The 56,784-nt window shown below is 68.9% G+C and carries 53 protein-coding genes (1 of these 53 only partly in view); 32 read left to right on the plus strand and 21 right to left on the minus strand.

Annotated elements, in window-relative coordinates; genetic code table 11:
• The coding region (locus ACWEH3_RS26730; protein ID WP_452358401.1) for an LGFP repeat-containing protein at window positions 1-392 on the plus strand (392 nt) is incomplete at its 5' end.
• A gap of 192 nt (window positions 393-584) precedes the next feature.
• Here the strand turns inward: ACWEH3_RS26730 and ACWEH3_RS26735 are convergent.
• Entirely contained in the window at window positions 585-1,010 is a 426-nt protein-coding gene (locus tag ACWEH3_RS26735) for an HIT family protein (protein ID WP_450026246.1), read from the minus strand.
• 50 nt (window positions 1,011-1,060) lie between these two features.
• Window positions 1,061-1,438, minus strand: a complete 378-nt coding sequence (locus ACWEH3_RS26740) for a PH domain-containing protein (protein WP_067795076.1) — start codon at window positions 1,436-1,438, stop codon at window positions 1,061-1,063.
• 181 nt (window positions 1,439-1,619) lie between these two features.
• Between ACWEH3_RS26740 and purD the strand changes: the two genes are divergently transcribed.
• Complete coding sequence (gene purD, locus ACWEH3_RS26745; RefSeq protein ID WP_450026244.1) at window positions 1,620-2,891, plus strand: phosphoribosylamine--glycine ligase; 1,272 nt, start codon at window positions 1,620-1,622, stop codon at window positions 2,889-2,891.
• A gap of 42 nt (window positions 2,892-2,933) precedes the next feature.
• Here the strand turns inward: purD and ACWEH3_RS26750 are convergent, their stop codons facing one another.
• The gene (locus ACWEH3_RS26750; protein ID WP_450026242.1) at window positions 2,934-3,911 is read right to left on the minus strand and encodes a M23 family metallopeptidase; all 978 of its coding nucleotides are present in this window, start codon (window positions 3,909-3,911) and stop codon (window positions 2,934-2,936) included.
• A gap of 98 nt (window positions 3,912-4,009) precedes the next feature.
• Between ACWEH3_RS26750 and ACWEH3_RS26755 the strand changes: the two genes are divergently transcribed.
• The 4 genes from ACWEH3_RS26755 to ACWEH3_RS26770 all read left to right on the plus strand — a co-directional run bounded on the left by ACWEH3_RS26755 (window position 4,010) and on the right by ACWEH3_RS26770 (window position 7,909).
• Window positions 4,010-5,131 carry a pyridoxal phosphate-dependent aminotransferase gene (locus ACWEH3_RS26755; RefSeq protein ID WP_450026250.1) on the plus strand — a complete coding sequence of 374 codons (1,122 nt, stop codon included), beginning with the start codon at window positions 4,010-4,012 and terminating at the stop codon, window positions 5,129-5,131.
• 128 nt (window positions 5,132-5,259) lie between these two features.
• Complete coding sequence (locus tag ACWEH3_RS26760; RefSeq protein WP_355076926.1) at window positions 5,260-5,958, plus strand: TetR/AcrR family transcriptional regulator; 699 nt, start codon at window positions 5,260-5,262, stop codon at window positions 5,956-5,958.
• A 6-nt stretch (window positions 5,959-5,964) separates the two neighbouring features.
• The gene (gene purB / locus ACWEH3_RS26765; protein ID WP_450026240.1) at window positions 5,965-7,386 is read left to right on the plus strand and encodes an adenylosuccinate lyase; all 1,422 of its coding nucleotides are present in this window, start codon (window positions 5,965-5,967) and stop codon (window positions 7,384-7,386) included.
• 100 nt (window positions 7,387-7,486) lie between these two features.
• On the plus strand, window positions 7,487-7,909 hold the full coding sequence (locus tag ACWEH3_RS26770; protein WP_450026238.1) for an HIT family protein: 423 nt from the start codon (window positions 7,487-7,489) through the stop codon (window positions 7,907-7,909).
• A 64-nt stretch (window positions 7,910-7,973) separates the two neighbouring features.
• On the opposite strand, the gene ACWEH3_RS26775 is transcribed toward ACWEH3_RS26770, so the two are convergent.
• The gene (locus tag ACWEH3_RS26775) at window positions 7,974-8,153 is read right to left on the minus strand and encodes a hypothetical protein (protein ID WP_450026236.1); all 180 of its coding nucleotides are present in this window, start codon (window positions 8,151-8,153) and stop codon (window positions 7,974-7,976) included.
• Between the two features lie 116 nt (window positions 8,154-8,269).
• Between ACWEH3_RS26775 and ACWEH3_RS26780 the strand changes: the two genes are divergently transcribed.
• Together ACWEH3_RS26780 and ACWEH3_RS26785 are read left to right on the plus strand one after the other, a co-directional pair.
• Entirely contained in the window at window positions 8,270-10,438 is a 2,169-nt protein-coding gene (locus ACWEH3_RS26780; protein ID WP_450026234.1) for a S9 family peptidase, read from the plus strand.
• 144 nt (window positions 10,439-10,582) lie between these two features.
• Complete coding sequence (locus ACWEH3_RS26785) at window positions 10,583-11,284, plus strand: DUF2334 domain-containing protein (protein ID WP_452358402.1); 702 nt, start codon at window positions 10,583-10,585, stop codon at window positions 11,282-11,284.
• 121 nt (window positions 11,285-11,405) lie between these two features.
• Here the strand turns inward: ACWEH3_RS26785 and ACWEH3_RS26790 are convergent, their stop codons facing one another.
• Window positions 11,406-12,797, minus strand: coding sequence for a glutamate decarboxylase (locus ACWEH3_RS26790; protein WP_450025945.1), 1,392 nt, complete (start codon window positions 12,795-12,797; stop codon window positions 11,406-11,408).
• Window positions 12,798-12,990: 193 nt separating this feature from the next.
• On the opposite strand from ACWEH3_RS26790, the gene ACWEH3_RS26795 reads away from it, so the two are divergent.
• On the plus strand, window positions 12,991-14,346 hold the full coding sequence (locus ACWEH3_RS26795) for a M20/M25/M40 family metallo-hydrolase (protein ID WP_450025943.1): 1,356 nt from the start codon (window positions 12,991-12,993) through the stop codon (window positions 14,344-14,346).
• A 2-nt stretch (window positions 14,347-14,348) separates the two neighbouring features.
• Here the strand turns inward: ACWEH3_RS26795 and ACWEH3_RS26800 are convergent, their stop codons facing one another.
• On the minus strand, window positions 14,349-14,993 hold the full coding sequence (locus ACWEH3_RS26800) for an MBL fold metallo-hydrolase (RefSeq protein WP_450025941.1): 645 nt from the start codon (window positions 14,991-14,993) through the stop codon (window positions 14,349-14,351).
• A gap of 131 nt (window positions 14,994-15,124) precedes the next feature.
• On the opposite strand from ACWEH3_RS26800, the gene purS reads away from it, so the two are divergent.
• Together purS and purQ are read left to right on the plus strand one after the other, a co-directional pair.
• Window positions 15,125-15,361 carry a phosphoribosylformylglycinamidine synthase subunit PurS gene (purS, locus tag ACWEH3_RS26805; RefSeq protein ID WP_450025939.1) on the plus strand — a complete coding sequence of 79 codons (237 nt, stop codon included), beginning with the start codon at window positions 15,125-15,127 and terminating at the stop codon, window positions 15,359-15,361.
• Window positions 15,358-16,035: a phosphoribosylformylglycinamidine synthase subunit PurQ gene (gene purQ, locus ACWEH3_RS26810; RefSeq protein ID WP_450025937.1), complete on the plus strand. Its 678-nt coding sequence runs from the start codon at window positions 15,358-15,360 to the stop codon at window positions 16,033-16,035. Before purS ends, purQ begins: the two co-directional genes overlap by 4 nt.
• An 18-nt stretch (window positions 16,036-16,053) precedes the next feature.
• Here purQ and ACWEH3_RS26815 read toward each other — a convergent pair whose 3' ends face one another.
• Window positions 16,054-17,130: a substrate-binding domain-containing protein gene (locus tag ACWEH3_RS26815; protein ID WP_450025935.1), complete on the minus strand. Its 1,077-nt coding sequence runs from the start codon at window positions 17,128-17,130 to the stop codon at window positions 16,054-16,056.
• A gap of 49 nt (window positions 17,131-17,179) precedes the next feature.
• Here ACWEH3_RS26815 and ACWEH3_RS26820 point away from each other — a divergent pair, with 49 nt between their 5' ends.
• Together ACWEH3_RS26820 and ACWEH3_RS26825 are read left to right on the plus strand one after the other, a co-directional pair.
• Window positions 17,180-17,611 (plus strand): MarR family winged helix-turn-helix transcriptional regulator, encoded by a 432-nt coding sequence (locus ACWEH3_RS26820; protein WP_450025933.1) that lies wholly within the window; start codon window positions 17,180-17,182, stop codon window positions 17,609-17,611.
• Window positions 17,612-17,839: 228 nt separating this feature from the next.
• Entirely contained in the window at window positions 17,840-19,138 is a 1,299-nt protein-coding gene (locus ACWEH3_RS26825; RefSeq protein ID WP_450025931.1) for a M18 family aminopeptidase, read from the plus strand.
• Here ACWEH3_RS26825 and ACWEH3_RS26830 read toward each other — a convergent pair.
• Window positions 19,087-20,400, minus strand: coding sequence for a glycosyltransferase 87 family protein (locus ACWEH3_RS26830; protein WP_450025929.1), 1,314 nt, complete (start codon window positions 20,398-20,400; stop codon window positions 19,087-19,089). The two genes, ACWEH3_RS26825 and ACWEH3_RS26830, sit on opposite strands and share 52 nt — an antisense overlap.
• Window positions 20,401-20,570: 170 nt before the next feature.
• On the opposite strand from ACWEH3_RS26830, the gene purL reads away from it, so the two are divergent.
• On the plus strand, window positions 20,571-22,865 hold the full coding sequence (gene purL, locus ACWEH3_RS26835) for a phosphoribosylformylglycinamidine synthase subunit PurL (protein ID WP_450025927.1): 2,295 nt from the start codon (window positions 20,571-20,573) through the stop codon (window positions 22,863-22,865).
• 61 nt (window positions 22,866-22,926) lie between these two features.
• On the opposite strand, the gene ACWEH3_RS26840 is transcribed toward purL, so the two are convergent.
• Window positions 22,927-23,217, minus strand: a complete 291-nt coding sequence (locus ACWEH3_RS26840; protein ID WP_450025925.1) for a YiaA/YiaB family inner membrane protein — start codon at window positions 23,215-23,217, stop codon at window positions 22,927-22,929.
• 184 nt (window positions 23,218-23,401) lie between these two features.
• Between ACWEH3_RS26840 and ACWEH3_RS26845 the strand changes: the two genes are divergently transcribed.
• The 3 genes from ACWEH3_RS26845 (at window position 23,402) to ACWEH3_RS26855 (ending at window position 26,315) form a co-directional block, all read left to right on the plus strand.
• Window positions 23,402-25,135: an alpha/beta hydrolase gene (locus tag ACWEH3_RS26845; protein WP_450025923.1), complete on the plus strand. Its 1,734-nt coding sequence runs from the start codon at window positions 23,402-23,404 to the stop codon at window positions 25,133-25,135.
• A gap of 14 nt (window positions 25,136-25,149) precedes the next feature.
• Complete coding sequence (locus ACWEH3_RS26850; RefSeq protein ID WP_452358403.1) at window positions 25,150-25,827, plus strand: CPBP family intramembrane glutamic endopeptidase; 678 nt, start codon at window positions 25,150-25,152, stop codon at window positions 25,825-25,827.
• Between the two features lie 98 nt (window positions 25,828-25,925).
• The gene (locus tag ACWEH3_RS26855) at window positions 25,926-26,315 is read left to right on the plus strand and encodes a sterol carrier family protein (RefSeq protein WP_452358404.1); all 390 of its coding nucleotides are present in this window, start codon (window positions 25,926-25,928) and stop codon (window positions 26,313-26,315) included.
• A 250-nt stretch (window positions 26,316-26,565) separates the two neighbouring features.
• Here ACWEH3_RS26855 and ACWEH3_RS26860 read toward each other — a convergent pair whose 3' ends face one another.
• Complete coding sequence (locus ACWEH3_RS26860) at window positions 26,566-27,834, minus strand: YhgE/Pip domain-containing protein (protein WP_450023214.1); 1,269 nt, start codon at window positions 27,832-27,834, stop codon at window positions 26,566-26,568.
• A gap of 205 nt (window positions 27,835-28,039) precedes the next feature.
• On the opposite strand from ACWEH3_RS26860, the gene purF reads away from it, so the two are divergent.
• The 6 genes from purF to purM all read left to right on the plus strand — a co-directional run bounded on the left by purF (window position 28,040) and on the right by purM (window position 36,635).
• Window positions 28,040-29,629, plus strand: a complete 1,590-nt coding sequence (purF, locus tag ACWEH3_RS26865) for an amidophosphoribosyltransferase (protein WP_450023173.1) — start codon at window positions 28,040-28,042, stop codon at window positions 29,627-29,629.
• Window positions 29,630-30,041: 412 nt separating this feature from the next.
• Window positions 30,042-31,613, plus strand: coding sequence for an ABC transporter substrate-binding protein (locus tag ACWEH3_RS26870; RefSeq protein WP_450023216.1), 1,572 nt, complete (start codon window positions 30,042-30,044; stop codon window positions 31,611-31,613).
• A gap of 125 nt (window positions 31,614-31,738) precedes the next feature.
• Complete coding sequence (locus tag ACWEH3_RS26875; RefSeq protein WP_450023218.1) at window positions 31,739-32,749, plus strand: ABC transporter permease; 1,011 nt, start codon at window positions 31,739-31,741, stop codon at window positions 32,747-32,749.
• A complete protein-coding gene (locus ACWEH3_RS26880) occupies window positions 32,749-33,747 on the plus strand; it encodes an ABC transporter permease (protein WP_379250419.1) in 999 nt (332 codons plus the stop codon). Before ACWEH3_RS26875 ends, ACWEH3_RS26880 begins: the two co-directional genes overlap by 1 nt.
• Window positions 33,740-35,428, plus strand: coding sequence for an ABC transporter ATP-binding protein (locus ACWEH3_RS26885; protein ID WP_450023175.1), 1,689 nt, complete (start codon window positions 33,740-33,742; stop codon window positions 35,426-35,428). The genes ACWEH3_RS26880 and ACWEH3_RS26885 overlap by 8 nt, the downstream gene beginning before the upstream one ends.
• A 130-nt stretch (window positions 35,429-35,558) precedes the next feature.
• Entirely contained in the window at window positions 35,559-36,635 is a 1,077-nt protein-coding gene (purM, locus tag ACWEH3_RS26890) for a phosphoribosylformylglycinamidine cyclo-ligase (RefSeq protein WP_355076965.1), read from the plus strand.
• A 149-nt stretch (window positions 36,636-36,784) separates the two neighbouring features.
• Here the strand turns inward: purM and ACWEH3_RS26895 are convergent, their stop codons facing one another.
• The 5 genes from ACWEH3_RS26895 to ACWEH3_RS26915 all read right to left on the minus strand — a co-directional run bounded on the left by ACWEH3_RS26895 (window position 36,785) and on the right by ACWEH3_RS26915 (window position 40,388).
• Window positions 36,785-36,997 (minus strand): DUF3073 domain-containing protein, encoded by a 213-nt coding sequence (locus ACWEH3_RS26895; RefSeq protein ID WP_039794982.1) that lies wholly within the window; start codon window positions 36,995-36,997, stop codon window positions 36,785-36,787.
• Window positions 36,998-37,172: 175 nt separating this feature from the next.
• Window positions 37,173-38,126 (minus strand): asparaginase, encoded by a 954-nt coding sequence (locus ACWEH3_RS26900; RefSeq protein ID WP_450023178.1) that lies wholly within the window; start codon window positions 38,124-38,126, stop codon window positions 37,173-37,175.
• Window positions 38,123-38,839 carry an MOSC domain-containing protein gene (locus ACWEH3_RS26905; protein WP_450023180.1) on the minus strand — a complete coding sequence of 239 codons (717 nt, stop codon included), beginning with the start codon at window positions 38,837-38,839 and terminating at the stop codon, window positions 38,123-38,125. The genes ACWEH3_RS26900 and ACWEH3_RS26905 overlap by 4 nt, the downstream gene beginning before the upstream one ends.
• Window positions 38,840-38,940: 101 nt before the next feature.
• On the minus strand, window positions 38,941-40,053 hold the full coding sequence (gene ygfZ, locus ACWEH3_RS26910) for a CAF17-like 4Fe-4S cluster assembly/insertion protein YgfZ (RefSeq protein ID WP_450023182.1): 1,113 nt from the start codon (window positions 40,051-40,053) through the stop codon (window positions 38,941-38,943).
• Between the two features lie 89 nt (window positions 40,054-40,142).
• Window positions 40,143-40,388: a hypothetical protein gene (locus ACWEH3_RS26915; protein WP_355077071.1), complete on the minus strand. Its 246-nt coding sequence runs from the start codon at window positions 40,386-40,388 to the stop codon at window positions 40,143-40,145.
• Here ACWEH3_RS26915 and ACWEH3_RS26920 point away from each other — a divergent pair.
• From ACWEH3_RS26920 to cydC, 5 genes are all read left to right on the plus strand, one after another.
• Window positions 40,296-41,156, plus strand: coding sequence for an aminodeoxychorismate lyase (locus ACWEH3_RS26920; protein ID WP_355077065.1), 861 nt, complete (start codon window positions 40,296-40,298; stop codon window positions 41,154-41,156). The two genes, ACWEH3_RS26915 and ACWEH3_RS26920, sit on opposite strands and share 93 nt — an antisense overlap.
• A gap of 179 nt (window positions 41,157-41,335) precedes the next feature.
• Window positions 41,336-42,826, plus strand: a complete 1,491-nt coding sequence (locus ACWEH3_RS26925; RefSeq protein ID WP_364425050.1) for a cytochrome ubiquinol oxidase subunit I — start codon at window positions 41,336-41,338, stop codon at window positions 42,824-42,826.
• Window positions 42,827-42,835: 9 nt separating this feature from the next.
• The gene (cydB, locus tag ACWEH3_RS26930) at window positions 42,836-43,867 is read left to right on the plus strand and encodes a cytochrome d ubiquinol oxidase subunit II (RefSeq protein WP_450023184.1); all 1,032 of its coding nucleotides are present in this window, start codon (window positions 42,836-42,838) and stop codon (window positions 43,865-43,867) included.
• 4 nt (window positions 43,868-43,871) lie between these two features.
• Window positions 43,872-45,959: an ABC transporter ATP-binding protein/permease gene (locus tag ACWEH3_RS26935; RefSeq protein WP_450023186.1), complete on the plus strand. Its 2,088-nt coding sequence runs from the start codon at window positions 43,872-43,874 to the stop codon at window positions 45,957-45,959.
• Window positions 45,960-46,039: 80 nt separating this feature from the next.
• A complete protein-coding gene (gene cydC / locus ACWEH3_RS26940; RefSeq protein ID WP_450023221.1) occupies window positions 46,040-47,749 on the plus strand; it encodes a thiol reductant ABC exporter subunit CydC in 1,710 nt (569 codons plus the stop codon).
• Window positions 47,750-48,225: 476 nt separating this feature from the next.
• Here cydC and ACWEH3_RS26945 read toward each other — a convergent pair whose 3' ends face one another.
• The 6 genes from ACWEH3_RS26945 to ACWEH3_RS26970 form a co-directional block, all read right to left on the minus strand.
• Complete coding sequence (locus ACWEH3_RS26945) at window positions 48,226-48,933, minus strand: FABP family protein (RefSeq protein ID WP_450023188.1); 708 nt, start codon at window positions 48,931-48,933, stop codon at window positions 48,226-48,228.
• A 189-nt stretch (window positions 48,934-49,122) separates the two neighbouring features.
• Window positions 49,123-49,428, minus strand: a complete 306-nt coding sequence (locus ACWEH3_RS26950; RefSeq protein ID WP_063023277.1) for a DUF1416 domain-containing protein — start codon at window positions 49,426-49,428, stop codon at window positions 49,123-49,125.
• 5 nt (window positions 49,429-49,433) lie between these two features.
• Window positions 49,434-50,267: a sulfurtransferase gene (locus ACWEH3_RS26955; RefSeq protein WP_063023275.1), complete on the minus strand. Its 834-nt coding sequence runs from the start codon at window positions 50,265-50,267 to the stop codon at window positions 49,434-49,436.
• A 29-nt stretch (window positions 50,268-50,296) separates the two neighbouring features.
• A complete protein-coding gene (locus ACWEH3_RS26960; RefSeq protein WP_450023190.1) occupies window positions 50,297-50,791 on the minus strand; it encodes a DUF4395 domain-containing protein in 495 nt (164 codons plus the stop codon).
• A gap of 288 nt (window positions 50,792-51,079) precedes the next feature.
• On the minus strand, window positions 51,080-51,523 hold the full coding sequence (locus ACWEH3_RS26965) for a thioredoxin family protein (RefSeq protein WP_450023191.1): 444 nt from the start codon (window positions 51,521-51,523) through the stop codon (window positions 51,080-51,082).
• Window positions 51,520-52,320, minus strand: coding sequence for an LmeA family phospholipid-binding protein (locus ACWEH3_RS26970; protein WP_450023193.1), 801 nt, complete (start codon window positions 52,318-52,320; stop codon window positions 51,520-51,522). Before ACWEH3_RS26970 ends, ACWEH3_RS26965 begins: the two co-directional genes overlap by 4 nt.
• A 294-nt stretch (window positions 52,321-52,614) precedes the next feature.
• On the opposite strand from ACWEH3_RS26970, the gene ACWEH3_RS26975 reads away from it, so the two are divergent.
• The 4 genes from ACWEH3_RS26975 to pstC form a co-directional block, all read left to right on the plus strand.
• Window positions 52,615-53,379: a winged helix-turn-helix transcriptional regulator gene (locus tag ACWEH3_RS26975; protein ID WP_450023195.1), complete on the plus strand. Its 765-nt coding sequence runs from the start codon at window positions 52,615-52,617 to the stop codon at window positions 53,377-53,379.
• A 115-nt stretch (window positions 53,380-53,494) separates the two neighbouring features.
• Window positions 53,495-54,415 carry a mycothiol synthase gene (mshD, locus tag ACWEH3_RS26980; RefSeq protein WP_450023197.1) on the plus strand — a complete coding sequence of 307 codons (921 nt, stop codon included), beginning with the start codon at window positions 53,495-53,497 and terminating at the stop codon, window positions 54,413-54,415.
• A gap of 241 nt (window positions 54,416-54,656) precedes the next feature.
• Window positions 54,657-55,769 carry a phosphate ABC transporter substrate-binding protein PstS gene (gene pstS / locus ACWEH3_RS26985; protein WP_450023198.1) on the plus strand — a complete coding sequence of 371 codons (1,113 nt, stop codon included), beginning with the start codon at window positions 54,657-54,659 and terminating at the stop codon, window positions 55,767-55,769.
• Between the two features lie 90 nt (window positions 55,770-55,859).
• A protein-coding gene (gene pstC, locus ACWEH3_RS26990; protein WP_450023200.1) for a phosphate ABC transporter permease subunit PstC crosses the window boundary here: on the plus strand, window positions 55,860-56,784 show its 5' portion. It continues 47 nt past the right edge of the window; only the first 925 of its 972 coding nucleotides appear in the window; the start codon lies at window positions 55,860-55,862; its stop codon lies off the right edge, out of view.

Here is a 56,784-nt window from a genome sequence, read left to right on the forward strand (position 1 = left end):
GCGCGCACGCCATCCCGGAGACGCTGTGGGGAAAGTTCGAAGCATTGGGTTGGGAGGCAGGCCCGCTCGGCTATCCGATCACCGACCGCACCGTCGTGCACGGGGCGGACGGTCAGACGACGGGTGAGGTGCAAGGCTTCCAAGGCGGAGCGCTCTACCGGCGCCGATCGAGCGACAGTGTGTGCTGGGTGCACGGCGCGATCCGCGACCGCTGGAACCGCTCGGGCTACCAGACCGGCCCGCTGGGCTGGCCGACGACCGACGAGATCCCCTGGGACACGGGTACCTACCAGGACTTCGAACACGGCCGGATCTACTGGACCCCGCGCCAGACCCTGGCCACCGTCGCGGTCGGCGGAGTCGACACACCCTTGCAGGACGTCGCGAGCTGACCGATGGATACAGAAAGGTAAGGGTCGACCGCGACGAGCGGTCGGCCCTACCAAAACTGAAGCGACAACTGATCTCGTACGAACATGGGTAACTCACGGGGTACGTCCAAAACTACGTGGCACGCAACGCAGGACCTGAACGCAAATCACGCACCACCCGACCAGTACGGCCTGAATACCCGGAGGGGCGGGCTAGCCTGGGACGTTGTCGCCGTGGCCGAGGTCGCGCAGCGCCTGCTTGATCTTGGCCTGGGCCTCGTCCAGGGACTCCGGACTCGGGTTCGGGTCGGCGCCGGAGATGTCGAAGTCACCCATCGAGAAGGCCGGGAACACGTGGACGTGCAAATGTGGCACTTCGAGACCGGCGATCAGCAGACCGGCGCGCGGCGCGTCCCAGGCCGCGCGCACGGCCTGGCCGATCTTCTGTGCGACAGCGGTCAGCCGGGCGAGGGTGTCGGTGTCGATGTCCTGCCAGTGGTCGATCTCCTTGCGGGGCATCACGAGGGTGTGACCGGGAGTGACCGGGGCGATGGTGAGGAAACCGACGAACTCGTCGTCCTCCCAGACGAAACGGCCCGGGAGCTGACCGGCGATGATCGCGCTGAAGACAGAAGCCATGTCCCGCAGCGTAGACCGGCCCGTGTGCCCAGGCGCCGGACCGCCCCGCGCTACACCGCGACGAAATGCGACAGGATGCCCTGCACCTCGTAGATGTCCACCTGCCGGTTGAACCGCTTCAGCAGCGGCTCGTCGCTGCCCGAGATCCAGATGGCCAGCTCCGCGTCCAGATCGAAGGTGCCCGCGGTCTCCACCGAGAAGTGGGTGATCGCGCGATAGGGAACGCTGTGGTAGCTCACCTTGCGGCCGGTGACGCCCTGCTTGTCGATGAGGATCAGGCGGCGGTTCGTGAACAGCATCGCGTCACGGACCAGCAGGTACGCGGCATAGACCTGTTCGCCGTTGCCGAGGAGCTTGGCGTACTCCTGTTGCGCCTGTCCCGGATCGATCCGGCCGGCGTTGCCCATCAGTCCGTCGATCAGACCCATCTCAGCACTTCCTTCGGATGCTCCGGCGGCACGAGTGGTCAGGCCCCCGCTCGTGCCGGAAAGGATGACAGTGGTCGGTGTGGGCCGTGTCACGCCCCACATCTGTTGTCCCCTTTCATCATCCCCTCCGCGCGCACCGGCAGCGGCGAAGACGCCGAACGGCTCGTTTAGGCTGTCTGCCGTGCGTGTACTCGTCATCGGTTCCGGAGCCCGTGAACATGCCCTCGTCCTGGCGCTGCGCCGGGACCCCGCGGTGACCGCGCTCTTCGCCGCCCCCGGCAACGCCGGGATCGCCCAGCACGCGCAGGTCCGCCCGGTCGACCCGTGCGCCGCCGAGGACGTGGTCGCGCTGGCCACCGAGGTGGACGCCGACCTGGTGGTGATCGGCCCCGAGGTCCCGCTGGTGCTCGGCGTCGCCGACGCGCTGCGGGTGGCGGGCATCCCGTGCTTCGGTCCGTCGGCCGCGGCCGCCCGGATCGAAGGCTCCAAGGCGTTCGCCAAGGATGTGATGGCCGCCGCGGGCGTGCGCACCGCGCACAGCGAGGTGGTGGACAACCCGGCCGAGCTGGACGACGCGCTCGACCGTTTCGGTCCCACCTGGGTGGTGAAGGACGACGGACTCGCGGCGGGCAAGGGCGTGGTGGTGACCGCCGACCGCTCCGCCGCGCGCGAGCACGGGGCCGAACTGCTCGAACAAGGCCACCCCGTGCTGCTGGAATCGTTCTTGGACGGACCGGAAGTTTCGCTGTTCTGCCTGGTCGACGGCGAGACGGTGGTTCCGCTACTGCCCGCGCAGGACCACAAGCGCGTCGGTGACGGCGACACCGGCCCCAATACCGGCGGCATGGGCGCGTACACGCCGCTGCCCTGGCTGCCCGCGCAGACCGTCACCGCGATCGTCGACGACGTGGTGAAACCCGTTGCCGCCGAGTTGGTGCGGCGCGGCAGCGGCTTCTCCGGCCTGCTCTACGCGGGGCTGGCGATCGGCGCGGCCGGGCCCGCCGTGGTCGAATTCAATTGCCGCTTCGGTGATCCCGAGACGCAGGCGGTGCTCGCGTTGCTGGACAGCCCGCTCGGCGAGCTGCTGCACGCCACCGCCACCGGCACGCTGGCGCAGGTCGCCCCGCCGCGCTGGCGCGACGGCTCCGCGATCACCGTGGTGCTCGCCGCGGAGAACTACCCGGGGCGTCCGCGTCTCGGCGACGCGATCTCCGGCGCGGGCGAGGGCGCCTCCGACGAGAACGCGACGGTGCTGCACGCGGGCACCACGCAGCGCGAAGACGGCGCCCTGCTCTCCGCGGGCGGGCGGGTGCTGAACGTGGTCGGCGTCGGCGCCGACCTTTCCGAGGCCCGCGCCCGCGCCTACGACCGCATCGCCGCGATCAAACTGCCGGGCAGCCACTACCGCACGGATATCGGCTTGGCCGCCGTCGAGAACCGCATCGAGGTCTGAGCCCGCGGATCGGCGCGCTCGAGCCACCGGGTGCGTCGCGGTTCAGCCGAACGTGAGTCCGCGCACCGCCAGCCACTGCTGCGGGTCCACGTGCTGTCCGCCGACGATCACCTCGAAGTGCAGGTGCGGCCCCGTCGAGTCGCCTCGGTTGCCCATGCGGGCGATCTGCATCCCCGCGGGCACCCGCTCGCCGACCGAGACGAAGAAGTCGTACATGTGCCCGTAGACGGTGATGCTGCCGTCATCGTGGCGGATTCGCACCCACAGGCCGAAGCCCTGCGCCGGTCCCGCGTCGATGACGGTGCCGTCGGCGACCGCGTAGATCGGGGTGCCGATCGGGCCCGCGATGTCGATGCCGTTGTGGAACGTGCCCCAGCGCGATCCGAAGCCGGAGGTGAAGACGCCGTGGGCGGGTAGAACGAAGCCCCGGCCGCCCGGCAGCATCGCCCCGGGCTGCACCGGCGCGGTTCCGGTCATCCACGGCTGCTGCTCACCGGCGACGGCGGCGGCGGCCTCGGCCTTCGCGCGTTCGAGCGTCGCGCGTGCGGCGGCCGCGACCACCGCCTGTTCGCGCAGCCGCTCACCGTTGGCGATGGCGTTCAGCAACCTGGTCACCGAGGGCGGAGTGTTCTGCATCTGTGGTGGATACGCGACGGCGACGAGCTGGGCGCGGTCCGGCGCGGGCGTGCGATCGGTGACCGTCCCGGCGAACGACATGTCGCTCGCGGCGAACACCGCGGTCGCCGCGAGCCCGCCGAGCAGCACCTTGTGCTTGCGCGCCAGCCCGAGCAACTCCTCGCCGGTGGGTTTGCGGCGCCACAGGTCACGGGGCTCGGGCCTGCGCCGCCACCAGGCCCGCAGGTGGCGGCGGCGCGCCCATAGCACGCGCGGATCGAGTTTCCGGAAAAGTCGAGGTCGGGAACGTCGCGGTAGGCGCGCACGCCAGTCGCGCGGAATGACGCCTATGCCGGCTACTCCGCGCACTCGGTCGAGTCCGTCTCGTCGAGACTTATCGAGCATCGGGTAGACCATAACCGCGACTGCGCGGTGAAGCGTGCTCTACCGTCTGTCGAGTGTCCAGACAATCTCGCCGGTCGACCATTCCACCTTTCTACGTGATGGATGTGTGGAAAGCCGCCGCGGAACGCGCCCGGACGCACGGTGATGTGCTCGTGCTCGCGGCGGGGCAGCCGTCGACGCCCGCGCCCGCGCCGGTCCTGCGCGCGACCCAACTGGCCATTCAGTCCGAATTGCTGGGTTATACCGAGACTTTCGGCATCCTGGCGATTCGGGAAGCGATCGCCGAACATCATCGGGAGACCTACGGTTATCAGGTCGATCCGGACGACGTCGTCGTGACGACCGGCTCGTCCGGCGCCTTCTCGCTGATCTTCCTCGCCGCGTTCGACCCCGGCGACACCGTCGTGGTCGCGCGTCCGGGCTATCCGGCCTACCGCAACACGCTCGCCGCGCTCGGCTGCCGCGTGCTGGAGCTGGACTGCGGCGCGCAGACCAGGTTCCAGCCCACCGTCGCCATGCTCGAAGCGCTTCCGGAGCCGCCCGCCGGTCTGGTGGTGGCCAGCCCCGCCAACCCCACCGGCACCATGATCGCCCCGGCGGAGCTCGCGGCGCTGGCCCGCTGGTGCGACGAGCACGGCACACTGCTGATCTCCGACGAGATCTATCACGGCATCACCTACGACACGGGGGCCGACAGCGCGACCTCGTCGGCCTGGGAGACCTCACGGGAAGCGGTGGTGATCGGCTCGGTCTCCAAGTACTTCTCCATGACAGGCTGGCGGCTGGGCTGGATGCTGGTGCCGAGCGGGCTGCGCCCCGCGTTGCAGCGCCTGGCCTCGAACCTGACGGTGTGCCCGCCCGCTATCTCGCAGTACGCCGCGTTGCACGCGTTCGGCGCGGAGGCCAAGGCGGAACTCGACGGGCACGTCCGCCGGTACGCGGTGAACCGCAGGTTGCTGCTGGACGGACTGCCGAAACTGGGCATCACCGACCTCGCCCCGGCCGACGGCGCCTTCTACGCCTACGCCGACATCGGCCACCTCACCGACGACTCCCGCGCCTGGTGCGCCGACGTGCTGAACCACACCGGCGTCGCGCTCGCACCGGGCGTGGATTTCGATACCGTCAACGGACACCGAACGGTACGTTTCTCGTTTGCCGGAGCCACCGCCGACATCGAGGCGGCGCTGCTGCGTCTAGGGCACTATCTATGCGTTTGAAAGCTCTGCCCGGCAAGAACTTTTCGCAGTTCGGCACCCTGGCCGCGCGGATGCGGTAAAACAACGATGGTTGCTTTTCCTCGCTGATTTCCCCTGGAAGAACTGATGACGACTGGCACGATGGCACGGTGATCACCGCGACGACCCCGAAAGGCGAACGGCGTCGCCAGGCTTTGATAGCCGCCGCTGCCGAGCTGTTGCTCGAAGGCGGATTCGAGGCGGTGCGGCATCGTTCGGTTGCGACGCGCGCTGATCTGCCTCTGGCGTCGACCACCTACTACTTCGAATCGCTGGACGACCTCATCGCGCGAGCGGTCGAGTTCAGCGGCAACGCCGAGTTGGACGCGATGCGCAGGCGAGTCGGCGAGGTGAGCCACCGCCGCCGTGGCGCGGAGGCCACCGTCGACCTGGTGCTCGACCTGCTGGTGGGCAGCGACGGGGCCGACGAGGGCGCGCGCGGACAGCTCATCGCCCGCTACGAGCGATCGGTCGCGTCGGCGCGGCACCCGGAGCTACGCGAAGTCCAGCTACGGCTGCGGGCCCAGCTGGACGAGCTGCTGGCCGACGTGCTGCGCCGATCCGATCGGATGGTGCGGCCGGAACAGTTGCGCCGACTCGTCGCGGTGGTGGACGGAGCCGTGGTCGCCGCGCTCACCGAGATGGACCCGGAACCCCGGCGGATGGCTCGCGGCGCGCTGCTGGAAGTGATCGACATCGTCGCGCCCCCGGCACGGTCGGCGCCCCCGGAGGCGGCGGCCTACGCGGCCGCGGACAGCCCCGTGCGTGCCACGCCCCAGCAAGTGGATCGTTACCGAGCACTAGACTGACCGGACGTGAGCATCGTCCCCAATGTCCTCGCCACCCGCTACGCCAGTCCCGGGCTGGTGCATCTGTGGTCGCCGGAGCACAAAGTCGTACTCGAGCGGCGGTTGTGGCTGGAGGTGCTGCGGGCACAGGCGGAGCTGGGCGTCGACGTGCCCGACGGGGTGATCGCCGACTACGAGCGGGTGCTCGACGAGGTGGATCTGTCCTCCATCGCCGAACGCGAGCGGGTCACCCGGCACGACGTGAAGGCGCGCATCGAGGAGTTCAACGCGCTGGCCGGGCACGAGCACGTGCACAAGGGCATGACCAGCCGCGACCTCACCGAGAACGTGGAGCAGCTGCAGATCCGGCTCTCGCTCGAACACGTGCACGCGCACGGCGTCGCGATCGCCGCGCGACTGGCCGAGCGCGCCGCGGAATACCAGGCGTTGGTGATGGCGGGCCGCTCGCACAACGTCGCGGCGCAGGCCACCACCCTCGGCAAGCGGTTCGCCTCCGCGGCCGACGAATTGCTGATCGCGCTCACCAGGCTGCGCGAGCTGATCGACCGCTACCCGCTGCGCGGGATCAAGGGCCCGATGGGCACCGCGCAGGACATGCTCGACCTGCTCGGCGGCGACCCGGCCGAGCTCGCCCGGCTGGAGCAGCAGGTCGCCCGGCACCTGGGTTTCGCGTCCGTGCTCACCAGCGTCGGCCAGGTCTACCCGCGCTCGCTGGATCACGATGTGCTGTCCACGCTGGTGCAAGTGGGCGCTGGCCCGTCCTCGTTCGCGCACACCATCCGGCTCATGGCCGGGCACGAGCTGGTCACCGAGGGTTTCCAGCCCGGGCAGGTGGGCAGCTCGGCGATGCCGCACAAGATGAACACCCGCTCCTGCGAACGGGTCAACGGTCTGCAAGTGGTGCTGCGCGGTTACGCCTCGATGGCGGCCGAGCTGGCCGGTGCGCAGTGGAACGAGGGCGACGTCTTCTGCTCGGTGGTCCGCCGCGTCGCGCTGCCGGACGCGTTCTTCGCCATCGACGGGATGATGGAGACCTTCCTCACCGTGCTGGCCGAGTTCGGCGCCTACCCGGCGGTGATCGCCCGCGAACTGGACCGGTACCTGCCGTTCCTCGCCACCACCCGCATCCTCATGGCAGCCGTCCGGGCCGGTGTCGGCCGCGAGACCGCGCACGAAGTGATCAAGGAGCACGCCGTCGCGGTTGCCTTGGCCATGCGCGAGCAGGGCCGCGAACCCGACCTCCTTGACCGCCTCGCCGCCGACCCGCGCCTCCCGCTCGACCGCCCCGCCCTCGACGCGGCGCTGTCCGACAAGTCCGTCTTCGTCGGCGCCGCCGAAGGCCAGGTCGCCGACGTGATCGGCCAGGTGCAAAAACTCGTCGACCGGTACCCCGACGCGGCCCGCTACTCGCCGTCCCCGATCCTCTAGCGCAACCGCGCCTTTCGCGGGGAAATCCTTCGTGGCGCGGGCGGGAACCGGAACGGATTGCGTAGCACGAAGACACAGACCGCCGCATAGGCTGCGAGTCGTGAATCCCTACACGATTTTCGCCGATATCGTTGCCGGGCGAGCGCCGTCGAGCAAGGTCTACGAGGATGACGATGTTCTGGCGTTCATGGACATTCTGCCGATGACGCCGGGGCATCTGCTGGTGGTGCCGAAGGTGGCGGCGCGCAGTCTGGCGGAGCTCGATCCGGTCGTCGGGGGGAAGTTGTTCCAGGTGGGGCAGCGGCTTGCGGCGGCGTTGCGGGCCAGTGAGGTGGGGTGCGACGGGGTGAATTTCTTTCTGGCGGATGGAGTTACCGCCGGGCAAGAGGTATTCCACGTCCACTTGCACGTGATCCCTCGCACACCGGGCGACGGGTTCGGTTTGCGCGGCCGCCCGACCAGCCCGCGGCGGGAGGATTTGGACTATCTGGCGGCCTCCATCCGGGGCGCGCTGAAGGACTGAATTCGCCGCGCCGCGTCCGGCGAGGTCGAGCGGCTCGCCCGGTGGTTTCCCAGCCGTTGGCTGCTCAGTCGCGGACCAATTCGGCCGCGGTCCGATTCGGGTAGGCGCTGTAGCCCTCGGCGGTGCGGCCGTAAAGGAACTCCTCGCGAATCGGCGACACGATCGGCGAACTGCTGCCGTGCATCCACGACGTCGACGGCACGCCCAACGCCAGGGCGACGCCGTTCCTGGTGGAAAAGCTCACCGAGGAGCGCGGCAGGATCGATCAGGCGATGCGCGATCTGCGCCGGACGGGTGACGTGCTCGACGGCATCATCCAGGCGGCGGGCGGCGAGGCGTCCGAACAGTAGGGTGGACGCCATGGCTCTCGACAGCGGAACGATCTCCGAACCCGGTAGCGGCGCGGTGGCGCCGCCGGTCGCCAAGACGGTGCCCACCGAGCGGGTGCACCACGGCGACGTGTTCGTCGACGAGTACGAGTGGCTGCGGGACAAGGACAACCCCGACGTCATCGCCTACCTGGAGGCGGAGAACGCTTATACCGAGGCGCAGACCGAGCACCTGAGCACGCTGCGCGAGACGATCTTCGACGAGATCAAAGCGCGCACGCAGGAGACCGATCTGTCGGTGCCCACCCGGCTGGGCGACTACTGGTACTACTCGCGCAGCTTCGAGGGCAAGCAGTACGGCGTGCACTGCCGGTGCCCGGTCGCGGCGGGCGCCGAAGGCATCGACGCGTGGACTCCGCCGCAGTTGAACGCCGAGACCGAGGTCCCGGGTGAAGAGGTGCTGCTCGACAGCAACGAACTGGCCGAAGGACACGATTTCTTCTCGCTCGGCGCGTTCTCGATCAGCCATGACGGCACGCTGCTCGCCTACTCGGTGGACAACGTCGGTGACGAGCGGTACGTGCTGCGCTTCAAGGACCTGCGCACCGGCGAACTGCTCGGCGACGAGATCGCGGGCACCGCTCCGGGCGCGACCTGGTCGCTGGACGGTAGCCACGTCTTCTACCAGACCGTCGACGAGTCGTGGCGGCCCGATACGGTGTGGCGGCACCGGCTCGGCGCCACCGATCCCGACGTCAAGGTGTTCCACGAACCCGACGAGCGCTATTGGGTGAGCATCGGCGCGAGCCGCTCGGAGAAATACCTGATGATCTGGGTCGGCTCCAAGATCACCAGCGAGGGCTGGGTCCTCGAGTCCGACGATCCCGAGGGCGAGTTCCGTGTGCTGCTGCCGCGCCGCGAGGGCGTCGAGTACTCCGCCGAGCACGCGGTGATCGGCGGCGAGCACCGCTTCCTGATCCTGCACAACGATGTGGTCGACGGCGTCAAGGCGGAGAACTTCGTGCTCGCCGAGGCGCCGGTGGACGACCCGTCGAACCTCACCCAGCTGATCGGCCATCGCGAGGACGTGCGGCTCGAGGACATCGACGCGTTCCGCGACCACCTGGTGCTCAGCTACCGGCGCGAGGCGCTCACCCGCATCGCGGTGTGGCCGCTGACCGACTCCGGTTACGGCGAGCGCCGCGAACTCGACTTCGATCTGGAACTCTTCGCGGTCGGCGTCGGCTCCAACCCGGAGTGGGCGCAGCCGACCCTGCGCATCGGTGTGACCTCGTTCATCACGCCGATGCAGGTGTTCGACTACGTCCCGGTCACCGGTGAGCTGCTGTTGCGCAAGGAACAGCCCGTGCTCGGCGGCTACGACGCGAACGAGTACGAGCAGCACCGGGATTGGGCCGTGGCCGAGGACGGCACCCGGATTCCGATCTCGCTCGTGCGGAAGAAGACGACGGCCGACGGGCCGAAGCCGCTGCTGCTGTACGGCTACGGCTCCTACGAGGCGAGCATCGACCCGTCCTTCTCGGTTGCCCGATTGTCGCTGCTGGATCGCGGCATGGTCTTCGCGGTCGCGCACGTGCGCGGCGGCGGCGAGATGGGCAGGCTCTGGTACGAGCACGGCAAGACGCTCACCAAGAAGAACACCTTCACCGACTTCGTCTCCGCCGCACGGCATCTCGTCGACACCGGGGTTACGGCCCCGGACCGGTTGATCGCCGACGGCGGCAGTGCGGGCGGCCTGCTGGTCGGCGCGGTGGCGAACCTGGCTCCCGAACTTTTCACGGGCATCCTGGCGAACGTCCCGTTCGTCGATCCGCTCACCTCCATCCTCGATCCGTCGCTCCCGCTCACCGTGATCGAGTGGGACGAATGGGGCAACCCGCTGGCCGACGAGGACGTCTACGCGTACATGAAGTCCTACTCGCCGTACGAGAACGTCGAGGCCAAGGACTATCCGGCGATCCTGGCCATCACCAGCCTGAACGACACCCGCGTGCTCTACGTCGAGCCCGCGAAGTGGATCGCCAAGCTGCGCGCCACCGCGACCGGTGCTGCGCCGCTGTTGCTGAAGACGGAGATGAGCGCGGGCCACGGCGGGGTCAGCGGGCGCTACGAGAAATGGCGGGAAGTGGCCTTCGAGCACGCTTGGATTCTGGACACGCTCGGTCTCGCCGGCGCGTAGCGCACCGGCGCGCCGACGCCTGCCATCGGGTGGCATCGGCGCGCCGACCGCGGGGCGGCCGCTCGGCACAGGCGTGGCGGAGTGTTCGCCACGTGGTCATACAGGCTGCACATCACGGACACGTGCGGCTGGCACCGTGGGGTCATGAACGCTGAGTTGATCGTGTCGATTTCCGGGATCAGGGACACCACCCGGGACTCGGCGATCGAATTCGCCGAAGAGATGGATCGGCGCGGCGTGCCGCTCTCGCTGCTGGTCGCGCCGCGGCTGAAGGGCAAATACCGGCTGCTGGAGGATCCCGCGACGCAGGCCTGGCTGCGCGGCAGGCGGGCTCGCGGCGACGCGATCGTGCTGCACGGCTATGACCAGGCGGCCACCAAGCGGCGGCGCGCCGAGTTCGCCACGCTGCCCGGACACGAGGCGCGGCTGCGGCTGACCGCCGCGGACCGGGTGCTGGAGCAGGCCGACCTGCGCACCCGGCTGTTCGCCGCTCCTCGCTGGGATGCCTCGACGGGGGCGCTGGAGGCGCTGCCGGGAGCCGGTTTCCGGCTGGCGCTCGGCCTCACGTCGATCGTCGACCTGGAGCGCAACACGGCGCAGAAGGCCAGGGTGTACGGCATCGGCGAGGGTTTCCGCGCGGAACCGTGGTGGTGCCGCGCCCTGGTCATGGGCGCCGCGCGCACCGCCCGTCGCGGCGGGGTGCTGCGGCTGGCCGTGTCCGCCGCCCAGCTGGGGCGGTCCGGCCCGCGCCAAGCCGTGCTCGACGCCGTCGACCTCGCGCTGTTCCACGGGGCGGCGGGCGCCACCTACCGGTGGGAGCCCTTTGCGGCGGCTCGGGCCGCATGACTGACGCCGCGGGTGACGGTGGGTCGGCTCCATCGCCCGCGGCCGGTCGGGACCGCCTTCGCGCGACCGATCGGCGCCGCCGCCCGCGAATGGCGTAGCCGGGCGGCGGCGCTGTCATTGCTCAGGACGCGGCGATCGACGGCTTCGCCACGGCGGGCGCCGCGTTGTGTGTGAAGCCGCCCGCCTCGGCGCGCGTGAGCGAGGTCGAGAACGGCCGCTGCCGTAGCTGCCGCATGCAGCGGTCGAGGTCCGCGAGCAGCAGGTCGGCCATGTCGATGGTGAAGCCGTGGCGCAGCACCGCCCGCATCACCGTCTCGTCGTTCCGGTCGGCGGGCAGCGGATAGGCGGCGATCAGCCAGCCTCGGGAGCGCAGCCGGTCGGACAGGTCGTAGAGGTTGAAGCCTGGATCGCCGGTCAGGCGCCAGCACACCGCCGTGATGCCGCGCTGCGGGTCGCCGTCGTGGATCAGTTCGAAGACCCCGAGCGCGCGCACTCCGGCGGCCAAGTGCTGCGCCGCGCGGTAGATCGCGGACTGCACTCGCGCGTAGCCGGTGCGCCCCAGCCGGATGAACTGGTAGTACTGCGTGATCGCCTGCCCGCCGGGCCGGGAGAAGTTCAGGTTGAAGGTGGCCATGCTGCCGCCGAGGTAGTCGACGTCGAAGATCAACTCCTCCGGCAGGTCGCCGGCTTCGCGCCAGATCGCCCAGCCCACGCCGAGTGGGGCCAACCCGGTCTTGTGGCCGGAAGCGTTGATCGACTTCACCCTGGGCAACCGGAAATCCCAAGCCAGATCCGGTGCGGCGAACGGGGCGAGGAAGCCGCCACTGGCCGCGTCGACATGAATAGGGATGTCCAGGCCCTTCTCCCGCTGCAAGGCGTCGAGCGCCGCGCTGATCCCGGCCACATCCTCGAACAGGCCGGTATAGGTCTGCCCGAAGGTGGGCACGACCATCATGGTGTTCGCGTCGCAGTACTGGGCGAGGTCGTCGGGGTGCATGGTGAGCCGCTCGCCGCGTAATGGGATCTGGCGGATCTCGACATCGAAATAGCGCGCGAATTTCTCCCAGCACACCTGGACCGGTCCACAGACGAAGTTGGGCGTCCCGGCGCCGCCGCGCTTGCGCCAGCGGAATTTCGCCGCCAAGCCGCCGAGCATGGCCGCCTCGCTGGATCCGGTGGTCGAGGTGCCGTGCGTGACGGCCGGATCCGGCGCGTGCCACAGATCGGCGACCATCCGGACGGCTCGGCGCTCCAGCTCGGCGGTCTGCGGATACTCGTCCTTGTCGACGATGTTCTTGTCCAGGCATTCGGACATCAGCCTGCGCGCCTGGTCGTCCACCCAGGTGGTGCAGAACGTGGCCAGGTTCATCCTGGAGACGCCGTCGAGCATCAGTTCGTCGTGCACGATCTCGTAGGCGACCTGAGGAAACATTTCGTGCGCGGGGAATCCGGACCGCGGCGCGGACCGGCTGAGCCCCGGAAGGGCGAACAGGTCATCGGCTGCTTCGGACATGAGAACGGCCTCCCGATTCGACGGTGTGCGGGTGTGCCTGCCGAGGATGCCGACAGTTAGCCAACGCCCTCGAAGCTCAGCTTGGCACACCCTTTCCACCATCGGGCGCACTTCCCGCTTCCGCGCGCGGACCGTCCGAACACCCGGCCGGCGGTGCGAACTCCGCCCGAGGAACGGGGGATAGGGTGGGGGAATGGCGGAGGATGTGCGGGTGGCGGAATTGCGCGGTGCCGTGGCCGGATTGATGGACCGGGCGAAAACCGATTTGGCGCAGCTTGTTTCGTTTCAATCGGTGGCCGATCCACGGCAGTATCCGATCGAGGAGTGCGACATGGCGGCGCAGTGGGTGGCCGACGCGTTCGTCGCCGCCGGACTGACCACGGTGGGCTTACACGAAACGCCGGACGGCACCAAGGCGGTCGTCGCGTCCCGGCCCGCCCCCGACGGCGCGCCCACGGTGTTGCTCTACTGTCACTACGACGTTCAGCCGCCGATGGACGAGGCGGCGTGGCGCACCCCGCCGTGGGAACTGACCGAGCGCGATGGGCGCTGGTACGGACGCGGCAGCGCCGACTGCAAGGGCAACATCGTCATGCACCTGACGGCGTTGCGCGCGCTCGGCCCGGATCTGCCGCTGGGGGTGACCGTCGTCGCCGAAGGTTCCGAGGAGCAGAGCACCGGAGGACTGGAGCGCTTCGTCGAGGCCAATCCGGAACTGCTGCGCGCGGACGCGATCGTGGTCGGCGACTGCGGCAACTTCGCCGCCGGTGTGCCGACCCTGACCCAGACTTTGCGCGGCGGCGTGAACGTGGTGGTCACGGTCGAAACGCTCGCCAGCCCTTTGCATTCCGGCACGTTCGGCGGCCCCGCCCCGGACGCGCTGGCCGCGCTGATCCGCTTGCTGGCCTCGCTGCGCGACGAGCGGGGCAACACCACCATCGACGGGTTGCCGAACGATCAGGTCTGGCCGGGCGTCCAGTATCCGAGCGAGCAGTTCCACGCCGACGCGCGCGTCCTGCGCGACGTCGAACTCATCGGTGACGGCACCGTCGCCGACATGCTCTGGGCGCGACCGGCGCTGACCGTGCTCGGCATCGACGCGCCGCCGGTGGTCGGATCGGCCGCCGCGATCCCCGCGACCGCGCGGGCCCGCCTCAACCTGCGTATTCCGCCTGGCGCCGACCCGGAAGACGCGTACCAGGCGCTGCTCGCGCATCTCGAGGCCAACACGCCGTGGCGCGCCAGGCTGACCGTCGAGCTGGAAGGCACCGCAGCGCCGTTCCGTTCCTCGACCGGCGGACCCGCGCGCGCCGCGATGGAAGCGGCGCTGGCCGCGTCCTACGGCCGCCCGGCGACCACCCAGGGGCAGGGCGGCTCGATTCCGCTGTGCAACGTCTTCGCCACCACCTACCCGGACGCGGAGATCATGCTGATGGGTGTCGAGGAGCCGAAATCCTTGATCCACGCGCCCAACGAGAGCGTGGATCCGAAGGAGATCGAACACATGGCGCTGGCCGAGGCGATATTCCTCGCCACCTACGCCGGGTAGCGCTACAGATCGGTGTCCTTCTCCGCCTCGAGCACCCGGAATTCGGTTCCGGCCGAGGCCATCTCCGACAGCCTGCCGAAATAGATGCCCTGCGCCTCCTCCCGGATGATGCCGTAGTGGATGGGCAGCGCGACACGCGGAGCGACCGCGCGGAGGTAATCGACGGCTTCGCTGATCCGCATCCAGGGGGCGGCGGCCGGAGCGGCGAGCACGCCGACCGGGACCGGCGGCACCCACAGCGAGTCGCCGGGGTGGACGAGCTGGGCCGGGTCGTCGGCGGTGCCCAGCTGGAAGACGGTGTTGTCGATCACGGGGATCTCCGGATGGATGACCGCGTGCCTGCCCCCGCCGCCGGTGATCCGGAGATCGCCGAGGGTCAGCACGTTGCCCGCGTGCACCGCCTCCCACCGTTCGCCGCGCTGTTCGGCGGTCTGCGGGTCCGACAGCAACCGTGCGCCGGGGTTCGCGTCGACCAGCGCCTCGATCCGGTTCGGGTCGATGTGGTCGGGATGCTGATGGGTGACCGCGATCGCGTCCAGGCCGGTGAGGCCCTCGAAGCCGTGCGAGAAGGTGCCCGGATCGAACAGGATCTTCTTGCCGCGCAGCTCGACGAGGAGGCAGGAATGACCGAAGTGGGCTATGCGCATGCCGCCATGCTAACCACGCCTGGTGTGTTCTCCACGACAGCGCCACGGTCTCGGCCGACCCCGCGGATGACGCACGCGACCAGCACAACTACGCTGCTGAGGTAACCCCCCAACCACATGAGGAGCAACGCGTGGCACGAGTCGTGGTCGAGGTGATGCCGAAGGCCGAGATCCTGGATCCGCAGGGGCAGGCCATCGCCGGCGCACTCCCGCGTCTGGGATTCGAGGGCATCTCGGACGTGCGGCAGGGCAAGCGATTCGAACTCGACGTCGACGACAGCGTCGACGACGCGGCGCTCGAGCAGATCGCCGAATCGCTGTTGTGCAACACGGTGATCGAGGAGTGGAAGGTGGTTCGCGTCTCATGACCGCGCGCATCGGGGTCATCACGTTCCCCGGCACGCTCGACGACATCGACGCGGCAAGGGCGGTGCGTCTGGCCGGCGCCGAGGCGGTCGACCTGTGGCATGCCGACGCCGACCTGAAGGGCGTCGACGCGGTGATCGTGCCCGGCGGCTTCTCCTACGGCGACTACCTGCGGGCGGGCGCTATCGCCCGTTTCGCCCCGGTGATGGGCGAGGTCGTGCGGGCTGCGGGCTCCGGGCTGCCGGTGCTCGGCATCTGCAACGGCTTCCAGGTGCTGTGCGAGGCCGGCCTGCTGCCCGGCGCGCTGACCCGCAACGAGGGGCTGCACTTCATCTGCCGCGACGAGTGGCTCACCGTGGAGTCGGTGTCGACCGCGTGGACCTCCCGCTTCGAGACGGGCGCGCAGATCCTCGTCCCGCTCAAATCCGGCGAGGGGCGCTACCAGGCGTCGGAGGCCGTGCTGGACCAGCTCGAAGGCGAGGGCCGCGTGGTCTTCCGCTACGCGAGCGGCAACCCCAACGGCTCGCAGCGTGGTATCGCGGGTATCGCCTCGGCCAACGGTCGCGTCGTCGGCCTGATGCCGCATCCCGAACACGCCACCGAGCCGCTGACCGGCCCCAGCGACGACGGGCTCGGCCTGTTCCTCTCGGTGCTGGACACGCTGGTCGGAGTGTGATCGTCCCGCGGCGTCGGGTCAGCTGATCCGGTCGACGATCTGCAAGTCGACGCCGTTCGCGCGGGCGATGTAGCCGTGCTGAATCGCCTGATTGCCTCGAAAGCCCCTTATTCCGGAAGGGGTTTCGAGGTGCAGGCCGTGGTCGAGCGCGTCGAGGATCTCCGGCACCTCCAGTGATCCGACCGTCCGCGCGAGCGCGCCCAGCGTGTGGATGGCTTCGTAGGTGGCGTTGCTGAAGCTGGTCAGCGCGGGAGCGAACGCGCCGTGCCGCGCGCGATAGCGGGCCATCCGGTCGCGTCCGTCGGATATACGGTCGTCGAGGAAGAAGCTGGAAGCCACGAAGAATTCGTGGTTCGCCTCCGCTCCCGCCGCCAACAGCACGTTCTCGTCGGCGGCCGGACTCACCCGCAGCTGCGTCGCTGCGCGGCCACTGGCCGCGTACTGCCGGTTGAAGCGGACGACATCGGCGCCGACCATCAGGATCACCACGGCGTCCGCCGAGTCCAGCGCCGGGTGGGCGAGGAAGTCCGCGAAATCCGCGTATCCCAGTGGGACATACCTTTCCAGCACGATCGCGGCCGGATCGGACAGGCTGTCCCGAATCGCCTTGGCGGACCGGCGCGGCCAGATGTAGTCGTTGCCGATGACGGCCCAGCGCCGCACGCCGTACTCGCGTTGGAGCCAGTGCACGGCGGCCACGGTCTGTCCGGCCGGGTGCTCGCCGAGCATCAGCACGCCGGGTAGCTCGTCGGTCAGTCCCTCGTGGCTGGTGGGGTACAGGTACGGCACCCGGCCCGCACCGGCTCGCGCCACGGCCCGCCGCACCGCGGAGGTATGCCAGCCGGTGATGGCGTGCACCATGCCGGTGGCCAGCAGGGCGGAGACCTCGGCGGCCACCTCGTGCGGCGACCGTCCCCCGTCGATATTCGTAGTACGAATTTCCCGCCCTAGAATTCCCGCGCCCCGGTTGATTTCGTCGACCGCGAGCGATATCGCCGCATCGCAGGACGGCGCGACGATACCGCCAGGTCCCTGCCGTGGCACTATGTTCAGGACCTCGATCGTGCCGTCGGGGCTCTCGATCGGCGTCGACATTCGGTACTCTTCTTCTCGTTCGAACGGAATTCACGGCAGGCGGGAAATAATGACGTCCATTGTAAGCGGAAATTCGACGCTGCATGGCGCGCTGCGTGCCGCGGAGCGCGGTTGGGTACGGCATTTGGACGCGGCGCTGTGCGCCAGGCAGCTCTCGCCGGATCAGTGGTCGATGCTGTCGAATCTGTGTGCCGACGCGGGTATCACGATGACCGAGCTGGCGGCCAAATCGCAGCTCGCGCCATCCTCTGCCACCAGGCATGCCGACTATCTGGCCGAGCGCGGCCTGATCTTCCGGCTCGCCGCGCAGGACGATCGGCGCCGGATCCTGATCGGCCTGAGCAGGCTCGGCGCCGACTTGGTCGGCGAGGTGCGCGCGGAGGAGGCGCGCGCCGAGCAGGAGTTGCGCGGGCGAATCGGCGCACGCCGATATACCGAACTCATGCGATTGCTCGACCTGGTTTCCCTCGCCTCGGAGTAAATACTCCGGCGTACCGGACATTCGTCCGATGAATGCCGCGTACGTCCGATTCGTGATCGGTCGCCGGACCATTCTTGCCCTTATGTTGTGGGATGAATCGACGGGCGCCTCGAGCTGATCTCGGTGCGGCTATAACGGCATAGCCCGCACCGTTTCGACCGGTATTCGCCACGCGTGCCCAGCGACCGGGACACGCCGGTCGCGCCCCGCTTGCCTAGGATCGCAGGCATGCCCGTCTCCACCACCGCAGCCACGGCCGCCGGGCTGTGCGCGTTCATCGATGCGTCCCCGTCGCCGTTCCACGTCTGCCGCACGGTCGCCGCGGAATTGGACGCGCGCGGGTTCACCCGGCTCGCCGAGTCGCAGACCTGGTCTGCGGAGAGCCCGGGTAGGCATTACGTGATTCGCGGTGGGTCGCTGGTCGCCTGGGCGGCGGGGGACACCGCGGGCGCGACGGGGTTCCGCGTGGTCGGAGCGCACACCGACAGTCCCAACCTGCGCGTCAAGCAGCATCCCGACCTGACCTCGGCGGGCTGGCAGCTGGTCGGGCTGGAGCCCTACGGCGGTGCGTGGCTGAATTCGTGGCTCGACCGGGAGTTGGGTGTTTCCGGGCGGCTGAGCGTGCGGGACGGAAACACGGTGCGCGAGCGCCTGGTTCGCATCGATGAGCCGATCCTGCGGGTGCCGCAGCTGGCCATCCATCTGTCCGAGGACCGCAGGGGTGTGACGCTGGATCCGCAGCGGCACGTCAACGCGGTGTGGGGCGCGGGGTACGAGGCGGCCGCCTTCATCGATTTCGTGGCCGACTGGGCCGAGGTCGATCCGGGCGACGTGCTCGGCTGGGAGCTGATGACCCACGACCTGACGCCGAGCAGGCTGATCGGGCGGGACCAGGACTTGGTCAGCGCGCCGCGACTGGACAACCAGGGCACCTGCTTCGCGGGCTTGCAGGCGTTCCTGGCCGCGATCGAGGAGCCGGGCGCGGCCGTCCCGGTGCTGGCCATGTTCGACCACGAGGAGGTCGGCAGCCAGTCCGACCGCGGCGCGCAGTCCGATCTGCTGCCCGCGGTGCTGGAGCGGATCGTGCTCGCGCGCGGCGGCGGCCGCGCCGAATATCTGGCCGCACTGGCCGGTTCGGTGTGCGCGTCCGGCGACATGGCGCACGCGACGCACCCGAACTATCCGGAGCGGCACGAGCCCGCGCACCGGATCGAGGTGAACGGCGGGCCGGCGCTGAAGGTCAACCAGAATCTGCGCTATGCCACGGACTCCACCGGCGCGGGCGCGTTCGCGCTGGCCTGCGCGCAGGCCGCGGTCCCGTTGCAGCGTTACGTCCATCGCGCCGACCTGCCCTGTGGCTCCACCATCGGGCCGATGACCGCGGCGCGTACCGGCATGTCGACCGTCGACGTCGGTGCGCCGCAGCTGGCGATGCATTCGGCGCGTGAGCTGATGGGCGCGTTCGACGTTCCGGCCTACGCCGCCGCGCTGGCCGCCTTCCTCACGCCCGAGACCACCGGTCGATAGGTGAACACCGCGACGATGAACACGGCGAAAGTGGCGAGCACGTAATTGCTTCCGATGATCTGCTGCCACCAGGCCCAGTCCAGCTCGCGGTCGCGCGAATGCGGCAGCAGCCAGTGCGGGCCGATCAGGAACAGCACGGCGGCGACCGTGACCACGCCGCTCGCCCGAGGGCTGCGCGCGCCGCGCACCATGAGGTCGGCGGCGACGACCAGCGCGGGCGCGATCCACACCCAGTGATGCGACCACGACACCGGCGAGACCAGCAGCACCGCCGCGGCGTTCATCAGCAGCGCCGCCACGGTGGCGCCCGCCTCGATCAGCCTGCGCATCCACACCGCGGCCAGCGCGACAGCCAGCACCGACAAGGTGATCCACACCAGCGTGGCCGCCGTGTCGCCGATGCCGAGGCGGAAGGCCATGCCTTTGATGGACTGGTTGCCCGCGAAGTAAGGAGGTCCGATCCGGCCGGTGTCGGCGAGGGTGTGGAACCAGTAGTCCACGGAATCGCCGGGGAAAAGCAGGAATCCGAGACCCACCGCCGCGATCGCGGAGACCACCAGCGTGCCCGCGGCTTTCCAGTCCTTGCGCAGCACGAAGTACAGCAGATAACCGGCGGGGATCAGTTTCACCGACACCGCGATGCCGATCAGCATGCCGCGCGGCCAGAAAGGCTTGCGCGCCAGGCAGTCCAGTGTGATCGCGGCCATCAGCACCAGGTTGATCTGGCCGAAGCCGAAGGTCTGGCGGATGGGTTCGAAGAACTGCGCCACCGCGACCGCGCCGATGACCAGCGTGAGCACGACCGGACGCGACAGCTCGGGCCGCAGGCGAGTCAGCACCAGCCACAGCGAGATGCCAAGGCTGACTACATTGGTGACGACCACCAGCACCTCGGCGGCGACCAGCGGCATCAGGGCCAGCGGCGCGAAGAACAACGCGGCCAAGGGTGGATAGGTGAACGGCAGTCCGATTCCTTCGACCGGCGGCATCGGACCGTACAGGTCGCCGTTGTCCAGCCAGACCCGGGCGCCGTTGCGATACACCTGGAGGTCGATGTAGCCGTGCCACCAGTGCGCGAGCAGCGAGACGATCGCCGACACCGCGAACAACGCGATCGCAGCAATCAGCCAGCGTACTTGCGGGGCCTGCGGGTTCGGCGACGCGTGACCGGATGCGGTCCCCGATCCGCCGCTGCCGGTCGGCGCGGCATCCGAGGTGACCGATCTCGCACCCGGATTCGCGACCCCCGATCCTTCGTTCACGGGCCCAGAGTAGCCGGTGCGCATGGTCGGTACCCAGTGCCTCTAGACTTACCCGTAGGCATCTCGCCGCCGCCCAGTGACAACGCTCGTCGCTTCGCTGAGCTCGCCCACCCCGCCGGCTCCGCCGGCTTGCCGACCCTCCTGCCCGGCCGAAAGGACCCTGGTACTCCGTGACTCCGCAGGTCGACACCGTCAGCGCAGCCGCAGCAAACCCCGACGTGGCGCAACCCTACAAAGAACTCGGCCTCAAAGACGACGAGTACGCCCGCATCAAGGAGATCCTCGGTCGCAGGCCGACCGACGCCGAGCTGGCGATGTACTCGGTGATGTGGAGCGAACACTGCTCCTACAAGTCCTCCAAGGTGCACCTGCGCTACTTCGGCCAGACCACCACCGACGAGATGCGCGAATCCATGCTTGCCGGCATCGGCGAGAACGCGGGCGTCGTCGACGTGGGTGACGGCTGGGCGGTCACCTTCAAGGTGGAGAGCCACAATCACCCCTCCTACGTGGAGCCGTACCAGGGCGCCGCCACCGGCGTCGGCGGCATCGTGCGCGACATCATGGCGATGGGCGCGCGCCCGATCGCGGTGATGGACCAGCTGCGCTTCGGCGCGGCGGACGCGGTCGACACCCGTCGCGTGGTGGACGGCGTGGTGCGCGGCGTCGGCGGCTACGGCAACTCGCTCGGCCTGCCGAACGTCGGCGGCGAGACCGTGTTCGACGCCTCCTATCAGGGCAACCCGCTGGTGAACGCGCTGTGCGCCGGCGTGATGCGGGTCGAGGACCTGCACCTGGCCTTCGCCTCCGGCACCGGCAACAAGATCGTGCTGTTCGGCGCGCGCACCGGCCTGGACGGCATCGGCGGCGTCTCGGTGCTGGCCTCGGACACCTTCTCCGGCGACGAATCCGGCTCCGGCCGCAAGAAGCTGCCCGCGGTGCAGGTGGGCGACCCGTTCACCGAGAAGGTGCTCATCGAGTGCTGTCTCGAGCTGTACGCGGCGAAGCTGGTGGTGGGCATCCAGGACCTCGGCGGCGCCGGATTGTCCTGTGCCACATCCGAACTCGCGGCGGCCGGCGACGGCGGCATGCACATCGAGCTGGACAAGGTGCCGCTGCGCGCGACCGGCATGACGCCCGCCGAGGTGCTCTCCAGCGAATCGCAGGAGCGCATGTGCGCGGTCGTCACTCCCGAGAACGTGGACGCGTTCATGGCCGTGTGCCGCAAGTGGGACGTGCTGGCCACGGTGATCGGCGAGGTCACCGACGGTGACCGGCTGGTGGTCACCTGGCACGGCGAGACCGTGGTCGACGTGCCGCCGCGCACCGTCGCGCACGAGGGTCCGGTCTACGAGCGCCCGGTCGCGCGCCCCGAGGAGCAGGACGCGCTGATCGCCGACACCCCGGACCGGCTCGCCCGTCCGGAAACCGCCGACGAACTGCGCGCGACGCTGCTGCGGATGATCTCCAGCCCGCAGCTGTGCAGCCGCAAGTGGATCACCGAGCAGTACGACCGCTACGTGCGCGGCAACACCGTGCTGGCCGATCAGGCCGACGCGGGCGTCATCCGGATCGATGAGGAGACCGGCCGCGGCATCGCGCTGGCCACCGACGCGTCCGGCCGCTACACCAAGCTGGACCCCTATGCCGGTGCGCAGCTCGCGCTGGCCGAGGCCTACCGCAACGTGGCCAGCACCGGTGCCACGCCGAAGGCGGTCACCAACTGCCTGAACTTCGGTTCGCCGGAGGATCCCGGGGTGATGTGGCAGTTCCAGCAGGCGGTGCGCGGCCTGGCCGACGGTTGCGTGGCGCTCGGCATCCCGGTCACCGGCGGCAACGTCAGCTTCTACAACCAGACCGGCCAGACGGCGATCCTGCCGACCCCGGTGGTCGGCGTGCTCGGCGTTATCGACGACGTGCACCGCCGCATCCCGACCGGGATCGGCCTGGAGCCGGGCGAGACGCTGATCCTGCTCGGCGAGACCCGCGACGAGTTCGGCGGGTCGATCTGGTCGCAGGTGGCGCACGACCATCTCGGCGGCGTCCCGCCGAAGGTCGACTTCGCCCGCGAGCAGCTGCTCGCCGAGGTGCTGCTCGCCGGTTCGCGCGACGGCATGATCAGCGCCGCGCACGACCTGTCCGAGGGCGGTCTCGCTCAAGCTGTCGTCGAAGCGGCGCTCGCCGGTGAGACCGGTTGCCGCATCCTCCTTCCCGAGGACGCGGATCCGTTCGTCACACTGTTCTCCGAGTCGGCGGGCCGTGTGCTGGTCGCCGTTCCCCGCTCGGAGGAGACCAGGTTCACCCGCATGTGCACCGCGCGCGAACTGCCGTGGGTGCGCATCGGCGTGGTCGACCAGGGCTCGGATTCGGTCGAGGTGCAGGGCCAGTTCTCGATCACCATGGACGAGTTGCGGACCGCGCACGAAGGCACGCTGCCGAAGCTGTTCGGCGCCGGAACCGTCTGACGAGACGCCCACCTGGGCGGGCCTGAACCCCTCGTTACCGGGCCCGCCCAGGTGCGCGTACTCAGGCGACGGAATTGAACGGATTGTGCTCGGAGAGCAGCTTCTCCATCCGCGCCTGATCGATGCGACCGTGAATGGTCGCCGCCTCGTGCTGGTCGCGCACCACTTTCGCCAGCGTGAAGGTGCTGGTCAACAGGAAGAACACGGACATACCGAGGAATCCGCGCTGCCAGACGTCCAGCGGCAGCGCGTAGATCCCGATGCCGATGCCGACGAAACCGATTCCGAAGGCGATCGCGGCCTGTGCGACGTAAGCGGCGCTGGCTTTATGCCCCGCGGTCGTTGTGCTCATGGACCAAAGTTTCCGGATGGCGCGACCCGTGCACCCGTGTACAACTACTCGAGCGGAATGGGTAGTTGCCATCCGCGCGAAAGCGTCCGATTGCGGGTCGCGCCGGGTGTGATCCGCGTCGTGCGCGCCCGCGTCACGGTGGGCGACGCGCCGGGCCGTCGGTGGCGACCGCCATACTGATCGGATGCTGGAGACCGCCGGGACCATGCGGAAACTGCGCACCCGCGCGGTCGCGGTGATCCGGCGCGTCGAGGACGTCATCGACCTCAATTACGTCGGCTTGGTGGTGGCGACGGTGTTCTTCGCGCTGTCGGTGACGCCGTCGCTGCTGCCGCGCGACTGGCTGTTCCAGGGGCTGATCAGCGGGATCAATGCCGCCATCGGATACGGCGCCGGCTGTTTGCTGGAGTGGCTGTTCCGGCTGTGGGTGCGGCCGCGGCTGAAGATCGCGCCGCCGCCGACGTGGGCGCGTTACGCCGTCAAGTCCGCCGTGCTGCTCACCGCCGTGCTGAGCGCCGCGCTGATGCTGGTGCAGTCGGCGCGCTGGCAGCGGGAGATCACGGCGCTGATGGGCATGGAGGGCACCACCACGCCCGCCTATCTGCGCACCGGACTGCTGAGCATGGTGGTCGGCGCCGCGGCGGTCGCGGTCTACCGGACCGTGCGCGAACTCATCCTGTTCCTGGCCCGCCTGCTCAACCGGTGGGTGAAGGTGCCCCGCGAACTCGCTCCGGCCGCCGGATTCCTGGTGCTGGTGGTGCTGGCGGTGACGATCTTCAACGGTGTCGCCACGCAAGCGTTCTTCGCGGTGGCCAACTCCGCGTTCAGCGTGCGCAACGACCACACCTCGGTGAACGCGGTGCAGCCGCAGCAACCGGAGCGCTCCGGCAGCCCCGCCTCGCTGGCCAAATGGGAGACCCTCGGATTCGAGGGGCGCTGGTTCGTCTCGCACGGACCCACCGCGAGCCGCATCACCTCGGTCACCGGCCGCCCGGCCAAGGAGCCCGTCCGGGCCTACGTCGGTCTGGAGTCGGTCGAAGGGAACCAGGAACCGGCCGAGCTGGCGGTGTCCGAGCTCGAGCGAACCGGTGCGTTCGACCGGAAGGCGCTCGTGGTGGTCACCACCACGGGGACCGGATGGGTGAACTCGCTGGCCGCATCCGCACTCGAGTACATGTATGACGGCGATACCGCGATCGTCGCCACCCAGTACTCGTACCTGCCCAGCGTGCTGTCCTTCCTGGCCGACCGTAGCAAGGCCGCCGCGGCGGGCAAGGATCTGTTCGACGCGGTGTACCAGCATTGGACCGCGCGCCCGCCGCAGGCACGACCCAAATTGCTGGTGTACGGGGAGAGCCTCGGTTCGCAGGGTTCCGAGGCGGCGTTCGACGGTCTGGCCGATCTGCGCGCCAAGGTCGACGGCGCGCTGTGGGTCGGCCCGCCCAATTCCAACCGGCTGTGGCAGCAGTTCGTCGCCCGCCGCGACCCGGGTTCCCGTGAGGTGGAGCCGCTGTACGCCGACGGGCTGGTGGTCCGGTTCGCCTCCGACAGCGGTGACCTGGCGCGCCCGTCGTCGGAATGGCGGCCGCCGCGCATCGCGTATCTGCAGCACGCGTCCGATCCCATCGTCTGGTGGTCGCCGGATCTGATCTTCTCGCGGCCGGATTGGCTGTCGGAGCCGCGCGGTTCGGACGTCTCCTCCCAGATGCGCTGGTGGCCGTTCGTCACCTTCTGGCAGGTGGCCGCCGATCTGACCAACGCGCAGGGCGTCACCGACGGGCACGGACACCGCTACGGCAGCCTGGTGCTGGACGGCTGGGCCGCCATCGCCGCGCCACCGGACTGGACCGCCGAGCGTTCCGAACGGATCCGGGTCGAAGTCGAGGCCGCGGAGGAATTCGAGCGGAAGATCAAGTGAGCCCGGTACGGGCTGTGCGAACCCTTGCGGCCGTTGCCGTTCCGTTGGTCTGGAGCAATGCGGTCCTGCCCCGCCTTCGTCTCGGCATCCGCGGACGAACCGCCGCCAATGCCGGTTTCGCCACCGCCTACGCAGTCGCGCTGCGCGCCGAACCCGGCCGGTGCTCGAAGAGCGGCGTGCGCTGCGGGCTGCTCGCCGCCTCGGTCGTCGTGGCTGGTTACGCAGCGGCCCTTGCCGTTCCGTCGCTGCGATGGCAACTGGCCGAACTCGCTGAACGGGGGCCCGCTGTGTCGACGCAGGAGTGGGTGGCTGTGCACATTCCCCTCGGGACTGTCTATAGCGAGGAACTCGTCTTCCGCGGCACGCTGGATCCCATGCTGGACCGCCTTTTCGGTCCGCGAGCCGGTGCATTGGTCGGCGCGACGACCTTCGGACTCTGGCACATCACCCCCGCGCGGGCCGTGGGCGACAGTGTTCCCGCCACTGTGGCGGTGACTACGGCGGGCGGACTCGTGTTCGGTTTGCTGCGCCGCCGCACCGCGGGCACCGCCGCCCCCGCGCTGCTGCACCTCGCCATGAACGCGGGCGGAGCGATCGCTCCGCGCCTGGCCCGCCGCTTGCAGGGTCCCGCGCGCGGGATGCCGGGGACACGGCCGGACCTCGGGACAACTGTGGACCGCCGCCGTGCCTGAAGCCGCGCCGGCACCGTCGGGCCGACCGTCCTCGCCGAAGAAGGGTTGGGGTCGATCGCGTGCGCGAGGTGAGCGGAGCGGGAAGTAGGGTCGGGCAGGTGGCAGGACGAGGCACGGTCGACCCCGCGCAGACGCGGGCAGCGGTGGCGGTGGTGAGCGAGTGGTTGCGCGACGAGTCGGTCGGCGCGCCCGCCCGCGCCGAACTCGCGGCCGCGGTGCGGACCACGGCGCGCTCGCTGGCGGCCTCCGCACCCGGGCACTCGGTCGAGCTCCGGGTGCCGCCGTTCGTCGCGGTGCAGTGCGTCGAGGGCCCGCGGCACACCAGGGGCACGCCACCGAACGTCGTAGAGACCGACCCGCGCACCTGGCTGCTGCTGGCCACGGGACAGCTCGAGTTCGACGACGCCCTCGGCTCCGGCGCGGTGAGCGCCTCCGGCACCCGCGCGGCCGAGATCGCGCACTGGCTGCCGATCGTCCGGGTCGACTGACGACCGCTGCGCCACCGGCCCGATGGTTCAGTGCACCCCGGCGCGCGTCTCTCGCTTCTGGTCGGCATATGCCCAGGTGTGGGCGGGTTTACCAGTCGGAGTTCAGTTCGATCTTGGGCATACTGCGCCGGGGGCTCGGAAATAGACGTTTGTGTTGTCGGACTCGGCCCCACCGGCCGCCCTCGAAGCGGCGACCGGATCGGGGTCCTCGACTGGTCCGAAGTCGCCTCGCGATCCTTCCGCGGCCGGTTCACGCCCGGACGATGTTGCGGCGCTCCAGCCCCTTGCGGTCGTAGAAGCGGGTGACCGACGCGCCGAAGATCAGTCCGATCGCGAGCCCGAGGACCGCCATCCACACGCCGCGCGTGAGCCCCGCCTCGAAATTCGCGTCGAAGTACAGGATCGACCGCACTCCCAGGAAGACCTGGTGCATGGGTTCGAAGGAAGCCAGCCAGCCGAAGTACCTCGGCGTCGCCTCGATCGGCACGGTGCCGCCGGAGGACGGCAAGCCGAGGATGACGAACAGGATGAGGTTCACCAGCAGGCCCGCCGAGCCGATCGCCGCGAGCATCGACAGCCCGGTCACGCCGACGGCGATCATGGCGAGCGCGCTGTAGAGGTACAGGGCCAGCGGATTGCCGATCGGCATGTCCAGCAGTTCCCCCACGACGAGGAACACCGCGGCGACGATGTTCGCCGCCAGCACGAACACACCCCATTTGATCAGCAGCGTCCTGAACCGCGAGATCGGCGTGGGCGGGTAGTGCACGTACCAGGGGCCGTATTCGGTGGGCACGAACCCGAGCTGCGCATCGATCATGGTGTGGATGACCATCGCGCCGACCACACCGGCCAGCAGCAGCAACAGGGAGTAGAAGAACGCGGTCAGGCCCTGGCCGCTGCCGTGCGGCAGCGGGTGGTACTGCTGCTGCACCACCTCGATCGGCGACGCCAGCGCGACCCTGGTCGCGCCGGTCAGTTCGGGCGCAGGCGGACCGCCGGGACGCGGGGCGAGCTGCGCGTTCACTTGGTCGAGCAGCTGCTTGCCGACCTGTTTGTTCACCTCGGTCAGCGCCTCGTTGCCGACCCGCAGCACGATCTGGGTGCCGAACGCTCCGGTGCGCGGGTTGGTCTGCACCGTGATGATCGGGCGCGGGATGTCACCGGGTATGACACTGCCCACACCCAGATTGCCGAGCTGCTTGCTGAAATCGCTCGGGATGACGATCGCGCCGTAGACCTGCCCGGACTGCATCTGCCGCTCGGACTCGTTGATGCTGAGCACGCGCAGGTCGACTTTGTCCGAAGGCACCCCGTCGGCCAGCGCCCGGGTGATCTGGTCGCCGAAATTGACCTGCTGCTGGGTGCTCCCGCTGCCGATGGTGTCGCCGACATCCTGGTTCACCAGCGCGATCGGGAAGTCGTGCAGGTTCTGCTCCGGGTCGACGACATAGTCGAGGTACATGATGCCCAGCAGGGCGGTGAGCAGGCTCAGCACAGCGATGGGAAACAGCACCATCCGAGGCCATGGCCTGCGCGCCGGTCCCGACGTGCTCGCGTCGTCCGTAGTCGTCACGGTCCGCACCGTAACAGTCGACGGCCCCGCGGCAACCCCGCTTCGGTCCCCCCGGATTGCTGCTCGGATGCGGCGGCGGTGCGCGGGCACCGCCGTGGCATCCGTAGAATGAAATCTGCCCCCAGCCCGCCCGAACAGGGAGCAAACGGTGACCAACGCCGAACTGCCGGTCCAGAGCATTTCCGCCACCTCGTGTCCACCTCCGGACGTCGACGAGAACGAGCCGCGCGAGGAGTGCGGAGTCTTCGGAGTCTGGGCGCCGAGCGAAGAAGTGGCGAAACTCACGTATTACGGGCTTTATGCTCTGCAACACCGGGGACAGGAGGCGGCGGGCATCGCGGTGTCGGACGGCTCGCAGATCCTCGTGTTCAAGGATCTCGGTCTGGTCAGCCAGGTGTTCGACGAGCAGACGCTGGCGGCCATGCCGGGTCATATCGCCGTCGGTCACTGTCGCTACTCCACCACGGGCGGGGTGACCTGGGAGAACGCTCAGCCCATCTTCCGCACCACCGCGGTGGGCTCCGGACTTGCCTTGGGGCACAACGGCAATCTGGTCAACACCGCCGAATTGGCAGGCCGCGCAAGGGAACTCGGCCTGCTCGCCTCCGTCCGGGGCGGGCGCCCGCAGCCCGCCGCGGCGACCTCCGACTCCGACGTGGTCACCGCGCTGCTCGCGCACGCCGCCGCCGACTCCAGCATCGAGCGGGCCGCGATGGAACTGCTGCCCACCCTGAAGGGCGCGTTCTGCCTGACCTTCATGGACGAGCACACCCTCTACGCCGCGCGCGACCCGCACGGCGTGCGCCCGCTGTGCCTGGGCAGGCTGGAGCGTGGCTGGGTCGTTGCCAGTGAGACCGCCGCGCTGGACATCGTCGGCGCCGCCTTCGTCCGCGAGATCGAACCCGGCGAATTGCTGGCGATCGATGCCGACGGCGTGCGCTCGATGCGCTTCGCCAACCCCGAGCCCAAGGGCTGCGTCTTCGAATACGTGTACCTGGCGCGGCCGGACAGCACCATCGCGGGCCGGTCGGTGCACGCCACCCGGGTGGAGATCGGCCGTCGCCTGGCGAAGGAGCACCCCGTCGACGCCGATCTGGTGATCCCGGTTCCCGAATCCGGCACACCAGCCGCCGTCGGTTACGCGCAGGGGTCGGGCGTGCCCTACGGCCAGGGCCTGATGAAGAACGCCTACGTCGGCCGCACGTTCATCCAGCCCAGCCAGACCATCCGTCAGCTCGGCATCCGGCTCAAGCTCAATCCGCTGCGCGAGGTCATCCGCGGCAAGCGCCTGATCGTCGTGGACGACTCGATCGTGCGCGGCAACACCCAGCGCGCGCTGATCCGGATGTTGCGCGAGGCGGGCGCGTTGGAGATCCACGTGCGGATCGCCTCGCCGCCGGTGAAGTGGCCCTGCTTCTACGGCATCGACTTCGCCTCGCGGGCGGAACTGATCGCCAACGGAGCGGGCACCGAGGGCGACGTCGCGGACATGGTCGAGGGCGTGCGCCGGTCGATCGGCGCCGATACCCTCGGCTATATCTCGCTCGACGGCATGATCGCCGCCACCGAACAGCCGCGCTCGCGGCTCTGCGCCGCGTGTTTCGACGGCAACTATCCGATCCCGCTGCCCACCGAGGCCGCGATCGGGAAGAACCTGCTCGAGGGCATGCTCACCGGCCAGACCGAAGCGGCGCTGCTGGGCGAGAACGCGAATGCGAGCGCGCTGAGCCGGCCGTGAATCGCTGATCGTGTGCGCCGGGCGGTCACCGACTCTCGGTAATCGCCGTAAGGCCGATCGCTTCGGCGCGTAATGGTTTCCACCGATGCGTTTGTGGGTACGGTCGGTTGCTGTCGCACGCCGTGGTATGGCGTGCTCGAGACATCACGCCACGCACCGTCCGGCAATTCTGGACGTATGACCGGTTTTTCCCGGCGGTTGTAGTCGCGGCGCATAACGCCTGCTGAGAGCGCCGCGGATTTTCTTCGAAAACGTAACGTGCCGAAAATGCTTCGTAGGTACGGTGCCGATCAGATCGGAAGTTCACCCGTGTCCGCACCGGGCCTGCGATCCAGGGCAACGCGTGCGGCGCTCGAGAAGTGGGGCCGTGATGAGGAATTCGAGGTTGGGGCGACGGATCGGGACGCGAACCATCGCGGCCGTCGGCCTGCTGGCACTGGCGGGTTCGGTGCTGGCGGGATGCGGTTCCGGGCGAACCGGGGAGGGCGGTGACGGCGGCGGCTTGGTGGCGGGCACCACCGACAAGATCTTCTCGCTCGATCCAGCGGCCGCCTACGACAACGGGTCGCTGGTCGCCGAGACGCAGATCTATCAGTACCTGCTCAACTTCGCACCCGGTGACGCGACGCCGAAGCCGGACGCGGCCCAGAAGTGCGAGTTCACCGCGCCCACGGTGTATACCTGCACGTTGAAAGACGGCCTGAAGTTCGCCAACGGCAACCCGCTGACCGCGACCAGCGTGAAGTTCTCCTTCGACCGGATGCTGCGGATCAACGACCCGAACGGTCCCGCCTCGCTGCTCGGCAATCTGGAGAAGACCGACGTCGTCGACCCGCGCACCGTCGCGTTCACGTTGAAGGTGGCCGACGATCAGACCTTCCCCGCGATCCTGCCCACTCAGGCCGGGCCGATCGTCGACGAGAAGGTGTACGCGCCGGACAAGGTGATGCCGGACGAGGACGTGGTGAAGGCGAAGGGCTACTCCGGCCCGTACGCCATCGCCAGTTACGACAAGAACAAACTCGTCGAGTACCAGGCGTTCGCCGACTACAACGGCATCCTCGGCAAGCCGAAGACCGAGACGGTGTCCACCAAGTACTACGCCACCACCGACAACATGAAGCTCGACCTGCAGAACGGTTCGCTCGACGTCGGATATCGGTCGTTCACGCCCACCGACATCGAGTCGCTGCGCAACGACGGCAAGGTCGCCGTGCACGAGGGCCCCGGCGGGGAACTCCGCTACATCGTCTTCAATCTGAACACCATGCCGGGTGGCACGCCCGCGCAGAAACTGGCCGTGCGCAAGGCCGTCGCGGCCACCGTCGACCGTGCCGCGCTCGCCGACGGCGTCTACAAGAAGACCTACCTGCCCGCGTATTCGTCCGTGCCGCAGGGCATGCCGGGCGCGGCCGAGCCGTTCAAGGACATCTACGGCGCCCAGCCGAACAAGGACCAGGCGGCGAAGTTCCTCGCCGACGCGGGGGTCACGACGCCGGTCGAGCTGAATCTCCAGTACAACCCCGACCACTACGGTTCCAGCAGCTCCGAGGAGTACGCGGCGATCAAGTCGCAACTGGAGGCCACGGGTTTGTTCAAGGTCGATCTCCAATCCACCGAATGGGTGACCTACCAGCGAGAACGCGCCCGTGATGGCTACCCGCTCTTCCAATTCGGCTGGTTCCCGGACTTCCCGGACCCGGACAACTACCTTTCCCCGTTCTTCGGCCCGAACAACTTCCTGCAGTCGCATTTCGAAGACCCCGGCATCTCCGCCCAGCTGATCGCCCAGGCGACCCAGCCCGACAAAGACAAGCGGCTCGCGCAGATCCAGCAGGTGCAGCGTGATCTCGCGCAGAACTTCCTGCCGATCGTTCCGCTGCTGTCCGGCAAGCAGATCGCGGTTTCGGCCACCGGCGTGCAGGGCGTGGAACAGACGCTCGACGCATCGTTCAAATTCCGCTATGCGGTGCTGAGCAAGTGAGTTCCGGCGACACGGCCGGGCCCGGGGCGACCACATCGGCGGACATCGCGCCGACACCCGCCCGGGCCCGGCCCTTCGCCCTGCGGCGAACCGGCAACCGTGGCGACGAATCTCGCCACGGCGCGTTGCTGCGCTACCTCGGCGTCCGCCTGCTGCTGATTCCGGTGACCGCGTGGATCCTGGTCACGGTCGTGTTCTTCCTGATGCGCGTGGTCGGCGACCCGATCAGCGCGGCGATGGGCGGACGCATGACCCAGGAACAGATCGAGGCGCGCAAGGAGGCGGCCGGGCTGAACCGGCCGATCCTGACCCAGTACCGGGACTATCTGTCCGGGCTTCTGCACGGGGATCTCGGTCGCTCCCAGGACAATCGGGAGATCAGCGAGGTGGTGGTGACCTACGGCGCCGCCTCGCTGGAACTGGTGTGCTGGGCGCTGGTGGTCGCGTTCGCGATCGGCGTCCCGCTGGGCAGGTACGCCGCCACCCGGCGGGATTCGGCCGCCGACACCACGCTGCGGTTGCTGGCCATCTTGTTCTACGCCGCGCCCGTGTTCTTCGTCGGCCTGCTGCTGAAGCTGGTGTTCGCGGTGCGACTCGGCTGGCTGCCGGTGGCGGGCCGGGCGAGCACCAACGTGGAACTGCGGCTGCAACACGTCTCGCCGAAGACCAACATCATGGTGATCGACGCGATCCTCTACGGCGACGCCGGATACCTGCTCGACGTGCTGGAACACGCCGTGCTGCCCGCCATCGCGCTCGGCTTGCTCACCGCGGGCATCTTCTTGCGGCTGGTGCGGATCAACCTGATCCAGACCCTCCGCGCCGACTACGTGGACGCGGCACGGGCCCGTGGCTTGTCCCGCCGCGTGGTGACCGGGCGGCATGCCTTCCGCAACGCGCTGATCCCGATCGTCACGGTGATGGGCATGCAGATCGCCATGATGCTCGGCGCCTCGGTGCTCACCGAGACCACGTTCGAGTGGAAAGGCCTCGGCTATCAATTCGCGCAATACCTCTCGGCGCGCGACTTCGTCGCCGTGCAGGGCATCGTCGCGTTCATCGCGCTCATCGTGGCGGTGATGAGCTTCCTGGTCGACGTCCTGGTGGCGCTGATCGATCCGAGGGTGAGGTTCTGATGACGGCTCCGGAACTGCTGAACGAAACCCTGGTCACGCCACCCGCGGCGCGGCGTGGTGTACCCGGCCTCCGGTTGTTCTCGATGACCTCCGGTTTGCAGCGTGCGACGCTGGTCCTCGGACTGGCTCTGGTCGGTGTCTTCGTGGTCGCCGCACTCTTCGCTCCGCTGATCGCACCGTACGGATTCGCCCAGAGTGCCGCCGACGGCGTCGATTTCGTTCGCCAGCAAGCACCCTCGGCCGAGCATTGGTTCGGCACTTCGGTGCGCGGGGAAGACGTGTTCTCCCGGGTGATCTATGGCGCGCGGACAGCCCTGTGGGTGATCACGATCTCCCTGCTGCTCTCGCTGCTGATCGGGGTACCGCTCGGATTGCTGTCCGGCTACGTCGGCCGGTGGCCGGACCGGTTGCTGGTGCTGTTCATGGACGCGATGTACGCGTTCCCGACACTGTTGCTGGCGATCGTGGTGTCCATCGTGGTCGCGGGCGGTCGCTCGACCAGCCTTGGCGGTGTGCTGTCCGCGGCGGTGGCAATCACGGCGGTCTTCGTCCCGCAGTACTTCCGGGTGGTGCGCAACGCGACCGTGGCCGTGAAGCAGGAGCCGTACGTCGACGCGGCGCGGGTAACCGGCGCGTCGACCACGCGAATCCTGTTCCGGCACATCCTGGCCAACGTCACTCAATCGCTGCCGGTGATCATCACGCTCAACGGGTCGGAAGCCATCCTCACCCTGGCCGGCCTGGGTTTCCTCGGTTTCGGCATCGAACCGACCCAGGCCGCGGAATGGGGTTTCGATCTGAACAAAGCGCTGCCGGACGTGTCCAACGGCATCTGGTGGACGGGCATCTTCCCCGGTGTCGCCATCGTGCTCGTCGTGCTCGGCATGACCTTGGTCGGTGAAAGCCTCAACGAAGTGCTGAACCCGGTCCTGCGCACCCGCCGCGCCGCGGCGGTGGCCGGACCGGACGGCGGCGGAAAGGACGCGACCGATGCCTGAGTCCTCCGCGATGGAGCGGGGCCGCCCCGCCCTGTCCATCGAATCGTTGTCGGTCACCTTCGCCACCGACGCGGGGCCGGTGCACGCGGTCACCGACGTCTCCTACGAGGTCTACCCCGGCGAAGTGCTGGCCATCGTCGGGGAGTCCGGTTCCGGCAAGTCCGTGAGCTCACGCACCGCGATGGGCTTGCTGCCGGAGACGGCCACGGTGCGCGGCCTGGTCACCCTGGGGACCGAGCAGGTCACCACGATGAACGAGAAGCAGCTCACCGCATTGCGCGGCGGCGCGATCTCGATGGTGTTCCAGGAACCAGGCCTGGCCCTGGACCCGCTGTTCACCGTCGGCTTCCAGATCGGCGAGGCGCTGCGCGCCCACACCGACCTGACCAAGAAGGCGGCCAAGGCGCGGGCGGTGGAACTCCTGCGCCTTGTCGGGTTGCCCGATCCGGAGCACCGGGTGGACTACTACCCGCATCAGCTCTCCGGCGGGCAGAAACAACGCGTGGTGATCGCCATCGCCATCGCCTGCGAGCCGAAGGTGATCGTCGCCGACGAGCCGACCACGGCGCTGGACGTCACGGTGCAGGCCGAGATCCTCGCCCTGCTGCGGGACCTGCGCGACCGGATCGGCAGCGCGATCGTGCTGATCACCCACAACATGGGCGTGGTCGCCGACATCGCGGACCGCGTGGTGGTGATGCGCGACGGAGCGGTGGTCGAGCAGGCGCCGGTGGATGAACTGTTCGCCCGTCCCACGGCGGACTACACCCGCGCCCTGCTTGCGGCGGTCCCGCACCTGGGTACCGAGCAGATCGAGCACGGCACGTCCGACAGTGCCGCGACCGAGGGCGATCCGGTACTCGAGGTCCGTGATCTGGTGGTCGAATTTCCCGGCCCGTTCGGCCGGCCGCGTTTCCGCGCTGTCGACGGCGTGAGTCTGCGCATCGGTCCCGGCGAGACGCTCGGCCTGGTCGGTGAGTCCGGCTCGGGCAAGTCGACCATCGGCCGCTGCGTCGCGGCACTGCAACGGCCCACCTCCGGGACGGTGCGAGTGCGCGGGCAGGACATCGTGGGGTTGTCACAGCGCGAGCTGCGACCGATTCGGCGGCGCTTCGGATTCGTCTTCCAGGACCCGGCCAGTTCGCTGAATCCCCGGCTCACCGTGGGCGAGTGCGTGTCCGAACCGCTGCTCGTGCACAAGGCGGGCAGCTCGGCGGAGATTCGCGCCAGGGTTCGCTTGCTACTCGACGACGTGCGGTTGCCCGCGGGCGTCGAACGCCGGTACCCGCACGAGTTGTCCGGCGGGCAGCGTCAGCGCGCCAGCCTCGCCCGCGCGCTGGTGCTCGACCCGGACCTGCTGGTCGCCGACGAGCCGACCAGCGCGCTGGACGTCTCGGTGCAGGCCGCGGTGCTGGAGCTGTTCGGTCAGCTACAGCGCGAGTGCGGCTGGGCCTGCCTGTTCATCAGCCACGACCTGGCCGTGGTCGACCAGCTCGCCGACCGGATCGTGGTGCTGCGCGACGGTGCGGTGGTGGAAGCCGGCGATCGGAATCGCATCCTGCGCGCCCCACGGGAGGAGTACACCCGCCGCTTGGTCGCCGCGGTGCCGGTACCGGATCCGGTGCGGCAACGCCACCGCCGGGTGCGGGCCGCGGGGTTCGATGGCGACGAGACGGACTGATCGTCCGCTTTACGGTTGGCTCTGCCCTATTGTCAAGAGGGCGAGCCAACACCGGTGCGGGGTCGTTATCCGGCTCCGGTAGCGTGAGCAGGCATCTATCCGCCGATTCGGTTTGGAGCTTTCCCCGAAAATGACTGAACAGACCCCCAGTGGTGGTGCTTCGTACGCCGCGGCAGGCGTGGACATCGAGGCAGGTGACCGCGCAGTCGAGTTGTTCGGGCCATTGGCGAAGAAGGCGACCCGGCCCGAGGTCCAAGGCGGCCTCGGCGGCTTCGCCGGGCTGTTCGCGCTGAAGGGCGGCTACCGGGAACCGTTGCTGGCGGCCTCCACCGACGGCGTCGGCACCAAGATCGCGGTGGCACAGGCGATGGACAAACACGACACCGTCGGCCTCGACCTGGTGGCCATGGTGGTGGACGATCTCGTGGTCTGCGGCGCGGAGCCGCTGTTCCTCCAGGACTACATCGCCATCGGCAAGGTCGTCCCGGAGAAGGTCGCCGAACTGGTGTCGGGCATCGCCGAGGGCTGTGTGCGCGCCGGGTGCGCGCTGCTCGGCGGCGAGACCGCCGAGCATCCCGGGCTGATGGATCCGGACGACTACGACCTGTCCGCCACCGGCATCGGCGTGGTCGAAGCCGACGCGGTGCTCGGACCCGACCGGGTCCGCCCCGGCGACGTGGTGATCGCCATGGGCTCCTCCGGACTGCACTCCAACGGCTACAGCCTGGCCCGCAAGGTGCTGCTCGAGATCGATCGCATGTCGCTCACCGGCCACGTCGAGGAATTCGGCCGCACCCTGGGCGAGGAACTGCTCGAGCCGACCAGGATCTACGCCAAGGACTGCCTCGCGCTGATCGCCGAAACCGATGTGCGCACCTTCGCCCACGTCACCGGCGGTGGCCTGGCGGCCAATCTCGCCCGGGTGCTGCCCGCGGGCATTGTGGCCGAGCTGGACCGAGGCACCTGGAACCCGGCGCCGGTGTTCAAGATGATCGCCCAGCGCGGCCGAGTCGAGCGGCCCGAGATGGAGAAGACGTTCAACATGGGCGTCGGCATGGTCGCCGTCGTCGCTCCCGAGGATGTGGACCGGGCGCTGGCGGTGCTGACCGCACGGCACATCGAGTGCTGGACGCTGGGCACGGTCAAGAAGGCCAAGGACGCCGACGCCGCGCGCGCCGTCCTGGTCGGTGAGCATCCGCGGTTCTGATTCGCGGTGAAGACACGTGAGAGTCCCGCATCTACGTACGATGCGGGACTCCGGTGTGTTGCAAGCCTTTTCGGCGCCAGAGACGTCAACCCGCGACAACGATCGAAGGGGGAGGCCCGTCGGCCTCCCCCTTCAGACGTAAATCCGAGTCAGCGGCGCCAGTCGTCGTAGTCGTCGTCCTCGTCCCAGCGGGACAAAGAGTCGTCCGCGTCGTGCTCATCGGACAGCACACCACCACTCCGCTGGGAGTTGGGGCTTCCCGAAAGCTCGCGCTGAAGGCTCGCGAAGTCGGTCGTGGGCGAGCTGTACTTCAGCTCGCGTGCGACCTTGGTCTGCTTTGCCTTAGCCCGGCCACGGCCCATGGCTGACCCCCTCGCGTCACAGCGGGGCGGCCTGGGGTTTGGTGGCGGCCCCGTTCGAATTAATACTCTTCCTGACAGACACTTTAGCGTGTGTCCGGCGGTCTCGCTTCCAGGAGTGGGTGAAGAACTCCGGAACCGGTGCCGTTTGCCCGCTTGTCGCCCTGCCGTGGAATACCTAGACGACCCCGGGTATAGCACGAATCACACCGACTCGGATACCCCCGCCCAGCACCGCGGGGGCCGCCAGCTCCGCGTGCGCATCGGTCCACTCGATTCCCATTCGGTGCAGAATGGCCAGCGTCAGCGGCATTCGCGCGCGATCGTGGCCGTCTTCGATCTTGTACGCGAAAGCCGATCCGTCCGGCAGCGCGCCCGCGTGCACACCATCCGCGCCGATCTTGCACACCAGCCCGGGAGTGGCCAGCATGGTCAGCAGATCGGGCGCGTTCGTGCCGGAAATCACTCGCGGGTGCGCGCGCACCGCGTCGGCGACCCGGCGTTCCGGGCTCCCCGGCTCGGCCGTCGCGATGGTCGAGAACACCCGCGCGAGGTTGACGAGTGAGACCGGGATGATCGGCAATCCGCAGCCGTCGATGCCCAGATCGGCTTCCGGCTCGCCGGTCAGGTCCGCCACGGTCGCGATCACCGCGCGCTGCAGCGGATGCGCCCGGTCCTGGTAGCCCTCGGTCGGCCAGCCGTTGATCGCGCAGGTCGCGAGCATCGCCGCGTGCTTGCCCGAGCAGTTCATGTAGATGGGGAGGGGTTGTCCTCCGCCGGACAGCAGCGCGGTGCGGGCGCCCTCGTCGTACGGCAGATCGGCCGGGCAGGCCAGGGCGGATTCGGGCAGGCCGAACCGGTCCAGCAGCCTGCGCACGAGCGCGACATGGTCGGGTTCGCCGTAGTGCGAGGCGGTGGCGATCGCCAGTTCGGCGTCATCGACCGGCTGGAAACCGTTGCGCAGCAGGGTGATCGCCTGCATCGGCTTGTTCGTCGAGCGCGGGAAGATCGGCAGGTGCACTTCGCCGAGTTCGAGGGTGGGCTCGCCCGCGGCGTCGAGCACCACCACCGAGCCGCGGTGCACGCATTCCCGGAAGCCCGAGCGGACCACTTCGACCAGTTCCACACTCACGATTTCGCTCCCGTGCCGATGTCGTCGGTGCTCGTCGTCGCGTGCCGGTGCGCGGTGGCGCGCACGGCGTTGCCATGCCTGCGCGCGTGCCGTTCCACTTGCATGCGCACGTCGTCGGAGATGGTCGGCTCGTCGGCGAGCAGGATCGCCAGCAGATCCGGATCGGCGCCGGTGAACAGATCGCGCACCGTGATGCCGTGCTCGGGGACGTGCACCACCGAGATCCGGTCGCCCGCCGCGATCGTGCCCTCGGTGAGCACCCGCAGATAGGCGCCGGTATCGCTGCGCAGGGCGAACCGTTTGACCCACTGCTGCTCGCCGCTCCAGTGCTGGAACGTGGCGCACGGCACGCGCGGAGCGGTCACCTCCAGCACGGTGTCACCGACCGCCCAGCGCGCGCCGATCACCGAGTCGCTGACCGGAAGGCCACGCACGCGCAGGTTTTCGCCGAACCAGCCCGCGGGCAGTTCCCGGCCGAGCTCCGTGCCCCAGCGGCGGGCGTCCTCGTCGGCGTAGGCGTAGACGGCCTGGTCCACGCCGCCGTGATCCTTGGTGTTGCAGACGTGATCGCCGTCCAAGCCGAGCGCGCGTACCGCGACTCGTCCCGCCGCCGGGCGCTTGTCGATGGCGCTGCGACCGACCCTTCCCGGTACCTCGATATCGGCGTGCACGACGCACGCCGCGAGCACCTCTCCGGAATCACCGACGCGCATGAACGGCGCTCCTCTCGTCACGAACGGGGAGCTCGGCGCTGAGCAAGAGTGCGGATGTCGGCTGAGGAACACGTCCCGCCTGCCGGTGGCCGGTCAACAGGTCAGCGCCCACGCAGCCGGTCGACCGCGAGCCGGCCCGCTTGCGGTTCGTCGTCGGCGGGCACCGAATCGGGATCGATGGACGCCGCGACCGGGCCGGCGACCAGCGCGGTGCCGGCCGGAACCGCGCGCTTGACCAGCGCGAGGGCGATCGGGCCGAGTTCGAAGTGGTCGACGACCGTGCCGAGCCTGCCGACCGCGCGGCCGCCGGCGGTGACGTCGTCGCCGATGACCGGGCGCTCGTCCGCCGAGCCGTCCAGGTGCAGCAGCAACAGGTGCCGCGGCGGCTTGCCGAGGTTGTGCACCCTGGCCACCGTCTCCTGGCCGCGGTAGCAGCCCTTGTCCAGGTGGACGGCTCCGTGTTCAGCGACGCCGCCGATCCAGCGGGCCTCGTGCGGGATGGTCCGCTCGTCGGTGTCCAGTCCGATCCGCGGACGGACGGCCGCGACGCGCAATGCCTCGAACGCCCACATTCCGGCGGGAACGGCGCCCGCCGCGGTGAGCCGGTCCCACAGGCCGGTCAGCTGATCGCGCGGGACGACCAAGTCGAAGGAGTCGGCCGTCGGCCACGGCATCCGGCGCAGGAATCCGCCGCCGGGCAGCGGCGTCGCCTCGTACACGCCGGGAAGGGCGGTGACGCCGAGTGTTTCGGCCAGATCCGCCACGCCGGGGCCGAGCAGGCTGAGTACCGCGTGGTCGGCGGCTTCCGGTTTGGCATCCGCCCAGAAGACCATCTTCTGCAGGAACGCCAGCAGGTCGGGTCCGCGCTCGGCTTCGGTATCGATCCAGACGGCGCCGTCCAGTTCGGTGAGCACGAAGTGATGCTGGACCCGGCCGTTCAGATCCAGGTCGAGGTTCTCGGCGGACTGCCCGTCGCCGAGGGCGGCGACATGCTGACTGGAGATGGTGTGCAACCAGGAGAGCCGCTCGGCGCCGGTGACGCGCAGCACGAATCGGTGCGACCGGTCGACGATCGCGGCGCGCTGCACCGCGGCGCGCTGCTCGCCGAACGGATCGCCGTAGTGCCACGCGACGGCGGCGTCGGGCGAACCCGCCGCTCCCGCGACGGCTCCCGACACACTGAGGATGGGGCTGGGCGCAACGACCACGGACACCTCTCCCACTCTAGGCGGGCCCGCCCGGCGGTGCGCGAACCGGGCCAGGGCGCCGGAGAACGGCATAGCCGATCGGCATTGTCCGAGCATTACAGCGGGCCTCGTGGGGCGGCTGCACAAAAGGTCTGGCAAAAGCGGCCGTGACATAGGCATTGTCCGCTCACACCGCCTACGCTCGTCGCATGGTGGATCGAGTTCTGGTAACTCTCGATGGCGCGGTCCGGGATGCGGATGCGCCGTTGTTGTTTGCGGACGATATTGGCGTATTGCGTGGCGATGGTGTCTTCGAAACGGTGCTCGTGCGCGCGGGCGTCGCGTGTGCGATCGAATTTCATCTAGGCAGATTGCGCCGCTCCGCCCAGGCGCTCGATCTGCCCGAGCCGGAGCTGGGCAAATGGCGCGAGGCGGTGGAGACCGCCGCCAAGGAGTGGGGCAGCGAGCGCGAAGGCGTTATGCGGCTGGTGCTCACCCGCGGGCGCGACTCCGAGCTGGCCGCAACGCCCGACAAGGTCAAGACCGGTGACCTCGCCGCCGCCGTGCCCGTGCCGACCGCTTTCGTGCTCGTGGTGCCGGTGCCCGAGCGCGTCGAGAAGGCCCGCGCCGAGGGCGTCGCCGTGGTGAGCCTGTCGCGGGGCATCTCGGTCGACCTCGCGCAAGCGGCGCCATGGCAACTGCTGGGTGCCAAGACGCTGTCCTATGCCACCAATATGGCTGCCCTGCGGTTCGCCGCGCGGATGGGCGCGGAGGACGTGATCTTCACCAGCACGGAGAACCGGGTGCTGGAGGGGCCGCGATCCACCGTGGTGATCGCCCGCGACAAGCAGCTGATCACGCCGCCCGCGAAGAACGGCGTGCTGCCCGGCGTCACCCAGCGCGCGCTGTTCGCCGAAGCCGAGAAGGCGGGCTGGCAATGCCGCTACGACTCGCTGTTCACCGCCGACCTGCTCACCTGCGACAGCATCTGGATGCTGTCGAGCATTTCGCTTGCGGCGCGGGTGAATTCGCTGGACGGGCTGCGGATGTCCGCGCCGGACAACGCCGAAGAGATCATCGGGCTGGTCGATCGCGGCATCGAGCGGGCGGGAGCCATCGGCGACTGGTGAGTGATGGGCGCCGCTCCGTGATCTCCGTCCTACTCGGGCGGGCACGGGGCGGTGATGAGCACGGAAAACGGGCCGAACAGGCAGTATCAGCCCCGGTGGCGTGGCTCAGGACTCATTTTTCGAGGTCTGCTCCGGCGTAGGCTTTACTACGACATGTCGTAGACACGCAGGAGGCCGGCTTGAACGCCTTGGACATCTCCCGATGGCAGTTCGGCATCACCACCGTTTACCACTTCCTGCTGGTGCCGCTGACCATCGGTCTCGCGCCGCTGGTCGCTGCCATGCAGACGGCATGGGTCGTCACGGGCAAGCAGCACTGGCTGCGGCTGACCAAGTTCTTCGGCAAGCTGTTCCTGATCAACTTCGCGCTCGGCGTCGCGACCGGCATCGTGCAGGAGTTCCAGTTCGGCATGAACTGGAGCGAGTACTCCCGCTTCGTCGGTGACGTGTTCGGCGCCCCGCTCGCGCTGGAAGGGCTGATCGCCTTCTTCATGGAGTCGACCTTCCTCGGACTGTGGATCTTCGGCTGGACGCGGTTGCCGAAACTACTGCACCTCGGCGCGATTTGGATGGTCGCGATCGGCGTGAACGCATCGGCGTACTTCATCGTCGCGGCCAACTCGTTCATGCAGCATCCGGTCGGCGCCCGCTACAACCCGGAAACCGGTCGCGCGGAGCTGGAAAGCATCGTGAAGGTGCTCACCAACAACACTTTGCTGGCGGCTTTCCCGCACGTGGTGGCCGGATCCTTCCTCACGGCGGGCACCTTCGTCGTCGGCATCGCCGGCTGGTGGATGGTGCGCAACGCGCGCAGTGGCGACGAGGCGAAATCGGCTGACGCGCGCGAGATGTGGCGGCCCGCCGCGCGGGCGGGCATCGTCGTGGTGATCGCGGCGATGGCCGCTCTGGTCTACACCGGCGACGTGCAGGGCAAGCTGATGTTCGAGCAGCAGCCGATGAAGATGGCCTCGGCGGAATCGCTGTGCCACACCGCCCTCGACCCAGATTTCTCCGTGCTGACCGTCGGCACGCACAACAACTGCGACAGCGTGACGCACGTGCTCGAAGTGCCCTATGTGCTGCCCTGGCTGGCGAAGGGTGAGTTCACCGGTGTGACGCTGGACGGCGTCGTCGACCTGCAGAAGACCTACAACGAGAAGTTCGGTGTCGGTGACTACCGGCCCAACCTGTTCGTCACCTACTGGTCGTTCCGGGCCATGATCGGGCTGTCGGCGGGTTCGGTGCTGCTCGCGCTGGCCGGGCTCTGGCTGACCCGCCGCGGACGAGTGCCGGACCAGCGCTGGTTCGCCTGGCTGAGCCTGCTGGCCATCCCCACCCCGTTTCTGGCCAACAGCGCCGGGTGGGTGTTCACCGAGATGGGGCGGCAGCCCTGGGTGGTCGCGCCCAACCCCACCGGCGACCCGAATCTGCGTCTCACCGTTCAGCAGGGCGTCTCCGATCACGCGCCAGGCGTCGTGCTGTTCTCGCTGATCACCTTCACGCTGCTGTACGGTGCGCTCGCGTTCGTGTGGTTCTTCCTGATGCGCCGGTACGTGATCCACGGACCGGATCCGGCGGCGCCCGCCGCCGAGCCGCACGACACCGATACGACTTCGGGCGAACGCCGCCTCGAAGAGCCCGCCGTCGAACAACTTTCGTTCGCCTACTAGGAGCCGGCGATGAGTGTGCAAGAGTTCTGGTTCGTCCTGATCGGTGTGCTGTTCACCGGCTACTTCGTGCTGGAGGGCTTCGACTTCGGCGTCGGCATGCTCATGCCGATCCTCGGCAAGGGGTCCGACCGGCGCAGGCGCGCGGTGCTCAACACGATCGGGCCGGTGTGGGACGCCAACGAAGTCTGGTTGATCACCGCGGGCGCCGCGATGTTCGCGGCGTTCCCGGAGTGGTACGCCAGCCTGTTCTCCGGCTTCTACCTGGCGTTGCTGCTGGTGCTCGTCGCGCTGATCCTGCGGATCTGCGCCATCGAGTACCGCGGCAAGATCGACGATCCGCGCTGGCGGGCCCGCTGCGACATCGGCATCGGCATCGGTTCCTGGGTTCCGGCGCTGGCGTGGGGCTGGGTGTTCGCCAATGTGGTGCACGGTGTCCCGCTGAACGAGAAGAAGCAGTTCGCGGGCTCGGTCGCCGACTTGTTCGGGCCCTACGCCCTGCTCGGCGGGCTGGCGACCGGACTGCTGTTCGCGCTGCACGGAGCGATGTTCCTGGTGCTCAAGACGGCGGGCGAGGTCCGCGACGACGCACGACGCACCGCTCGGCTGCTGCTGATCCCGACCGTGGCCGTCGTCGGCGGATTCGGATTGTGGACCCAACTGGCCTACGGGACCGGCTGGACCTGGATCTTATTGGGGCTGGCCGTGCTCGGTCTGGTCGTGGCGGCGGCGGCCGATCTCGCGCAGCGCGACGGATGGGGCTTCACCGGCACCACGGTGACCGTCGCGGCGGCGACCGCGCTGCTGTTCGGTTCGCTGTTCCCCGCGGTGCTGCCCTCGACGATCGATGCGGCGTTCGACCTGACGGTTTACAACGCGTCCTCCACGCCGTACACGCTGAAGGTGATGAGCTGGGCCGCGGCGCTGGCCACGCCGGTCGTGCTGGTGTACCAGGGCTGGACCTACTGGGTGTTCCGCAAGCGGATCACCGTCGAGCAGATCCCGCCCCCGGTCGGCCTGCCCCTGCGGGTCGCGCAGGATTGACGCCATGGCCCGCCCGCCGATCGATCCGCGCCTGTGGCGTCATGCCCGCTCGGCGCGCAGCTACCTCGCGCTGAGCGTGGCGCTGTCGCTGGTCGTCACCGGCGCGATCGTGGTCGCGGCGGTGCTGATCGGGCGGGTACTCGCCGGGGTGGTCACCGATCCGAGTGCGCGCACGCTCGGCGCGTGGACGGTAGAACTCGTCGTGCTCGCGGTCGCGATCGCGGCCCGGGTGCTCGCCACGTGGGCGCAGTCACGGCTGGCGCACCGAGCGGGCGCGAGCGTGGTGGCGGAGCTGGAGGGCGCGGTGCTCGGTGCGGGCGCACGGCTGTCGCCTCGCGAACTCGACGCGCGTCGAACGGAATTGGCCGTGGTCGTCGGCACGGGCCTGTCCGGGTTGCGCGGATATCTCGTAGGCTACCTGCCCGCTCTGCTGCTGGCGGTGCTGGTTCCGCCGATCGTGCTCGCGGTCATCGCGGCCCACGATGCGACTTCCGGTGTGATCGTGGTGATCACGTTGCCGCTCATCCCGATCTTCATGATCCTCATCGGGCTGCTGACCCAGGGGCGGGCGGAAGCCACGCTCGCGGCCACCACCCGGCTGTCGGACCAAATGCTCGATCTGTTCGCGGGCATGCCGACACTGCGTGCGCTCGGCCGGGAGACCGGCGACGCGGAACCCGAGCCCACTGCGCGGGGACAGCGGAACGACACCGGGACGGGCGGTTCGACCGGACCCGCGCGCACCATGCGGCACCGTGTTCGCGATCTCGGCGACGCGCTGCGCCGGCGCACCATGGGCGCGCTCCGCATCGCCTTTCTGTCTTCCATGGTGCTGGAGTTGCTCGCCACGCTGAGCGTGGCACTGATCGCGGTCTCCATCGGGCTGCGACTGGTCTTCGGTGAGATGAGTCTTTACGCGGGCTTGGTGGTGCTGGTGCTCGCCCCGGAGGTGTATCTGCCGCTGCGCATGGTGGGCGAACGTTTCCATGCCGCCCAGGACGGTATGGCGGCCGCGGACCGAGCGTTCGCGATCCTCGAGTCCACGCCCGCCGAGCCGACCGAGCGGCTACCCGGCCGCGGCGCGCGGCGCGCGGCGGCGCACGCCGGTGTGGCCGCACCGGACGAGTCGGCCCGCACAGGTACATGCGACTGTCGACGCACCGAGCCGGAGAAGGCCGTGGTGACGGCTCGCCGCGGCAGTCCCCAGGACTCCGGCACGGCGACGGCGCCTGACGACGAGCCGGTCGAGTCGCTGCTCAGCCGGGGCGTGCGGGGGATGGCGCTCGTCGGTGCGATGCCGGACGAGTCGACGCGCGCCGGTACATGCGACCGCTGTGCCTTGCCGGAGGAAGCCCTGGTGACGGCTCGCCGCAGCAGCTCCGAGTGCCCCGGCACGGTCGAACTCCGCGACCTGTCGGTCCAGGCGCGGGACGGGTTGGCGCCCGCTGGCCTGTCGGCGATCTTGCGGCCCGGTGCCCTCACGGTGCTCGCCGGTCCCAATGGAAGCGGTAAATCGACCGCGGTACAGGCGATTCTGGGCCTGATCACACCCGACCGAGGTGCCGTGACCGTCGACGGGGTGGACGTCCGCGAACTGGACCAGGACCAATGGTGGACGCGTGTGGCTTGGCTGCCGCAGCGGCCGGTGCTGGTGCCCGGCACATTGCGCGACAACCTCGAATTGCTCGGCGCGCGGACGGTGGACCACGCCGCACGCGGCCCGGCGCGCGTTCTGGACGATCTCGAAGCCGCTTGTCTGGCAACCGGTTTCGACGCCGTGCTCGATGACCTGCCCGAGCGCTGGAACACGGTGGTCGGCCCCGGCGGCGTCGGCCTGTCACTCGGTCAACGCCAACGCCTCGCGCTGACCAGGGTGCTGGCCACCGATCGCCCGATCCTGCTGCTGGACGAGCCGACCGCGCACCTCGACGCCGCCGCCGAAGCCACCGTGCTGGCCGCACTCCAAGCCAGGGCCCGTATGGGCGCGACGGTCGTCGTCGTCGGTCACCGCCCGACCGTGCTGGCCGCCGCCGATCATGTCGTGCAGGTGCGCGCGGACCTGTGCACCTCGCGAGAGGAGGTGCTGGGATGAACACGGGCGGGACCGGCGGACGCGCGACGCGGGCCGTTTCGCGTGCCACCGGTTCCACGGTGCCCGGTGATCTGCGCCGGATGTGGGCGCTGCTCGAATTGTCCCGTTGGCGGGTCGCGGTGGCGATCGGATGGGGCGTGCTGGCGCTCGGCAGCGGGCTCGGGCTCGCCGCGTTGGCGGCCTGGCTGATCGCCCGCGCATGGCAGATGCCGCCGGTGCTCGATCTGAGCATCGCTGTGGTGGCGGTGCGCGCGCTCGGCATCTCCCGTGGCTTGTGCCGGTACCTGGAACGTCTCGCCAGGCACGACGTCGCACTGCGCGCTATGACAACAGCGCGAACCACGGTCTACCGGATGCTGGCTCGTTCGGATTTCTGGCTGCGCCGACCCGAGGTGTCGCCGAGTGGCGGCGATCGGTCGGGCAAGCCGCTGCGCCGTGGAGATCTCCTGGTCCGGATCGGCAGCGACATCGACGACTTGGGCGCCGTAGTGGTCCGCGCGTTCGTGCCGGTCGCGGTCGCCCTCGTGCTCTCACTCGCCGCCGTCGCACTGCTGGCCACGATCTCGCCCGCCGCCGCAGCGATCCTGGCGGGTGCGCTGGCACTCTCGGGCATCGTCGCACCGTGGTTGTCGGCCAAGGCGGCGTCCGAGGCGGAACGCGCCGTGCGGGCCGACCGGGCGGAGTTCACCGCTCAGGCCCTCACCGTGCTCGACCACGCCGCGGAACTACGCGTAGCCGGTCGCCTGGATGCCGCCCTCACCGCGGCCGGGCAAGCGTCGCGCCGTGCGGTCGCCGCGGAAGATCGGGCCGCCGCGCGCAGCGCCTGGTCGGCCGCTGCCACGCCCCTGTCCATCGGCGCCGCTGTCCTGGGCGCGCTGCTGATCGGCATCACCCTCTACGGCCCGGACGGCGGCTCGCCAGGCGCGATGACGCCCATGGCGCTCGTCGTCCTGGTCCTCTTGCCGTTATCGGCCTTCGAAGCGGTCGGCCCGCTGCCCACGGCGGCGCAGACGCTGACCACGGCCCGCGCGGCCCTGCATCGCCTGGATGGAATCGAGCCCGATTCGCCCCCGAGCGCGGCGGTCGGCCCATCGGCGCGGCAGACCACCCGCCCCCCACATGCCGAAGACACGGCGAACGTCGCTCGGACTCCTCCCATCGACGCTCATGTGCCGGAGCTGCCCTGCGGACGGCGGATCGCGGTGGTCGGCCCCAGCGGCGCGGGCAAGACGACTCTGCTCATGAAGTGGGCCGGATTGTTCGACACGCCGCGGCCCGGCGTCACCTTCTTCGCCGAAGACGCGCACCTGTTCGGCACCTCCGTACTGGAGAATCTGCGGGTCGCCCGCGGTGATCTGACCGCGGAAGAAGCCGAAGAAGCTTTGCGAACGGTCGGTCTCGGGAACTGGTTGGACGGGCTTCCGCAGGGTGTGCACACCGATCTCGTCGGGGGAGCGGCAGCCGTGTCGGGTGGCCAGCGTCGCCGGATCCTGCTCGCGCGCGCCCTGGTGTCACCGGCGCGGGTATTGCTGCTCGACGAACCGACCGAGCACTTGGAAGCCGAAGCCGGGGCGAAGCTGCTGCGCGACCTGTTGGACGCCGACAGCGGTCTCGTGGAACCGGATCGGATCGTGGTCGTCGTCACGCATCAGCTCCCGGAAGACCAATGGGCCGACGCGGTACTGCGAGTATCCGCATCAGGGCAGGTCACGACGGACTTCGCGGGGCACGGGACGCCATGCGGCAGCGCCGATTCAGCCGACCGAGAAAATCCGTTGCCGAGCTACTGACGCATCGCTAGATTCGTTCGTACACAGGAAGGAGGTGGTTCGAAGAATGATTATTCATAGGACACGTGAGGTGGCTGTCCGCTAGCGCCACCGCTGCAGGTGGATTTCGCCCGCGCGAGCGCTAGCGAATTCCAGGCAGTCACCCGGCCCCCGAGCCCCGGTCCGTCCGACCGGACCCGTGCGACCACAATCGCACCGGTATGGCTCGGGGGCTGTTCTGTTCCGCCTCTCCGGGTATTCAGGCCGTACCAGTGGGGTTTGGCCTGGGTTGGTCACAGGGCCTGCGTTGGGGATGTGGGTGGGTTTTGGGCGTTCCCGGTGAGTTACCCGTGTGCTCGCGAGATCAGGTGTTGCGTTGGGTTGGAGTCGATCAGGTGTTGCAGCAGACCACGTACTGCGTTCCGCTGCGGCTAGCCTGCGATTGCGTTGGGCAGCGCCGAGCGCGGCGGGGTTCCGTGCTGGGTGAGGAGAAATTCTCAGCCGATGTAGCGCTGGAGTCGGGCAGAGAGGCGGGGTTGGAGGGGGCCGTCGGCTACCACGCGTTCTTCGACGTAGGCCAGGTCGCCGCCCTCGACGATGCCGTAGAGGCGTTTGGCGCCGCCCACGACGATGCCGGACTGGCTGCGGATCACCACGTCGGTGGCCAGTTCCCAGGACGACTGGGACAGCGCTTGCCCGTAGAACAGCTCCACGATGCCGCCGCTGTGTGCCAGCAGCAGTTCGATGACCTCGTCGTTGCCGTCGATGCCGACCCGCCAGAAGCCGCTCTCGCGCAGGTCGGGGCCGCCGTAGGTGCCGTCGGCCTCGATGACCCAGGACCGGGATTCCCAGGCGAGATAGTCGCCGCCGTCATGGGAGACGACGATCTGCTGGCCGAAGTGGTAGTCGCCGCGCTCGGGATCGTTGCCCTCACCCTCGCCGCGCCACACGCCCACCAGCGGGAGCAGCGCCAGCATCGAGGAGCTGAGGTCCGGGCCGAGGCGCAAGTTGGCCGTGTCCTCGGGCAGCGGAAGATCCGGTAGGACCGGGATGTTGCGGGCACCGGTCGATTTCGCCCGTTCGGCAGCCTCGGCTACGGCCTGGTCGCCGCTGCGGCGACCGGCGGAATCAGCCGGAGCGTTGCCGTTCAGTTGTTCACTCGCTCGCTCGGCCGGATCGGAACCTTCGCTCGCGAGTTCGCTCATGATTCGGTGAACAGCCGGTAGAAGACGTAGAGGCCGAACCAGCCGATCAGGACGGCCACGGCCACCAGCAGAATCTCGAAGAAGAGGACCACGTTTCGAGTCTAACGACCCCGCTTTCGCGGCACGCAAACGGCCCCGGTGCTTCCGCGGAGCGGAAAGCGACCGGGGCCGTTCGACGAGTGCGAGGCCTTACTTGGCGACCGCGACGTCCACCGCGTGGATGCCCGCGCCTTCGGGGCGCACCTCGGCGGAGCCGTTGCCCGCAGAGGACAGCGCGCGGACGGTCCACGAGCCGGGAGCCGCGAAGAACCGGAAGTCACCGGTGCCCGACGCGACGACCTCGGCGGTGAAATCACCGTTGCCGTCGAGCAGGCGCACGAACGCCCCGCCCACCGGCTGGCCGTCGGTGCTCAGGACACGGCCGGTGATGACCGTCTCCTTCTCCACGTCGACACCGGCCGGGATGGCCTGGCCCTGGGTAGGTGCTGCACACATATGGATTACTCTCCCAACTCGATCGGAGCGCCGACGAGCGAGCCGTACTCGGTCCAGCTGCCGTCGTAGTTCTTGACGTTCTGGTGGCCCAGCAGTTCCTGCAGCACGAACCAGGTGTGCGAGGAACGCTCGCCGATCCGGCAGTACGCGATGGTCTCCTTCTCGCCGTCCAGGCCGGCTTCCTTGTAGATCTCGGTCAGCTCGGCGTCGGACTTGAAGGTGCCGTCCTCGTTCGCGGCCTTGCTCCACGGCACGTTGATGGCGCCGGGGATGTGGCCGGGACGCTGGCTCTGCTCCTGCGGCAGGTGGGCGGGCGCCAGGATCTTGCCGGTGAACTCGTCGGGCGAACGCACGTCGACCAGGTTCTTGGTGCCGATGGCCGCGATGACCTCGTCCCGGAAGGCGCGGATGTTCAGGTCGGGCGCCGACGCCTTGTACTGGGTGGCGGGCCGGTTCACGGGCTCGGTCGACAGCGGACGGCCGTCGAGCTCCCACTTCTTGCGACCGCCGTCGAGCAGCTTGACGTTGTTGTGGCCGTACAGCTTGAAGTACCAGTAGGCGTACGCGGCGAACCAGTTGTTGTTGCCGCCGTACAGGATGACCTCGTCGTCGTTCGAGATGCCGCGCGCCGAGAGCAGGTCGGAGAACTGCTCCTGGTTCACGAAGTCGCGACGAACCTGATCCTGCAGGTCCTTCTTCCAGTCGAGCCGGACGGCACCCTCGATGTGACCACCGTCGTAGGCGGAGGTGTCCTCGTCGACCTCGACGAACACGACGCCGGGGGCGTTGAGGTTCTCTTCGGCCCAGTCAACGGAGACCAGGACATCGGAGCGAGCCATTGTTTTCCTTTCAGAGATGACGTGCAGGGTCAGTTCGATGCCGGTGACGGGGTCCGGCGGAGGCGGGCTACCAGCGGATAGATCCGGCAACCCAGGCAGAGCCCGAACGCCGCGTTCAGGAACGCCGCGAACAAGGCGAAGCCGGCGAACACCGCGCCGACGATCGTGGAGCCGAGCGCGAAGCCCAGCAGGCTGACGGCCGCGAACACGAAACCGAGCAACTGCGCGAACCGCAGCGGGGCCGTCGGCTCGGTCTCGGTAGTCGGCGCGAGACGCGGCGCGACGAAGGCCGCGTAGATCCGGCCGTAGGGGTGGCGGCGCGGGCCGAGGGCGGCGCCGACCGCGAAGACGACTGCTTGCAGGGCGATCAATACCCCCGCGGCGACCGGCGAGAACGCGGCGGCGAGCAGCACCACGACAAGGACACCGGTGGTCACCCATGCGGCGAATCGGGGTCCGCGCACGTCGACTCGGTCGGAAGAACCGGGGATCGCTTCGGAGGTTTTACGGATCTGGGTGGACATTGTGCGTACTCCTGCGCTGAATAAGTCCGATGACTGAAAATTTGCCAATTCGCCGGGGGATCGTGAGATCGCTCGCGCGGCGGACAGGGGTCGGCGTCAGGAAATCCGGAAAAGCCGACCGCTCAGCGGCACAGGCAGCAACAACCACCGAGCCGGCACAGATCCACTGTGCGGCGTCGGGTGAGCATCAGCTCGTGGTTGGTAAGCACGTCAGCAGTTTACCCAATTCGGCGGGAGAATATGGACCCGGGGTGGATCACTTCCGTCCAGGGGGCTTGTCGTCGCAGCTCAGGCCGCCGCGGTCAGCGGCTCGAGCGCGGAGTGCAGATCCGTGGCCTTGGGCACGCCGGAGATGCGGAACCGTTCCCTGCCCTCGATGTCGAAGACGAACGTGGTGGGCAGCGAGAGCACGTTCAGCTCCCGGGCGAGCGCGGGCTCGGCGTCGATGTCCACCTCGATGTCCTGCGGCGGCTGCGGTGAGCCCGCGAGCTGGCCTGTGACGTTGGCAACCACCCGGCGAACAGCGGAGCACGGTCCGCACCACTCGGCGGAGAAATGCAGTACCGCGGGACCGGCGCCGGTCACGCCGACGGACGCCAGCAGTTCCGCGCGGCCGGTGTGGGCCAGGTCGATGCCGTCGGCCGCGCGGATCTTGCCGTCGCGCCGGCGCAGCAGGACGCCCACCGCCAGCGCGGCGAGCAGTACTACTGCGAGGATGGTGACTTGGATCATGGTCGCTGCAATCGGTCGAGGTCGATCGTGACGTTCACGCCCTTGCCCTCCACGACGATCTGACCGCCCTGAGCGGAGACCTTGGTAGGCCGGACACCGAACGGCAATTCCTTGGTGTCGATGGTACGGGTGAAACGGGCGAGGACCGCCGGGCGATCGGCCTCGGTGATCACCGCCACAGGCATGGTCTCGGTGCCGGGCGGGCCGCGGTAGAACCCGGTCGCCACGATCTTCACCTGATCGCCGTCGAGCAGCAGATCGGCCTGCACGCTGACTTTTTCACCGCCGTACTGCGCGCCCGGCGTCTCCGGCATCGTTCCGGTGAGCACCAGCGCGCCCGTGGTGGTCATGCCGGAACCGCCCGATCCGCCGGTCCCGTCGGACTTGTCGGCAGGCCGCGAGTGCACCTGCAGATCGGGAATGGCGAACAGCCTGCCGAGTTCGGTCGGCTCCACCCGCAACCGGCTGTCCACGCGCTCCACCGGGACGCCGCGCAGGCTGCCGTCGACGAGTTCGCCGACCGGCAGCCGCACCCCGGTCAGCGTCGCCTCGAGCGCGATCTCCCCTGGAATGTCCAGTCGCTTCGCGCGGGCCCGGATCTCCACGTGGTCGTAGCGGCCGTCCCAGGCCTGGCTGAGGAAGGGGAAACCGTGGATCGTCACTTCGGGATCGGCGGTGAGATCGGCGCCGTCGCGCAGCGCTCGGGACACGCGATACTCCGAATAGGCCGCGGTGCTGAAGTCGACGACGACGGCGAACCCAGCCAGACACAGCAGGCCGATGATCAGCTTGCGCATGCTCCCCCGTCTCTCCGGGTCTCGGGCCGCGGCGGCCGGGAGCCGCGCGGCGCGCGTTCGGCTACCGCCTCGGGGGCCTCGCCGGTGGCGGGCATGCCCGATACGTAACCCATGTAGGCACCATATCGGTTGGCCCGGACGGGGCTCCCGGGTGTCCTCCGGTGCGCTCGCCGACCCCGGAATGCGTGGTCATGCCTTGTTACGCGCTAATCTTGCATCCGATTACCTGTGATTAGCGACGTGGCCGCGGCGGTGCTGCCGCATCCACGTGGCTACGAGATGGGAGGAGGGCCCGTGGAGCTGCTCCTGCTTACCTCCGACCCCAACCCCGAGTCGGTGTTGCCCTCGCTCGCGTTGCTCGCGCACAACGTGCGCCCCGCGCCCACGGAGGTGGCCTCGCTGCTCGAGGCAGGCACGGCGGATGTCGCGTTGGTGGACGCCAGGACGGACCTGGCCGCCGCCCGCGGCCTGTGCCGCCTGCTCGGCAGCACCGGGTCCTCGGTGCCGGTCGTCGCGGTGCTCACCGAGGGCGGCCTGGTCGCCGTGAACGCGGACTGGGGACTCGACGACATCCTGCTGCCCGGCACCGGCCCCGCCGAGCTCGACGCCAGGCTGCGGCTGCTGGTCGGCCGCAACGGCGGCGTGGCCAGCCCGGAGAACACCGGCAAGATCACCCTCGGTGAGCTGGTGATCGACGAGGGCACTTATACGGCGCGTCTGCGTGGCCGCCCGCTCGACCTCACCTATAAGGAGTTCGAGCTGCTGAAGTATCTCGCGCAGCACGCGGGCCGGGTGTTCACCCGCGCGCAGCTGCTGCAAGAGGTCTGGGGCTACGACTTCTTCGGCGGCACCCGCACCGTGGACGTGCATGTGCGACGGTTGCGCGCCAAGCTCGGCACCGAATACGAGTCGCTGATCGGCACGGTGCGCAACGTCGGTTACAAGGCCGTGCGCCCCTCGCGCGCGGCGGTCAAGGGAGAGCCGGTGAGCTTTCCGGAAGACGACAACGAGGGCACCGACGATTCTCCGCTCACGCCGGTCAACGGCTCCGTGCAGTAATCGTCGGCGGACCGTGCCCGCATCACTTCGGCGGGGCCGAAATGCCACCTGGCGCTACGACGTTTCCCAGGAGTGGACTCCGTGCGGGGTCCGCAGGCTCGATGAACGGAGGCCGATGAGCGGCGCGACGACACAGTGGACCGACCGCCCCGACGTGGGCGACGCGCGGGCGGTCACCGATCTGCTCGCGCGCGCCACCGAGGCCGACGGTGTCGCCCCGGTCTCGGAACAGGCTGTGCTGTCGCTGACTTCGGGCGCGGATACCGGAGCGCGCCATCTGCTCGCGCGGCGCGAAGGCGCCGTCGTCGGCTACGCGAATCTCGTTCCGGCCCACGGCGACCACCCTGCTATGGCCGAGGTCGCGGTCGACCCGGCTCGGCGCGGTCACGGCGTCGGTACCGATCTGGTCACGGCAGCGCTGGCCGCGGGCGGTCCGGGCGCGCGGGTCTGGGCGCACGGCGACCGACCGGCGGCCAAAGCCGTCGCAGCGCGGCTCGGACTGCGGACCGCGCGGGAGTTGTGGCAGATGCGACGGTCTTTGGCAACTCCTGAGCTACCGGAATTGGCCGTACCGGACGGCATCGTGCTGCGCACCTATGCCGGTCCCGCCGACGACGCGGAATTGCTGCGGGTGAACGGCGCCGCCTTCGCCTGGCACCCGGAACAGGGCGCGTGGACCCGGCAAGACATCGAGATCCGCCGTGACGAGTCGTGGTTCGACCCGGCGGGCCTGTTCCTGGCATTCGACACCGCGGCCCCTGAGCGTCTGCTGGGATTCCACTGGACCAAGGTGCATCACGCGGAGCATCCGCCGCTCGGCGAGGTCTACGTGGTCGGCATCGATCCGGCGGCGCAAGGGCGCGGACTCGGTCGGCTGCTCACTTTGACCGGTTTGCATCACCTGCGGGACCGCGGATCGGCCGAAGTTCTGCTCTACACCGAGGCCGACAATGTCGCCGCGGTGCGCACTTACACCCGTCTCGGATTCGCTCCGGCACATGTCGACGTCGCCTACGCGGCGGCGGAGGTTGAATAACAGACGGCAGAATGGATGCGCGCCAGTAAAACTGCGGCAAACGTCACATCTACCAGGTGCAATCGCGCCGGGCTGTTCACTCTCCGTTCACTCAGGTCGGTCCAACTGTCAACCACATGACCTTAGGTTGAGTGAGGGCAGCACACTGCTGCCTGGTGCGCAAGTTCCTCGCGAACAGCACCACAACACCCGTCCGGGCCGGTGAGGGACCGGACGAGTAGGACGCCATTCCGGAGGAATAGTGAAACTCGAGCGCAGCAGCGCCCTCGTTGGTGTGCTGGCCGTCGGCGCCATGGCGCTGGCCGCCTGTGGCAGCGACGACAACACCTCGGCCGATTCGGGCACCGTGGCCAAGGTCGACGTCGCCTGCGGCGGCAAGAAGGCCCTCAAGGCCAGCGGCTCTTCGGCGCAGAAGAACGCGATGGAGCGCTTCATCGCCGCGTACGAGAAGAATTGCGACGGCGCCACGCTCAACTACACCTCGAGCGGCTCGGGCGCCGGTGTGAGCGAGTTCCTCGGTGGCCAGACCGATTTCGGTGGCTCCGACTCCCCGCTGAGCGCGAAGAAGGACGAGCCGAAGAAGGCCGCCGACCGCTGCGCCTCGCCCGCGTGGAACCTGCCGACCGTGTTCGGCCCGGTCGCGATCACCTACAACATCGACGGCGTGACCGATCTCGCGCTGGACGGCCCGACCGCCGCCAAGATCTTCAACGGGACCGTCACCACCTGGGACGCGCCCGAGATCAAGGCGCTGAACCCGAACGCCAAGCTGCCGTCCGAGCCGATCGCCGTGATCTTCCGCAGCGACGAGTCGGGCACCACCGACAACTTCCAGCTCTACCTGGACTCCGCCTCCGACGGCGCATGGGGCAAGGGCGCGGGCAAGGCCTTCAACGGCGGCGTCGGCGCGGGCTCGAAGGGCAACGAGGGCACCTCGGCCGCGGTGAAGAGCACCAAGAACTCGATCACCTACAACGAGTGGTCGTTCGCGAAGGCGCAGAACCTGTCGATCGCGCGGATCATCACCTCGGCGAGCAAGGACCCGGTGACGCTGAGCGTCGCCTCGGCGGGCAAGGCGATCGAGTCCGCGAAGGTCTCCGGCCAGGGCAACGACCTGGTCATCGACACCTCCTCGTTCTACAAGCCGTCGGTGGCGGGCGCCTACCCGATCGTGATGCCGACCTACGAGATCGTGTGCTCGAAGTACTCCGACGCCGACACGTCGAAGGCGGTCAAGGCCTTCCTCACCTCGGCGGTCACCAACGGCCAGCAGGGCTTGGACGAGGCCGGGTACATCCCGATCCCGGAGCAGTTCAAGACCAAGCTGACCACCGCCATCAACGCCATCTCCTGATAGCAGTCCCACATGACCGTGCACGACGAGGTTGCCGCCGCTGGTCCGTCTGATTCGACCGACCAGCGAGCAGGCGGAGATACTGCGCTCATGCCGAGCAAGCCGAGCACCGAACCGATCGCGAAGAGCAGTCGCCAGCACAGCCCGCGGGCGGAGATCATCTTCCGCTCGCTGGCGACCACGGCCGGTGCGATCATCGTCGCGTCCATCGCGTTGATCGCGCTGTTCCTGCTCATCCGGGCGGTGCCGTCGGTGCTGGCGAACGAGGCGAACTTCTTCACCAGCACCGAGTTCAACACCTCGGACGCCAACCACCTACGGTTCGGCATCCGGGATCTGTTCATGGTGACGGTGCTCAGTTCGGTCTTCGCCTTGGTGCTCGCCGTTCCGATCGGCATCGGCATCGCGCTGTTTCTGACGCACTACGCGCCGAAGACGCTGGCACGGCCGTTCTCGGTGGTCGTCGATCTGCTCGCGGCGGTGCCCTCGATCGTGTTCGGTCTGTGGGGAATCCTGGTTCTCGCTCCGCAACTGGAGCCGATCCAGAACTTCTTGAACGACAACCTGGGATGGCTGTTCCTCTTCGATGACGGCAACATCCCGCTGGCCAGCGGCGGCACGATCTTCACCGCGGGCGTCGTGCTCGCGGTGATGATCCTGCCGATCATCACGTCGGTCAGCCGTGAGGTGTTCAACCTCACCCCCCGTGCGCACATCGAGGCGGCGCAGGCGCTCGGCGCGACGAAGTGGGAAGTCGTGCGGATGACGGTGCTGCCCTACGGGCGCAGCGGCATGATCGCCGGCGCCATGCTCGGCCTCGGCCGCGCGCTCGGTGAGACGATCGCCGTGCTGATCGTGCTGAAGACGGCCGCGCAGCCGGGACACTGGTCGGTGTTCGACGGCGGCTACACCTTCGCCTCCAAAATCGCCTCGGCCGCCGCGGAGTTCAGTGCCCCGCTGCCGACCGGCGCGTACATCGCGGCCGGCTTCGTGCTGTTCGCGCTGACCTTCGTCG

This window comes from Nocardia sp. NPDC004718, from assembly GCF_053601535.1.

Coding starts and splice junctions, on each gene's coding strand:
- ACWEH3_RS26735 (WP_450026246.1), bottom strand. CDS start 1,010: ATGGCTTCTGTCTTCAGCGCGATCATCGCCGGTCAGCTCCCGGGCCGT.
- ACWEH3_RS26740 (WP_067795076.1), bottom strand. CDS start 1,438: ATGGGTCTGATCGACGGACTGATGGGCAACGCCGGCCGGATCGATCCG.
- ACWEH3_RS26750 (WP_450026242.1), bottom strand. CDS start 3,911: ATGCTCGATAAGTCTCGACGAGACGGACTCGACCGAGTGCGCGGAGTA.
- ACWEH3_RS26755 (WP_450026250.1), top strand. CDS start 4,010: ATGGATGTGTGGAAAGCCGCCGCGGAACGCGCCCGGACGCACGGTGAT.
- ACWEH3_RS26780 (WP_450026234.1), top strand. CDS start 8,270: ATGGCTCTCGACAGCGGAACGATCTCCGAACCCGGTAGCGGCGCGGTG.
- ACWEH3_RS26785 (WP_452358402.1), top strand. CDS start 10,583: ATGAACGCTGAGTTGATCGTGTCGATTTCCGGGATCAGGGACACCACC.
- ACWEH3_RS26790 (WP_450025945.1), bottom strand. CDS start 12,797: ATGTCCGAAGCAGCCGATGACCTGTTCGCCCTTCCGGGGCTCAGCCGG.
- ACWEH3_RS26795 (WP_450025943.1), top strand. CDS start 12,991: ATGGCGGAGGATGTGCGGGTGGCGGAATTGCGCGGTGCCGTGGCCGGA.
- ACWEH3_RS26800 (WP_450025941.1), bottom strand. CDS start 14,993: ATGCGCATAGCCCACTTCGGTCATTCCTGCCTCCTCGTCGAGCTGCGC.
- purQ (WP_450025937.1), top strand. CDS start 15,358: ATGACCGCGCGCATCGGGGTCATCACGTTCCCCGGCACGCTCGACGAC.
- ACWEH3_RS26815 (WP_450025935.1), bottom strand. CDS start 17,130: ATGTCGACGCCGATCGAGAGCCCCGACGGCACGATCGAGGTCCTGAAC.
- ACWEH3_RS26820 (WP_450025933.1), top strand. CDS start 17,180: ATGACGTCCATTGTAAGCGGAAATTCGACGCTGCATGGCGCGCTGCGT.
- ACWEH3_RS26825 (WP_450025931.1), top strand. CDS start 17,840: ATGCCCGTCTCCACCACCGCAGCCACGGCCGCCGGGCTGTGCGCGTTC.
- ACWEH3_RS26840 (WP_450025925.1), bottom strand. CDS start 23,217: ATGAGCACAACGACCGCGGGGCATAAAGCCAGCGCCGCTTACGTCGCA.
- ACWEH3_RS26845 (WP_450025923.1), top strand. CDS start 23,402: ATGCTGGAGACCGCCGGGACCATGCGGAAACTGCGCACCCGCGCGGTC.
- ACWEH3_RS26860 (WP_450023214.1), bottom strand. CDS start 27,834: ATGGTGCTGTTTCCCATCGCTGTGCTGAGCCTGCTCACCGCCCTGCTG.
- ACWEH3_RS26880 (WP_379250419.1), top strand. CDS start 32,749: ATGACGGCTCCGGAACTGCTGAACGAAACCCTGGTCACGCCACCCGCG.
- ACWEH3_RS26885 (WP_450023175.1), top strand. CDS start 33,740: ATGCCTGAGTCCTCCGCGATGGAGCGGGGCCGCCCCGCCCTGTCCATC.
- purM (WP_355076965.1), top strand. CDS start 35,559: ATGACTGAACAGACCCCCAGTGGTGGTGCTTCGTACGCCGCGGCAGGC.
- ACWEH3_RS26895 (WP_039794982.1), bottom strand. CDS start 36,997: ATGGGCCGTGGCCGGGCTAAGGCAAAGCAGACCAAGGTCGCACGCGAG.
- ACWEH3_RS26905 (WP_450023180.1), bottom strand. CDS start 38,839: ATGCGCGTCGGTGATTCCGGAGAGGTGCTCGCGGCGTGCGTCGTGCAC.
- ACWEH3_RS26915 (WP_355077071.1), bottom strand. CDS start 40,388: ATGAAATTCGATCGCACACGCGACGCCCGCGCGCACGAGCACCGTTTC.
- cydB (WP_450023184.1), top strand. CDS start 42,836: ATGAGTGTGCAAGAGTTCTGGTTCGTCCTGATCGGTGTGCTGTTCACC.
- ACWEH3_RS26935 (WP_450023186.1), top strand. CDS start 43,872: ATGGCCCGCCCGCCGATCGATCCGCGCCTGTGGCGTCATGCCCGCTCG.
- cydC (WP_450023221.1), top strand. CDS start 46,040: ATGTGGGCGCTGCTCGAATTGTCCCGTTGGCGGGTCGCGGTGGCGATC.
- ACWEH3_RS26945 (WP_450023188.1), bottom strand. CDS start 48,933: ATGAGCGAACTCGCGAGCGAAGGTTCCGATCCGGCCGAGCGAGCGAGT.
- ACWEH3_RS26950 (WP_063023277.1), bottom strand. CDS start 49,428: ATGTGTGCAGCACCTACCCAGGGCCAGGCCATCCCGGCCGGTGTCGAC.
- ACWEH3_RS26955 (WP_063023275.1), bottom strand. CDS start 50,267: ATGGCTCGCTCCGATGTCCTGGTCTCCGTTGACTGGGCCGAAGAGAAC.
- ACWEH3_RS26960 (WP_450023190.1), bottom strand. CDS start 50,791: ATGTCCACCCAGATCCGTAAAACCTCCGAAGCGATCCCCGGTTCTTCC.
- ACWEH3_RS26965 (WP_450023191.1), bottom strand. CDS start 51,523: ATGATCCAAGTCACCATCCTCGCAGTAGTACTGCTCGCCGCGCTGGCG.
- ACWEH3_RS26970 (WP_450023193.1), bottom strand. CDS start 52,320: ATGCGCAAGCTGATCATCGGCCTGCTGTGTCTGGCTGGGTTCGCCGTC.
- mshD (WP_450023197.1), top strand. CDS start 53,495: ATGAGCGGCGCGACGACACAGTGGACCGACCGCCCCGACGTGGGCGAC.